The organism is Alloyangia pacifica (assembly GCF_003111685.1).
GTDB lineage: Bacteria > Pseudomonadota > Alphaproteobacteria > Rhodobacterales > Rhodobacteraceae > Salipiger > Salipiger pacificus_A.
Map to the genome: position 1 here is coordinate 312,911 of NZ_CP022189.1, position 52,331 is coordinate 365,241.

The 52,331-nt window shown below is 67.3% G+C and carries 63 protein-coding genes (2 of these 63 running past the window's edge); 25 read left to right on the forward strand and 38 right to left on the reverse strand.

The window, feature by feature from the left end; genetic code table 11:
• From CEW88_RS01420 to trpS, 3 genes are all read left to right on the forward strand, one after another.
• A protein-coding gene (locus CEW88_RS01420; protein ID WP_108964360.1) for a transglycosylase domain-containing protein crosses the window boundary here: on the forward strand, positions 1 to 301 show its final stretch. Its footprint begins 1,949 nt before the window's first position; 301 of the gene's 2,250 nt are visible here — the last part of the coding sequence; its start codon lies off the left edge, out of view; it ends in the stop codon at positions 299 to 301.
• A 126-nt stretch (positions 302 to 427) separates the two neighbouring features.
• Positions 428 to 1,159: an orotidine-5'-phosphate decarboxylase gene (pyrF, locus tag CEW88_RS01425; protein ID WP_108964361.1), complete on the forward strand. Its 732-nt coding sequence runs from the start codon at positions 428 to 430 to the stop codon at positions 1,157 to 1,159.
• A 207-nt stretch (positions 1,160 to 1,366) separates the two neighbouring features.
• Positions 1,367 to 2,413, forward strand: a complete 1,047-nt coding sequence (gene trpS / locus CEW88_RS01430; protein WP_368074597.1) for a tryptophan--tRNA ligase — start codon at positions 1,367 to 1,369, stop codon at positions 2,411 to 2,413.
• 35 nt (positions 2,414 to 2,448) lie between these two features.
• Here trpS and CEW88_RS01435 read toward each other — a convergent pair whose 3' ends face one another.
• A complete protein-coding gene (locus CEW88_RS01435) occupies positions 2,449 to 2,715 on the reverse strand; it encodes a hypothetical protein (RefSeq protein ID WP_108964362.1) in 267 nt (88 codons plus the stop codon).
• The gene (locus CEW88_RS01440; protein WP_108964363.1) at positions 2,712 to 3,608 is read right to left on the reverse strand and encodes an SPFH domain-containing protein; all 897 of its coding nucleotides are present in this window, start codon (positions 3,606 to 3,608) and stop codon (positions 2,712 to 2,714) included. Before CEW88_RS01440 ends, CEW88_RS01435 begins: the two co-directional genes overlap by 4 nt.
• 249 nt (positions 3,609 to 3,857) lie before the next feature.
• Between CEW88_RS01440 and CEW88_RS01445 the strand changes: the two genes are divergently transcribed.
• Entirely contained in the window at positions 3,858 to 4,166 is a 309-nt protein-coding gene (locus tag CEW88_RS01445; protein WP_108964364.1) for a hypothetical protein, read from the forward strand.
• 30 nt (positions 4,167 to 4,196) lie between these two features.
• On the opposite strand, the gene CEW88_RS01450 is transcribed toward CEW88_RS01445, so the two are convergent.
• Positions 4,197 to 4,598 carry an NUDIX domain-containing protein gene (locus tag CEW88_RS01450; RefSeq protein WP_368074598.1) on the reverse strand — a complete coding sequence of 134 codons (402 nt, stop codon included), beginning with the start codon at positions 4,596 to 4,598 and terminating at the stop codon, positions 4,197 to 4,199.
• Between the two features lie 75 nt (positions 4,599 to 4,673).
• Here CEW88_RS01450 and CEW88_RS01455 point away from each other — a divergent pair, with 75 nt between their 5' ends.
• Complete coding sequence (locus CEW88_RS01455) at positions 4,674 to 5,927, forward strand: DNA polymerase IV (protein ID WP_108964366.1); 1,254 nt, start codon at positions 4,674 to 4,676, stop codon at positions 5,925 to 5,927.
• A 2-nt stretch (positions 5,928 to 5,929) separates the two neighbouring features.
• On the opposite strand, the gene CEW88_RS01460 is transcribed toward CEW88_RS01455, so the two are convergent.
• The 8 genes from CEW88_RS01460 to CEW88_RS01495 form a co-directional block, all read right to left on the reverse strand.
• A complete protein-coding gene (locus CEW88_RS01460) occupies positions 5,930 to 6,259 on the reverse strand; it encodes a DUF3775 domain-containing protein (RefSeq protein WP_108964367.1) in 330 nt (109 codons plus the stop codon).
• 91 nt (positions 6,260 to 6,350) lie between these two features.
• Positions 6,351 to 7,367 (reverse strand): alpha/beta hydrolase family protein, encoded by a 1,017-nt coding sequence (locus CEW88_RS01465; protein ID WP_108964368.1) that lies wholly within the window; start codon positions 7,365 to 7,367, stop codon positions 6,351 to 6,353.
• Between the two features lie 30 nt (positions 7,368 to 7,397).
• Positions 7,398 to 8,537 (reverse strand): DNA recombination protein RmuC, encoded by a 1,140-nt coding sequence (locus tag CEW88_RS01470; RefSeq protein ID WP_108964369.1) that lies wholly within the window; start codon positions 8,535 to 8,537, stop codon positions 7,398 to 7,400.
• Entirely contained in the window at positions 8,534 to 10,516 is a 1,983-nt protein-coding gene (gene mutL, locus CEW88_RS01475) for a DNA mismatch repair endonuclease MutL (RefSeq protein WP_108964370.1), read from the reverse strand. Before mutL ends, CEW88_RS01470 begins: the two co-directional genes overlap by 4 nt.
• A 63-nt stretch (positions 10,517 to 10,579) precedes the next feature.
• A complete protein-coding gene (locus CEW88_RS01480; RefSeq protein ID WP_108964371.1) occupies positions 10,580 to 11,056 on the reverse strand; it encodes an aminoacyl-tRNA deacylase in 477 nt (158 codons plus the stop codon).
• Positions 11,053 to 11,415 carry a DUF4186 domain-containing protein gene (locus tag CEW88_RS01485; RefSeq protein WP_108964372.1) on the reverse strand — a complete coding sequence of 121 codons (363 nt, stop codon included), beginning with the start codon at positions 11,413 to 11,415 and terminating at the stop codon, positions 11,053 to 11,055. Before CEW88_RS01485 ends, CEW88_RS01480 begins: the two co-directional genes overlap by 4 nt.
• Complete coding sequence (locus CEW88_RS01490) at positions 11,412 to 11,762, reverse strand: YigZ family protein (RefSeq protein ID WP_108964373.1); 351 nt, start codon at positions 11,760 to 11,762, stop codon at positions 11,412 to 11,414. The genes CEW88_RS01485 and CEW88_RS01490 overlap by 4 nt, the downstream gene beginning before the upstream one ends.
• Positions 11,763 to 11,801: 39 nt before the next feature.
• Positions 11,802 to 12,857, reverse strand: coding sequence for a bifunctional transcriptional activator/DNA repair enzyme AdaA (locus CEW88_RS01495; protein WP_108964374.1), 1,056 nt, complete (start codon positions 12,855 to 12,857; stop codon positions 11,802 to 11,804).
• Between the two features lie 156 nt (positions 12,858 to 13,013).
• Between CEW88_RS01495 and CEW88_RS01500 the strand changes: the two genes are divergently transcribed.
• Positions 13,014 to 13,388, forward strand: coding sequence for a rhodanese-like domain-containing protein (locus tag CEW88_RS01500; RefSeq protein ID WP_108964375.1), 375 nt, complete (start codon positions 13,014 to 13,016; stop codon positions 13,386 to 13,388).
• A gap of 85 nt (positions 13,389 to 13,473) precedes the next feature.
• Here the strand turns inward: CEW88_RS01500 and CEW88_RS01505 are convergent, their stop codons facing one another.
• The 5 genes from CEW88_RS01505 to recO all read right to left on the reverse strand — a co-directional run bounded on the left by CEW88_RS01505 (position 13,474) and on the right by recO (position 16,487).
• Complete coding sequence (locus CEW88_RS01505) at positions 13,474 to 14,244, reverse strand: FadR/GntR family transcriptional regulator (RefSeq protein WP_108964376.1); 771 nt, start codon at positions 14,242 to 14,244, stop codon at positions 13,474 to 13,476.
• 97 nt (positions 14,245 to 14,341) lie between these two features.
• On the reverse strand, positions 14,342 to 14,788 hold the full coding sequence (locus CEW88_RS01510) for a molybdenum cofactor biosynthesis protein MoaE (protein ID WP_108964377.1): 447 nt from the start codon (positions 14,786 to 14,788) through the stop codon (positions 14,342 to 14,344).
• 4 nt (positions 14,789 to 14,792) lie between these two features.
• On the reverse strand, positions 14,793 to 15,038 hold the full coding sequence (gene moaD, locus CEW88_RS01515) for a molybdopterin converting factor subunit 1 (protein WP_108964378.1): 246 nt from the start codon (positions 15,036 to 15,038) through the stop codon (positions 14,793 to 14,795).
• A complete protein-coding gene (gene pgsA, locus CEW88_RS01520; protein ID WP_108964379.1) occupies positions 15,038 to 15,703 on the reverse strand; it encodes a CDP-diacylglycerol--glycerol-3-phosphate 3-phosphatidyltransferase in 666 nt (221 codons plus the stop codon). Before pgsA ends, moaD begins: the two co-directional genes overlap by 1 nt.
• A gap of 55 nt (positions 15,704 to 15,758) precedes the next feature.
• Entirely contained in the window at positions 15,759 to 16,487 is a 729-nt protein-coding gene (recO, locus tag CEW88_RS01525; RefSeq protein ID WP_108964380.1) for a DNA repair protein RecO, read from the reverse strand.
• Positions 16,488 to 16,695: 208 nt separating this feature from the next.
• Here recO and CEW88_RS01530 point away from each other — a divergent pair, with 208 nt between their 5' ends.
• Positions 16,696 to 17,337 carry a Pr6Pr family membrane protein gene (locus tag CEW88_RS01530; protein ID WP_254694421.1) on the forward strand — a complete coding sequence of 214 codons (642 nt, stop codon included), beginning with the start codon at positions 16,696 to 16,698 and terminating at the stop codon, positions 17,335 to 17,337.
• Here CEW88_RS01530 and CEW88_RS01535 read toward each other — a convergent pair.
• The 11 genes from CEW88_RS01535 to folK form a co-directional block, all read right to left on the reverse strand.
• Positions 17,282 to 17,614 carry a DUF1491 family protein gene (locus CEW88_RS01535; protein ID WP_108964382.1) on the reverse strand — a complete coding sequence of 111 codons (333 nt, stop codon included), beginning with the start codon at positions 17,612 to 17,614 and terminating at the stop codon, positions 17,282 to 17,284. The two genes, CEW88_RS01530 and CEW88_RS01535, sit on opposite strands and share 56 nt — an antisense overlap.
• Complete coding sequence (gene era, locus CEW88_RS01540; protein ID WP_108964383.1) at positions 17,607 to 18,515, reverse strand: GTPase Era; 909 nt, start codon at positions 18,513 to 18,515, stop codon at positions 17,607 to 17,609. The genes CEW88_RS01535 and era overlap by 8 nt, the downstream gene beginning before the upstream one ends.
• Positions 18,516 to 18,528: 13 nt before the next feature.
• Positions 18,529 to 19,455, reverse strand: a complete 927-nt coding sequence (locus tag CEW88_RS01545; protein ID WP_235940309.1) for a DMT family transporter — start codon at positions 19,453 to 19,455, stop codon at positions 18,529 to 18,531.
• The gene (gene rnc / locus CEW88_RS01550) at positions 19,448 to 20,134 is read right to left on the reverse strand and encodes a ribonuclease III (RefSeq protein WP_108964384.1); all 687 of its coding nucleotides are present in this window, start codon (positions 20,132 to 20,134) and stop codon (positions 19,448 to 19,450) included. The genes CEW88_RS01545 and rnc overlap by 8 nt, the downstream gene beginning before the upstream one ends.
• Positions 20,131 to 20,964, reverse strand: a complete 834-nt coding sequence (lepB, locus tag CEW88_RS01555; protein ID WP_108964385.1) for a signal peptidase I — start codon at positions 20,962 to 20,964, stop codon at positions 20,131 to 20,133. The genes rnc and lepB overlap by 4 nt, the downstream gene beginning before the upstream one ends.
• A gap of 141 nt (positions 20,965 to 21,105) precedes the next feature.
• Complete coding sequence (gene acpS / locus CEW88_RS01560; protein WP_108964386.1) at positions 21,106 to 21,525, reverse strand: holo-ACP synthase; 420 nt, start codon at positions 21,523 to 21,525, stop codon at positions 21,106 to 21,108.
• Between the two features lie 25 nt (positions 21,526 to 21,550).
• Positions 21,551 to 22,303 (reverse strand): pyridoxine 5'-phosphate synthase, encoded by a 753-nt coding sequence (locus CEW88_RS01565; protein WP_108964387.1) that lies wholly within the window; start codon positions 22,301 to 22,303, stop codon positions 21,551 to 21,553.
• 44 nt (positions 22,304 to 22,347) lie between these two features.
• Positions 22,348 to 23,001, reverse strand: a complete 654-nt coding sequence (locus CEW88_RS01570; protein ID WP_108964388.1) for a DUF2062 domain-containing protein — start codon at positions 22,999 to 23,001, stop codon at positions 22,348 to 22,350.
• Between the two features lie 21 nt (positions 23,002 to 23,022).
• Positions 23,023 to 25,161, reverse strand: a complete 2,139-nt coding sequence (locus CEW88_RS01575; RefSeq protein ID WP_108964389.1) for a RelA/SpoT family protein — start codon at positions 25,159 to 25,161, stop codon at positions 23,023 to 23,025.
• Between the two features lie 40 nt (positions 25,162 to 25,201).
• Positions 25,202 to 25,555, reverse strand: coding sequence for a DNA-directed RNA polymerase subunit omega (gene rpoZ, locus CEW88_RS01580; protein WP_095883970.1), 354 nt, complete (start codon positions 25,553 to 25,555; stop codon positions 25,202 to 25,204).
• A 110-nt stretch (positions 25,556 to 25,665) separates the two neighbouring features.
• Complete coding sequence (gene folK / locus CEW88_RS01585) at positions 25,666 to 26,232, reverse strand: 2-amino-4-hydroxy-6-hydroxymethyldihydropteridine diphosphokinase (protein WP_108964390.1); 567 nt, start codon at positions 26,230 to 26,232, stop codon at positions 25,666 to 25,668.
• A 134-nt stretch (positions 26,233 to 26,366) separates the two neighbouring features.
• Here folK and CEW88_RS01590 point away from each other — a divergent pair, with 134 nt between their 5' ends.
• The 6 genes from CEW88_RS01590 (at position 26,367) to CEW88_RS01615 (ending at position 30,178) form a co-directional block, all read left to right on the forward strand.
• Positions 26,367 to 26,939: a LabA-like NYN domain-containing protein gene (locus CEW88_RS01590; protein ID WP_092427755.1), complete on the forward strand. Its 573-nt coding sequence runs from the start codon at positions 26,367 to 26,369 to the stop codon at positions 26,937 to 26,939.
• Positions 26,940 to 26,993: 54 nt separating this feature from the next.
• Positions 26,994 to 27,434: a YqaA family protein gene (locus tag CEW88_RS01595; protein ID WP_108964391.1), complete on the forward strand. Its 441-nt coding sequence runs from the start codon at positions 26,994 to 26,996 to the stop codon at positions 27,432 to 27,434.
• Between the two features lie 68 nt (positions 27,435 to 27,502).
• A complete protein-coding gene (ispH, locus tag CEW88_RS01600) occupies positions 27,503 to 28,453 on the forward strand; it encodes a 4-hydroxy-3-methylbut-2-enyl diphosphate reductase (protein ID WP_108967478.1) in 951 nt (316 codons plus the stop codon).
• 122 nt (positions 28,454 to 28,575) lie between these two features.
• Positions 28,576 to 29,028 carry a DUF3429 domain-containing protein gene (locus CEW88_RS01605; protein WP_108964392.1) on the forward strand — a complete coding sequence of 151 codons (453 nt, stop codon included), beginning with the start codon at positions 28,576 to 28,578 and terminating at the stop codon, positions 29,026 to 29,028.
• Between the two features lie 69 nt (positions 29,029 to 29,097).
• A complete protein-coding gene (gene rnhA, locus CEW88_RS01610) occupies positions 29,098 to 29,550 on the forward strand; it encodes a ribonuclease HI (RefSeq protein WP_108964393.1) in 453 nt (150 codons plus the stop codon).
• Between the two features lie 4 nt (positions 29,551 to 29,554).
• Positions 29,555 to 30,178, forward strand: coding sequence for a trimeric intracellular cation channel family protein (locus tag CEW88_RS01615; RefSeq protein ID WP_108964394.1), 624 nt, complete (start codon positions 29,555 to 29,557; stop codon positions 30,176 to 30,178).
• A gap of 124 nt (positions 30,179 to 30,302) precedes the next feature.
• Here the strand turns inward: CEW88_RS01615 and CEW88_RS01620 are convergent, their stop codons facing one another.
• On the reverse strand, positions 30,303 to 31,481 hold the full coding sequence (locus tag CEW88_RS01620) for a MalY/PatB family protein (protein ID WP_108964395.1): 1,179 nt from the start codon (positions 31,479 to 31,481) through the stop codon (positions 30,303 to 30,305).
• A 131-nt stretch (positions 31,482 to 31,612) separates the two neighbouring features.
• Here CEW88_RS01620 and def (CEW88_RS01625) point away from each other — a divergent pair, with 131 nt between their 5' ends.
• The 6 genes from def (CEW88_RS01625) to CEW88_RS01650 all read left to right on the forward strand — a co-directional run bounded on the left by def (CEW88_RS01625) (position 31,613) and on the right by CEW88_RS01650 (position 35,531).
• Entirely contained in the window at positions 31,613 to 32,134 is a 522-nt protein-coding gene (gene def, locus CEW88_RS01625) for a peptide deformylase (protein ID WP_108964396.1), read from the forward strand.
• Complete coding sequence (gene def / locus CEW88_RS01630; protein ID WP_108964397.1) at positions 32,131 to 32,643, forward strand: peptide deformylase; 513 nt, start codon at positions 32,131 to 32,133, stop codon at positions 32,641 to 32,643. Before def (CEW88_RS01625) ends, def (CEW88_RS01630) begins: the two co-directional genes overlap by 4 nt.
• The gene (gene def, locus CEW88_RS01635; RefSeq protein ID WP_108964398.1) at positions 32,640 to 33,134 is read left to right on the forward strand and encodes a peptide deformylase; all 495 of its coding nucleotides are present in this window, start codon (positions 32,640 to 32,642) and stop codon (positions 33,132 to 33,134) included. Before def (CEW88_RS01630) ends, def (CEW88_RS01635) begins: the two co-directional genes overlap by 4 nt.
• Before the next feature lie 133 nt (positions 33,135 to 33,267).
• On the forward strand, positions 33,268 to 34,182 hold the full coding sequence (fmt, locus tag CEW88_RS01640) for a methionyl-tRNA formyltransferase (protein ID WP_108964399.1): 915 nt from the start codon (positions 33,268 to 33,270) through the stop codon (positions 34,180 to 34,182).
• Between the two features lie 14 nt (positions 34,183 to 34,196).
• Complete coding sequence (locus CEW88_RS01645) at positions 34,197 to 34,433, forward strand: GlsB/YeaQ/YmgE family stress response membrane protein (protein ID WP_108964400.1); 237 nt, start codon at positions 34,197 to 34,199, stop codon at positions 34,431 to 34,433.
• A 117-nt stretch (positions 34,434 to 34,550) separates the two neighbouring features.
• Positions 34,551 to 35,531 carry a glutathione S-transferase family protein gene (locus CEW88_RS01650; protein WP_108964401.1) on the forward strand — a complete coding sequence of 327 codons (981 nt, stop codon included), beginning with the start codon at positions 34,551 to 34,553 and terminating at the stop codon, positions 35,529 to 35,531.
• Here the strand turns inward: CEW88_RS01650 and CEW88_RS01655 are convergent.
• Positions 35,528 to 35,914, reverse strand: coding sequence for a response regulator transcription factor (locus tag CEW88_RS01655; protein ID WP_108964402.1), 387 nt, complete (start codon positions 35,912 to 35,914; stop codon positions 35,528 to 35,530). The two genes, CEW88_RS01650 and CEW88_RS01655, sit on opposite strands and share 4 nt — an antisense overlap.
• Before the next feature lie 243 nt (positions 35,915 to 36,157).
• Here CEW88_RS01655 and CEW88_RS01660 point away from each other — a divergent pair, with 243 nt between their 5' ends.
• The gene (locus CEW88_RS01660; RefSeq protein ID WP_108964403.1) at positions 36,158 to 37,333 is read left to right on the forward strand and encodes a lytic murein transglycosylase; all 1,176 of its coding nucleotides are present in this window, start codon (positions 36,158 to 36,160) and stop codon (positions 37,331 to 37,333) included.
• Between the two features lie 63 nt (positions 37,334 to 37,396).
• Here the strand turns inward: CEW88_RS01660 and CEW88_RS01665 are convergent, their stop codons facing one another.
• Positions 37,397 to 38,725 carry an amidase gene (locus tag CEW88_RS01665; protein WP_108967479.1) on the reverse strand — a complete coding sequence of 443 codons (1,329 nt, stop codon included), beginning with the start codon at positions 38,723 to 38,725 and terminating at the stop codon, positions 37,397 to 37,399.
• A 119-nt stretch (positions 38,726 to 38,844) separates the two neighbouring features.
• On the opposite strand from CEW88_RS01665, the gene CEW88_RS01670 reads away from it, so the two are divergent.
• Positions 38,845 to 40,062 (forward strand): UbiH/UbiF/VisC/COQ6 family ubiquinone biosynthesis hydroxylase, encoded by a 1,218-nt coding sequence (locus CEW88_RS01670; RefSeq protein WP_108964404.1) that lies wholly within the window; start codon positions 38,845 to 38,847, stop codon positions 40,060 to 40,062.
• A gap of 116 nt (positions 40,063 to 40,178) precedes the next feature.
• On the opposite strand, the gene CEW88_RS01675 is transcribed toward CEW88_RS01670, so the two are convergent.
• On the reverse strand, positions 40,179 to 41,732 hold the full coding sequence (locus CEW88_RS01675; RefSeq protein WP_108964405.1) for a DUF2125 domain-containing protein: 1,554 nt from the start codon (positions 41,730 to 41,732) through the stop codon (positions 40,179 to 40,181).
• A gap of 133 nt (positions 41,733 to 41,865) precedes the next feature.
• On the opposite strand from CEW88_RS01675, the gene CEW88_RS01680 reads away from it, so the two are divergent.
• Together CEW88_RS01680 and CEW88_RS01685 are read left to right on the forward strand one after the other, a co-directional pair.
• Complete coding sequence (locus CEW88_RS01680) at positions 41,866 to 42,615, forward strand: SDR family oxidoreductase (protein WP_108967481.1); 750 nt, start codon at positions 41,866 to 41,868, stop codon at positions 42,613 to 42,615.
• Positions 42,612 to 43,220: an enoyl-CoA hydratase/isomerase family protein gene (locus CEW88_RS01685; RefSeq protein ID WP_108964406.1), complete on the forward strand. Its 609-nt coding sequence runs from the start codon at positions 42,612 to 42,614 to the stop codon at positions 43,218 to 43,220. The genes CEW88_RS01680 and CEW88_RS01685 overlap by 4 nt, the downstream gene beginning before the upstream one ends.
• 88 nt (positions 43,221 to 43,308) lie before the next feature.
• Here CEW88_RS01685 and CEW88_RS01690 read toward each other — a convergent pair whose 3' ends face one another.
• Together CEW88_RS01690 and choX are read right to left on the reverse strand one after the other, a co-directional pair.
• Positions 43,309 to 45,414, reverse strand: a complete 2,106-nt coding sequence (locus CEW88_RS01690; RefSeq protein WP_108964407.1) for a methyl-accepting chemotaxis protein — start codon at positions 45,412 to 45,414, stop codon at positions 43,309 to 43,311.
• A 156-nt stretch (positions 45,415 to 45,570) separates the two neighbouring features.
• A complete protein-coding gene (choX, locus tag CEW88_RS01695) occupies positions 45,571 to 46,491 on the reverse strand; it encodes a choline ABC transporter substrate-binding protein (RefSeq protein WP_108964408.1) in 921 nt (306 codons plus the stop codon).
• Between the two features lie 164 nt (positions 46,492 to 46,655).
• Between choX and ade the strand changes: the two genes are divergently transcribed.
• On the forward strand, positions 46,656 to 48,353 hold the full coding sequence (gene ade / locus CEW88_RS01700) for an adenine deaminase (RefSeq protein WP_108964409.1): 1,698 nt from the start codon (positions 46,656 to 46,658) through the stop codon (positions 48,351 to 48,353).
• A gap of 6 nt (positions 48,354 to 48,359) precedes the next feature.
• Here ade and CEW88_RS01705 read toward each other — a convergent pair whose 3' ends face one another.
• The 4 genes from CEW88_RS01705 to dapD all read right to left on the reverse strand — a co-directional run bounded on the left by CEW88_RS01705 (position 48,360) and on the right by dapD (position 51,050).
• Positions 48,360 to 48,701 carry a hypothetical protein gene (locus CEW88_RS01705; protein WP_108964410.1) on the reverse strand — a complete coding sequence of 114 codons (342 nt, stop codon included), beginning with the start codon at positions 48,699 to 48,701 and terminating at the stop codon, positions 48,360 to 48,362.
• A 68-nt stretch (positions 48,702 to 48,769) separates the two neighbouring features.
• A complete protein-coding gene (locus CEW88_RS01710; protein ID WP_108964411.1) occupies positions 48,770 to 49,801 on the reverse strand; it encodes a sodium:calcium antiporter in 1,032 nt (343 codons plus the stop codon).
• A 4-nt stretch (positions 49,802 to 49,805) separates the two neighbouring features.
• Positions 49,806 to 50,048 (reverse strand): GlsB/YeaQ/YmgE family stress response membrane protein, encoded by a 243-nt coding sequence (locus tag CEW88_RS01715; RefSeq protein ID WP_108964412.1) that lies wholly within the window; start codon positions 50,046 to 50,048, stop codon positions 49,806 to 49,808.
• 174 nt (positions 50,049 to 50,222) lie between these two features.
• A complete protein-coding gene (gene dapD, locus CEW88_RS01720; protein WP_108964413.1) occupies positions 50,223 to 51,050 on the reverse strand; it encodes a 2,3,4,5-tetrahydropyridine-2,6-dicarboxylate N-succinyltransferase in 828 nt (275 codons plus the stop codon).
• A gap of 145 nt (positions 51,051 to 51,195) precedes the next feature.
• Between dapD and CEW88_RS01725 the strand changes: the two genes are divergently transcribed.
• Positions 51,196 to 51,591 carry a VOC family protein gene (locus CEW88_RS01725; RefSeq protein WP_108964414.1) on the forward strand — a complete coding sequence of 132 codons (396 nt, stop codon included), beginning with the start codon at positions 51,196 to 51,198 and terminating at the stop codon, positions 51,589 to 51,591.
• A 99-nt stretch (positions 51,592 to 51,690) separates the two neighbouring features.
• Here CEW88_RS01725 and CEW88_RS01730 read toward each other — a convergent pair whose 3' ends face one another.
• A protein-coding gene (locus tag CEW88_RS01730; protein WP_108964415.1) for a threonine/serine dehydratase crosses the window boundary here: on the reverse strand, positions 51,691 to 52,331 show its 3' portion. It continues 277 nt past the right edge of the window; the window shows 641 of its 918 coding nt (coding positions 278-918); the start codon falls outside the window, past its right edge; the stop codon is at positions 51,691 to 51,693.

The window sequence follows — 52,331 nt, forward strand, 5'->3', positions numbered from 1 at the left end:
TGACGCGCGCGACGCCTGGTTCATCGGCTTCACCGCCGACTACGTGGTCGGTGTCTGGATGGGCAACGACGACAACTCGCCGCTCACCGGGGTGACCGGCGGCGGTCTGCCGGCCGAAATCTGGCGCGAGACCATGCTGCGCGTCACCGAGGGCACCGAGGCCAAGCCGCTGCCCGCCATCGCGCCGGAGCCGCCACGACAGGTGGCGCAGCCCCAGCCTCAGCCGAAACGCCAGCCCGAGCGGCAGCGCCGCGACAACATCATCCAGCAGGTCATCCGCGACTTGCTCGGGGGCGGGTGACGCGCGGGGGGCGACACCTTCCTGCGAACGAAGGCGCAAAAGCCATCGACCGCTTTTGCACCTAGGCTTGACCTGAGCGCCCGGCGCGGACATGAGAGGCGAAATCCCGCAAAAGGAGACGCCCCCATGTCCGCAGCCGTGTCCGACGACCGCCTGATCGTTGCCCTTGACGTGCCCAATGCCCTCGAGGGGCTGAGAATTGCCGAGGAGATCGGCGACGCCGTTTCCTTCTACAAGATCGGCCTCGGCATGCTGACGGGCGGCGGGCTAGCGCTGGCCAATGAGCTCAAGCAGGAGCACGGCAAGCGCATCTTCCTCGACATGAAGTTCTTCGACATCGGTCAGACGGTCGAGAATGCGGTGCGCGGCATCGCGCAGTTCGATCTCGACTTTCTCACGGTGCATGGCGACCCGCATGTGGTGCGCGCCGCAAAGGAGGGCGCCGCGGGCAAGGACCTGAAAATCCTTGCGGTCACCATCCTCACCTCGCTCGACCGTGGCGACCTCGACGCCAGCCTGATCCTGCCCGGCGATATCGATGATCTGGTGGTGGAGCGCGCGGCCCGTGCCTTCGAGGCCGGGGCCGACGGCATCATCGCATCGCCCAACGAGGCCGCTCGTATCCGCGCGCTGCCCGAGGCCGAAGGAAAGCTCATCGTCACCCCCGGAGTCCGCCCGGCGGGCAGCGCCGATGACGACCAGAAGCGGATCGCGACTCCGGCCAGCGCCATTGCCGCGGGCGCCGATCACATCGTCGTCGGTCGGCCGGTCTGGCGCGCGCCCTCGCCGCGGGCTGCGGCGCTGGCGATCAATGCCGAGCTGGCCTCGCCGCAGGCGCAGCGCCCGAACAGGGGGTGATCCGGGCTTGATCCGGGGCCGGCGGGGGGCTAACCAGACATTATGACACGTCCGATGCCCCTTGCGACTCTCTGGTGGCCCGCCTGACATAGGCGGCCCGACGTATCATGTTTTCCAATGAGGCCGCCGCATCGGGCGGCCTTATTTGATGAAGATACCCATCAACTTCCCCATGCGGCGACCTCCTGTCCAGACAAGGAGATTCCCATGGACCAGACCACCCTGACCCGCCCCAAAGCCGACATCCCTCCTGTGGCCAAGCCGGTCATCCTCACCGGCGACCGCACCACCGGCCCGCTGCACATCGGCCATTACGCCGGTTCGCTGAAGAACCGGCTGGCGCTGCAGGACACGCACCGACAGTTCCTGTTGCTCGCCGACACGCAGGCGTTGACCGACAACGCCCATGACATCGGCAAGGTGCGGCGCAACGTGCTCGAAGTCGCCTGCGATTATCTTGCCGTCGGCATAGACCCCGCCAAGACAACGATCTGCCTGCAGTCGCACCTGCCGGCGCTGGCCGAACTGTCGATGCTCTACCTCAATTTCGTCACCGTCGCCCGGCTCGAGCGCAATCCGACGATCAAGGACGAGATCCGCGCCCGCGGCTTCGGCCGCGACATTCCCGCCGGGTTCCTCTGCTATCCCGCCGCGCAGGCCGCGGACATCACCGCCTTCAAGGCCACCGTGGTGCCGGTGGGCGAGGACCAGGCGCCGCTGATCGAGCAATGCAACGAGATCGCCCGCCGGGTGAACGCGGCGGCGGGGCGTGCGGTGCTGCCCGAGGCACAGGCGCTGATTCCGGAGGCAGGCCGCCTGCCGGGTATCGACGGGCGCGCCAAGATGAGCAAGTCGGGCGGCAATGCGATCACCCTGTCCGCTTCGGAGGACGAGATCAGCCGGGCGGTGCGCGCCATGTTCACCGATCCGGGCCACCTGCGGGTGGAGGACCCCGGCAAAGTCGAGGGCAATGTGGTGTTCACGTATCTCGACGCCTTCGACTCGGAGAAAGTCGAGGTCGCGGCGCTGAAGGACCAATACCGGCGCGGAGGGCTCGGCGATGCGGTGCTGAAGCGACGGCTCGAGGACCTTCTGCAGGCGCTGCTGGCACCGATTCGGGCGCGGCGGGCCGAGGTGGCCTCCGATCCTGCCCAGATGCACCGGATGATTGCAGAAGGCACACAGCTTGCGCGCGAGGTCACCGAGGCGACCAAGCGCGCGGTGATGGATGCGCTGGGGCTGTTCCGGCTCTGAGCAAGGTGGGGGGTGAGGGGCGGGGGAGGCTCCCCTCAGTCCTCGTTGATGTCGCGGGTCCAGACCTTGGTCTGGCCCTTGCGCACCCCCATGACGCGCCGCAGCAGCGCCCAGGCGAGGGCGGCGACCACGGCGCAGATCAAGAGCAGCATTGGCCAGCCAGTGGAAAGGCCGAAAAGAAGCAGCACACCCACCACCCCCGCGCCGATGGCGAAGCCGAGAAAGACATAGGCCGGGCTGAGCACCTCGAGGACCAGCAGGACCAGGGCGGCCGCCATCCAGACCCACCAGAGCTGAATCATGGCTTGCGTCCCGTGAGCAGGGTGAAGGCGTCGGCGAAGGCGTCGAGCGCGTTTGCGGGCAGCACGATGGTCTGTTTGCCGTCCCCAGAACCAAGCGCCACCAATGCCTCGACCTGCTTGAGGGCCACTTGGTACTGCGCCGCCTCGAGCCCGTTCTTGGCGATGGCCTCGGCCACCACCTGCGTCGCATAGGCCTCAGCCTCGGCCGAGACCCGGCGCGCCTTGGCCGCCTGCTCGGTGGCGTAGAGATCGGCGTCGGCGGCCAGCTCGACGGCGCGCTTGCGGCCCTCGGCCTCGGTCACCTGTGCGCGGCGGGCACGCTCGGCGTTGAGTTGCTGTAGCATGGCATCGCGGGTCTGCTGGTCGAGGTTCACGTCGAGGATCTCGGCCCGCGTCACCTCGATCCCCCAGTTGTCTACCGCGTCCTCGACATTGCCCTTGATGGTGGAGATCAACGCCGCTCGGTTCGACTGCACTTCGTCGAGCTCCATCTTGCCGATCTCGGCGCGGACGATACCGGCGACAGTGGTGGCGATGGCGGCGTCGACGTCGCGGATCCGGTAGACGGTCTTCTCCGGTTCGAGGATGCGGTAGAAAACCGAGGTCTCGACCTGCACCAGCACGTTATCGGCGGTGATCGCATCCTGGCTGGCATTGGGAAGTTGCCGCTCGAGGATCGAGACCTTGTGCGCCACCCGGTCGAGGAAGGGCACGATGAAGTTGATCCCCGGCCCGAGCACCGCGCGCAGTCGGCCGAAGCGCTCGACCACGTGTTTCTCGGATTGCGGTACGATGCGCACGCCGAGCAGCACGCAGAGAACCAGGAAGCCCGCGAGCAATAGCACCACGAGATTTCCGCCTATGAGATCCAGCAACAACTCATCCAGGCTCATTGCGCGTTCCCTTTTCCTTCCTGCAGGCTCGGCCGCCGCATGACCGGCGCCGCGGCGCCCCGTCCCCGCGATATTTCCGCCTAGAACAGAGCGCCTTGCGTCGACTATGCCCCGGCGTCTGCCGCTGGGAAAGGGGCTTGGAAAGAGCACGCGCAGACAGCGCTCACGGGGTTTGCACGGGACCGTGCCGGGCCGGGCGGGGAACTGCGCGGCGGATATCCGCGTTTCTTGCCCAACAGGAGACATGCCATGACCGAGATGCAGACACAGATCGGCGAGATGCGCTACAACGCCGCCGAGGAACAATTCGAAGCCCTTGTGACCTTTCATTCAAGCGCCGGGCGCACCCGCGTGGCCAGCAGCTTCAAGGCACCGGTGACCACCCAGCCCGACGTTGCCGAGCAGGTGCTCGTCTCGCGCGCCCGTGCGCTGCTCGATCGCAATGACGCTTTGATGGCGCGTACGCCGCCCCTGCCGTCGGAGAGGGTGCGGCGCCCGCGCGAAGTGGCGCTGCAGCGGGCGAGGCCGGGCTGGCTGTCGCTGTTCCGCGCTGCCTGACATCTTGGCACCGCGCGCGGGGTGATGCCGTCACCTGGCGGCGCGGCTGTCCATGTAGCGGCGCAGGACAGCGCGGAAATGCGGGATGGCATCCTCGCGGGAGATGAACTCCTCGGGGGGCATCATCATCCAGCCTTCGCCCTCGCCGCCCCAGACCACATCTCGAGCGAGTTCGGCGGGCAAATGTGCCGCGTAGTACCACAGGCCGTCGTGCAGCTGCTCCCAGCTCACCGCGTCGGGGGGAAGATCGAGCCCGATTTCCTCGACCGTCTCGCGCAGGGCGCATTCGAGACCGGTCTCGCCGGGCTCGCGTGTGCCGCCGGGGAAGTCGAGATAGCCGGGCCAAGGGATGCCTTCGGTATGGTCGCGCCGCAGGATCAGCAGATCGCTGCCGAGAAAGAGGATGAGCTTGGCGCCTCTAAATTCCATCATGTCTCCGGGCAATGGCACTGCTACTGGGGAAGGCTTATAGTGCCGAGGTAACACCTGTTGCCGGAATTGCCACCCATGCCCGCGCTTTGCCGCGATTGCCTCGCCGAATTCGAACACGGAACGCGCTGCCCGAACTGCGGACGCCCTCGGATCGTGCGCCATGACGAGCTTTGGGACCTTTCGATCGCGCACATGGATTGCGACGCCTTCTACGCCACGGTGGAGAAACGCGAAAATCCCGAACTGGCCGACAAGCCTGTGATCGTCGGAGGCGGCAAGCGCGGGGTGGTCTCGACCGCCTGTTATGTCGCGCGCATTCGCGGTGTGCGCTCAGCGATGCCGATGTTCCAGGCGCTGAAGCTCTGCCCCGACGCGGTGGTCGTCAAGCCGCGGATGGAGCTTTATGTCGAGGTCTCGCGGCAGATACGCGCGCTGATGGAGGAGCTGACCCCCTCCATCGAGCCGCTGTCGCTGGACGAGGCCTTTCTCGATCTCACCGGCACGGCGCGGCTGCATGGTCACCCGCCGGCGGTGATGATGGCGCGGCTTGTAAAGCGCATGCGCGAAGAGCTGGGCGTCACAGGATCGCTCGGACTTTCTCACAACAAGTTCCTCGCCAAGATCGCCTCGGATCTCGACAAGCCGCACGGGTTTTCGGTGATCGGCAAGGCGGAGACGGCGGAGTTTTTGCGCCCGAAGTCGGTACGCATGATCTGGGGGGTCGGCATGGCTTCGCAGGAGGCGCTGGAGCGCGCGGGGATCCGCACCTTCGAGGACCTGCTGCGCTGGGAGCAGCGCGATCTGATCGCGCGCTTCGGCTCGATGGGGCAGCGGCTCTACCATCTCGCCCGAGGTGAGGACACGCGGAGGGTGATGCGCAACGCGCCGATCAAGTCGATTTCGAACGAGACCACCTTCAATGAGGACACCGGCGATCACGACCTGCTCGACGGGCATCTGTGGCGGATGTGCGAGAAGGTCGCGGACAGGGCCAAGGCCAAGGCGCTGGCAGGGCGGGTGGTGACGCTTAAGGTCAAGCGGTCGGACTTCAAGCTGATCACCCGGCGCCAGTCACTGGGCGATGCCACGCAGATGGCGGACCGTATCTACCGCGTGGCCCGGGGTATGCTCGACGGGCTGGAGCGGCAGGGCCCGTGGCGGCTTTTGGGGGCGGGGATATCCGAGCTTGTGAGCGCCGAGCAGGCGGACCGTGGGGGTGATCTGCTGGACCCGGACGCCGGCAAGCGCGCGGCGGCGGAGCGGGCCACAGATGCGATCCGCGCCCGCTTCGGCGATACGGCGATCGTCAAAGGCCGGGCGCTGCGCTGAGCTCAGCTGCCGCGGCTCAGAAGCTCGTCCTCTTCGTCCTCTGGATCATAGCCGAGCGCCTCCAGCCCGGCCTCGAGGTTGTCGGCCAGATGCGGCGTGCCGATCAGGTAGTCGGCGGTCGGGGTGGAGGCTTCCGAGAGGGCGGTGCGGTAAGCCTCACCCCATTCGTCGGCATCGAAGGCCTCGCGGCCGATCCACATCACCGCGACCAGCGCGGCCTGTTCCTCTTCGCTCATGCGGTCGATGAAGCCGCGCAACTCGCCCTCGGCCCGGTCAATCTCGCGGGCCATCAGGATCACGGCGGCAACCGTGCGGACGCTGATTTCTTCCATGGCGCGTCTCCTTTCGTCCCACACACCATGGCGAGAAGCGTACACCCCGACCTTGATCTGCGACAAGAAGCTCGTGGCCGGGAACGGAGGGTCAGTAGGGAAGCAGCAGGGCGCGGCCGAGCACGTCGAGCGCGCTCTCGGCGAGCTGCTCGTGCACGGCGCTGCGTTCCTCGGCGGTGCTGCCGCAGAGCGCCGGATCGCCGCCTTCCTCTTCCAGCAGCTTGGCACCGCCGGGGGTGCAGAGGGCGAAGAGATCGTAAAGATCGGCGCCCTCCAGCGGCAGCACCTCGATGCCGGCCTGGGCGGCGAGACGTGCCTCGCCCGGGGCGGGTTCGTCGAGGCCGAAGATCGTCATCTGGGCGCCGCGCTCGGCCAAGCTGGCGGCGCGAAACTCGGCGAGATACTCGGGCGCAATGGCCAGGACCGCGCGCACCCGTGGATCCTGCCGGGACAGGGTCAGGGCCTGCGGGTCGACACTCGCGGGATCGATGCCGCCGGAGGCAAACCACTCGCAGTCCGTCGAAGGATGCGCCGTCCAGCAATTGCGCGCATAGGCGCCCTCATCGATCATGCCGCCGGCGAGCATCATCGCCGCGGTGCCGCCGAGCGCCACGCCGGCGACCGCCACACGGGTCTCGTCGATGCGCATCTGCCAGTCGGGATCGTTGAGCAGCAGGTCGAGCGCCTGCCCCAGCTCCGCCGGGCGGCGCCAGATCTCGCCGAGCGCGGTGGCCGGATCGCGCGGGCGCTGGCCACTTACCTCGGCGACAATATAGCCGCCCTCGGCCAGCCGCGCGGCAAGCCAGGCGCCGCTCTGCTCGGACGAGCGCCGCCCGCCGTGCGAGAGAAGAACCAGCGGCAGCTTTCCAGGAAGCGGCGAGGCCTCGCGCTGCGCGGGGGTGCCTTCGAAGACGGCGTTGCGGCCGACCAGTTCCGAGGCGCCGCCGCCGGTCTGCGCGGGATACCAGATGGTCATCGACACGCCGCGGCCAAAGTTCGCCTCTGGGCGGATCATGCTGCTGACCCCGACACCGGTCTTGTCGCCCGCGGCATGGCCGGGAACTGCAAGAAGGGCCGCAAGCGCGAGGCCGGTCAGGCGGGCAAGCATCCGATTTTCCTTGGCGAGTCGGTCGAAAAGTCAGGTCTGCCGTGGCAATGGCACGATACGCCCCTCGGGCGCCAGATCTTCAAAATCAAAATTGTCGAGTTTTTGAGCACGTCGGCCCGCTTTCTCGGCGCTGATGCGGATTTCCGAAAGATCCCGTGCAGCCATGCCGAAGTGACGGTCAAGGTTCTCGACCCGGCCTTCGAGACGCTCGATGTCCTGATGCAGCAGGCCAAGTTCGCGGCGGATCGCCCCGGCCTGTTCGCGCATGCGGGCATCCTTGAGCACCGCGCGCAGGGTGTTCAGCGTCGCCATGCAGGTGGTCGGCGAGACGATCCAGACCCGCAGCGAAAAGCCCTCGCGCACCACCTCGGGGAAGCTGGCGTGCAGCTCGGCGTAGACCGCTTCGGAGGGCAGGAACATGAGCGCGCTGTCGGCGGTCTCGCCGTCGAGAATGTAGCGGTCCGAAATGTCGCGCAGGTGCTTGCGCACCGAGATGCGGAAGGCCTGCGAGGCGCGCTGCTTGCCCTCGGGCGTCTCGGCGCGGCGCAGCATCTCGTAGGCCTCGAGCGGGAACTTGGCGTCGATGACGATATGGCCCGGCGGCTCGGGCAGCTTGATCAGGCAATCGGCGCGGCGCCCGTTCGAAAGCGTCGCCTGCATCGTATAGCTGTCGGGAGGAAGCGCTTTCGAGACGATGTCGTTGAGCTGGATTTCCCCAAAGGCGCCGCGGGTCTGCTTGTTCGACAGGATGTCCTGCAGCGACAGCACGTCGCCCGAGAGCCTCGTGATATTCTCCTGCGCTTCGTCGATGGTCTTGAGACGCTCCTGCAACTGGCCCAGCGAATGGGCGGTGCGGCGGGCGGTGCCGTGCAGGTTTTCGGACATATTCTGCTGCACCTGCGCCAGCCGCTTTTCCATCAGCTGCAGCATGGCATTCTGGCTTTTCACCTGGGCCTCGGAGACGTGGTGCAGCCCGCCGGCGAGCCGTTCCTGCCCTTCGGAGAGCGCCTGCACCCGCTGCGAAAGCTGGCTCAGCGGGTAGCCGAGCCTTGCGGCGCGGTTCGAGGCGCGAATCGCGAGGATCATCAAAAGCGCGAGCACGGCTGCGCCCGCGGCGGCCCAGAGGCGCGGGTCGTCCAAGCCGATGGTCTGCCCGGCGATCTCGATCATGTGCGGCCGAAGAGCCTCTCGATATCCGACAGCTTCAACTCCACGTAGGTGGGGCGGCCATGGTTGCACTGGCCGGAGTGGGGCGTCGCCTCCATCTCGCGCAGGAGCGCGTTCATCTCCTCGGCGCGCATCCGGCGACCCGAGCGGATCGAGCCGTGGCAGGCGACGCGGCTCAGGATCGCTTCGAGCTTCTCCTGCACCAGCTGCGAGCTGCCGTAGTCCGAAAGCTCGTCGAGGATGTCCTTGATCAGCGCCTCGGCGTTGACCTCGCCGAGGATTGCCGGGGTCTCGCGCACCGCCAGCGCCGAGCCGCCGAAGGGCTCGACCGACAGGCCCATGCGGCCAAGGTCGTCGGAGATGTCGAGGATTCGCGACAGGTCGTCCTGCGACAACTCGACGATCTCGGGGATCAGAAGCGCCTGCGCCGCGACTCCGCGCTCGGCCATCTGGCGTTTCAGCTTTTCATAGACCAGCCGCTCGTGCGCCGCGTGCTGGTCTACTATGACGATGCCGGTCTCGGTCTGCGCGATGATGTAGTTCTCGTGCACCTGGCCCCGCGCCGCGCCAAGCGGCAGCTGCGCGGCCTCCGGTTCGACCGGAGCGTCCTCAACCACCCGGCCCGACCAGCTGCCCTGCATCTCGGCGAAGCCCTGCGTCTGAGCCGGAGGGACGCGCGGCGGCGCCGGGACAAAATTGGGATCGGGCGCCTGCGCGGCATAGGCGGCGCTGCGCGCGCCCGCCGAGGGGCGGTCCATCTGGTAGACGCGGGCGTGGGGCGCTGCCGCCGGGGCCGCGCCGAGCGGCGCGCCGCCGCCGTAGGCGCCGAAGGTGCTGTCGCGCGAGGGTTGCTGGTGCAGCGGGACTTGCCCGGTGTCGAGCTGCCGCGGAAACTCGGGGCGCAGGGCCGCCAGCGTGTCGGCGGCCACGGTGCTCGAGGCGCGGTGCCCGGCATCGGCAAGCGCGTGGCGCAAGGCCGAGACGATCAGCCCGCGCACGAGGCCCGGCTCGCGGAAGCGCACCTCGGATTTGGCCGGGTGCACGTTCACGTCGACGAGATGCGGGTCGCAGTCGACAAACAGCGCCACCGCCGGATGCCGGTCGCGGCTGAGGTAATCGGCATAGGCCCCGCGCAGCGCGCCGAAGAGCAGCTTGTCCTGCACCGGGCGGCCATTGACGAAGAGATGTTGCGCCACCGAAGAGCCGCGCGAATAGGTCGGCAGCGCCGCGTAGCCGGTCAGGCGGAAGCCGTCACGCTCGGCATCGATGGCCAGCGCGTTGTCGGTGAACTCGGCGCCCAGCACCTGCGCCAGCCGGCCCCGGAGCGCATCAAAAAGATCGCCCGAGACGGCGTCGGCGCGGAAGCTCACCCGGTCCTTGCCCTGCGAGACGTCGCGCAGGGTGAAGCCCACCGAAGGCTCGGCCATGGCGAGCCGCTTCATCACGTCCGAGATCGACATCATCTCGGCGCGGTCGGTGCGCAGGAACTTGAGCCGCGCCGGGGTGGCGAAGAAGAGATCGCGCAGGGCGACCACGGTGCCGGGGTTCAGCGCTGCCGGCTTCACCGTGCCCATCTGCCCCCCGGAGACCGCGATCTCGGCCCCGTCCTGCCCGGCGACGCGGCTCTGGATCGACAGCCGGCCCACGGCACCCAGCGAGGGCAGCGCCTCGCCGCGGAAGCCGAAGCTGTGGATGTTCAGAAGATCCGAGCCGTCGATCTTCGAGGTGGCATGGCGTGACAGCGCCAGCGGCAGCTCGTCCGGCCCCATGCCGCAGCCGTCGTCGCTCACCCGAATCAGCGTCTTGCCGCCGTCGGCAATCTCGACCGTCACGCGGGTCGCCCCGGCGTCGATGGCGTTTTCCACCAGTTCCTTGACCGCCGAGGCCGGGCGCTCGACCACCTCGCCGGCGGCGATGCGGTTGATGGCCGCCTCGTCGAGCTGCCGGATGACGGGACGCATATTGGGGCTGTGGGTGTTCATGCCACCATACCTAGCAGGGATTTTGCGATTCTGGAACGGATAGCGCCAAGCAGCGCAGCGCGGTCAGTCCGCAGCCAGCGCGGCCGTCCTGCCGCCGGAAGCCTCTAGCGCGTCCCGTGGGGTGACCACCACCATCAATCCGCGCCTGCCGCCGTTGAGCACGATGCGCTCGGCCGCCATCGACGCCGCCTCGAAGGCCGTGGGCACGCGCTTCTTCTGACCGAAGGGGCTGATTCCCCCGGTGTGCATGCCGGTGAGCCGTTCGGCCTTGGCAGGGTCCATCATCTGCGCCGACTTGCCGCCGAAGGCGCTGGCGACGCGCTTCATCGACAGCGTGGCACCCGAGGGGATGGCGGCGCAGCAGGGCTTGCCATCGACCTCGACCATCAGCGTCTTCAGCACCTGTTCCGGTGGCCAGCCGATCTGCTCGGCCGCATGCAGACCGATCTGCGCCTGCCCGGAGACATAGTCATACTCCAGCAGTTCGAAAGCGACCTTGGCGCGTGTCAGCGCCTGCGTCGCCGGTGTGCCCTTGCTCACGCCCGATATCCCATCTGCCGGTCGATCCATGCGAGGATGACCCCCACCACCTGCGCCTGCTCCTCATCACTGAGCGCGCGCCCCGCCGCCAGCCCGTGCCACTTCGCAAGGCAGCCCCGGCAGCAGGTCGCCGTGGCGTGCTGCGCGACGAAAACCGGGTGGCCCCGCATGGGTGTCTGCTTGCCGTCGTTCCTCGGCTCTGCCGGGGCGAGCCGCTCGGAGATGAAATCCCGCGCATGCGACAGGATCACCGCGCGGCCCTTGGCGTTGGCATAGTCCCGTTCCTTCGGGCCAAGCCGGAATCGGCTGCGAAACTTGGAGCGGGCCAGCCGCTCGAACAGCTGATCCGGAGCTGTCATTCCATGCTCTCGAGATAGGTGCGTACGGCGTCCTGCACGTGGCGGAAGCGGTCGCCGCCAAGGTGCTTGCCGCCGTACCAGCGGGTCACCACGATGATGTGGTTGCGGACCTCCTCGCGCTCCAGCATCCGCAGGATCACCATGCCCGCGCCGCTTTCGCCGTCGTCGTTCTTGATCGGCGCCTCGTCGGTCAGCAGGCCCCAGGTGTTGTGCGTTGCCTTGGCGAATTTCTTGTTGCGCTTGAGCTCCTTGAGAAAGGCCTTGGCCTCTTGCTCCGAGGTGCAGGGCCCGCCCGAGACCGCGTATTTCGAGCCGCGGTCGCTGATGATATTCTCGAGAATGCGCATGCCAGAGGGGTAAGCCGCGCCGCGCCAGCGCGCAAGCCTTCAGCGCCCGAGGTACCCCCGCTCGATCTCCAGCAGCCGCTGCTTGCGCCAGAGCCCGCCGCCGTAGCCGGTGAGCGAGCCGTCCGCACCGATCACCCGGTGGCAGGGGATCACCAGCGCGATCTGGTTGGCACCATTGGCCTGCGCCACCGCCCGCGTGGCCGAAGGCCGCCCCAGCGCCTGCGCCAGAGCGCCGTAGCTGCGCGTCTCGCCCGCCGGGATCTCGAGCAGGGCGCGCCAGACCGCGGTGGTGAACTCCGAGCCATGCAGCGCCAGCGGCGTGTCGAACTGCGCGCTCTCCCCGGCGAAGAAGCGCGCCAGCTCCTCGCGGATCTGATCGGACGGTGCGAACCGTCCGACCCCGATCTCGCCCCCCGCACCCTTGCGCAGCTTCTCGAGCTCGCGTGGCAGCGCCTTGCGGTCCATGAACTCCAGCAGGTGCAGGTGGCTCTTCGAGCAGACCGAGACCATGTCGCCGAGCGGCGTGGCGATCCAGTCCGCCCGCAGGAGTGCATCGGCTCTCAAGGCCCCCGGCGCCACGCCGAGCGCCCGGGCAAATCCCGCGCGGAAGGCCGAGGCGCTCTCGAAGCCCGCATCGAGCTGCGCCTCGATCACCGGCGCGCCCGAGGCCAGCGCGGTGAATCCCTCGCGCAGCCGCCGCTGCCGGGCCATTTCGAGGAAAGTCATGCCGAACTGCCTCTTGAAGGCGCGCCGCACGGTCGAGGGATCGAGCCCCATCGCCACGAGATCCGGCTCGGACCAGCGGAAGGCGGGGCGCGCCTCGAGCGCGTCCAGAAGCCGCGCGATCACCGGGTCGCTCTGGGCCATGGGGTTCAGCGGATGGCAACGCTTGCACGGGCGGAAACCGGCGGCGATGCACTCCCCCACGGTCTCGTGGAAGGTGCAGTTCGCGCGCAGCGGTTTGCGCGCCGGGCAGGTCAGCCGGCAGAAGATGCCGGTCGAGGCGACGCAGACAAAGGCCCGGCCATCGTAGGACGGGTCGCGCTCGAGCAGCGCCCGGTAGAGCGTGTCGGGGTCAGGAAGGGCAAACAGCATGGTCCGACTCTAGCCGATCCGTGTGTGGGATGCCGCCGGAAATCGGGCGGCTATTCACATTCCGGCGGCGCAGTGCGGCGCCGCTCTTGCCAAGGCGGCGGGCGAGCCCACATGTGATAAAAGATCGCAATTTCGATATATGAAAGGAGCCGAACGATGAAGACCGAGGAAGTGGGCGCCGCCCTGCTGGAGACGTGGTCCGTCGACGAGGTCGCCGAGGCCTTTGGTCGCAACGAGATCGTGCTGATCGACGTGCGCACGCCGCAGGAATACATGTTCGAGCACATCGAGGGCACGCTGCTGATGCCCATGGCCTTCTTCAAGCCCGAGAAGCTGCCGGGGCAGGGCGAGAAGCGGATCGTCTTCCACTGCGGTTCGGGCGCGCGTTCCGAGCGGGTCGCCCGCGCTGCCATCGCTGCCGGTCTCGCGCGAGTCGCGCATATGGAAGGCGGCTTCGGCGCGTGGAAGGGGAGCCACAAGCCCTACATCGGCACCAACATGGCCACCGGCGGCCCGACCCCGATCAGTTGAGCGGTCTCTGTCCCTTCTTCTCTGTCAAAATACGCCGGGGGTGAATTGTCCGCTGGCCGAGAGGGGCAGCGCGCCCTTGCGTGCCTCAACTCCGCCCGGTCACCCGGTCGAAGCGCTGCCGGGCCACGTCCTCGTCGCGCTCGGCCTTGCGGTCGGCGATCAGCGCCGCCTCGACGTAGCCGAGGTGTGCCTGCACCGCCGCCTTTGCGCCCGCCGGGTCGCGCGCCTGGAGCGCCGCGTTGATGGCGCGGTGTTGCTCGAGCAGGGCCTCGCGGGTGGTGCGCTGCTTGAACATGATCGAGCGGTTGTAGAAGACCCCCTCGCGCAGCAGCTGATACATCGAGCGCATCATGTGCAGCATGATGACGTTGTGGCTGGCCTCGATGATCGCGAGGTGGAAGTCGGCGTCGAGCCGCGCTTCCTCGGCCGGGTTGCGCTTCATATGCGCCGCTTCCATCTTTGCGAAGAGCGCCTCGATGACCTTCAGATCCGAGGGCGTCCCCTGCAGCGCCGCGCGCTCCGCCGCCAGACCCTCCATGTCCCGGCGGAAGCTGAGGTAGTCAAACACAGCTTCGTCATGTTTGGAAAAGAGCTGGATCAATGCGTCGGAAAAGGCCGATCCGAGCACCTCGGTGACGAAGACACCGGCCCCGGCCCGGGTCTCCAAGAGTCCGCGGTCCTGCAGGTCTGCCACCGCCTCGCGCAGGCTTGGGCGCGACACGCCCAGCCGTTCCGACAGCTCGCGCTCGGCAGGTAGGCGCTCGCCCGGGCGCAGGATGCCGCGCAGGATCAGTTCTTCGATCTGCCGCACCACGGCGCTGGATAGTTTCTCGGACTGCACGGGGCGGAAGGGCATGAATGGGTCCTGACAGGCGGGAATTGGTCAGATCATATGACCACGCGCGCCGCGGCTCAAGCGCGACACGAGGACAGTGATGCATAGCAAAGGGCGCTCACCAGCGCGACAGCGCGTCCTCGTCCTCGTCCTTGGCGGCCACCCAGGAGGTGCCGCCGCTGCCGCTTTCCTTCTTCCAGAAGGGCGCTCGGGACTTGAGGTAGTCCATCAGGTACTCGGCGGCCTCGAAGGCATGGACGCGATGCTTTGAGGCTGTGGCGACCATCATGATGCGCTCGCCCGGACCCATGCGGCCGTAGCGGTGGATCACCAGAATCTCGCCGAGATCCCAGCGTGCCTCGGCCTCGGCGGCGATCGCCTCGATCGCCTTCTGGGTCATGCCGGGGTAGTGCTCGATTTCCATCGTCTCAAGCGTGCCCGAGACGTCGCGCACCACGCCGGTAAAGGTCACCACGGCGCCCATGTCGGTGCGGCCCGCGGCGAAGGTGTCGGCCTCGGCACCGAAGTCGAAGGGTTCTTCCTGCACGACCACCCGGATCGACATGGTCTCAGCCCCCAGTCATCGGCGGGAAAAAGGCGACTTCGCGCACGCCGGAAAGCGGTGCGTCGAACTCGGAGAGTTCCTGGTCCAAGGCCACGCGCAGGGCCGAAAGATCGGAGAAGGCCATGGCATAGCGCTCCTCGCGGCCACGCAACTCCTCAATGAGATCGTTGACCGTGGCGGCCTCGGTCTCGTAGCGCTCCTTCGGCAGGCCGATGCGCTCGCGCACCCAGGCGAAATAGAGCAGATCCATCACTTCTCGTCCTTCAGGAACGGCAAGGCCTTCACGAAGTAGTCCCAGCCGGTGATCAGTGTCAGCGCGGCGGCGATCCACAGCAGCGTCAGGCCAAGGTGCCCGGTCCAGATCATACCGGTCTCCTGCCAGCGCAGCCCGTGCGGATCGGCGCCGCCGCCGTCGAGCGCCTGGGCCACTGTCTGCCGGTCCAGCGCCTCGACGCTGAGAGCAAGGTAATGCTCGAAGACGCCCTGTGAAAAGAGCGTGGCGATGGCGATCATCTGGAAGGTGGTTTTCCACTTCGCCAGCTTGGTCACCTTGAGCGTGCCCGCGGTGTCGCCGAGATACTCGCGGAGACCCGAGACGAACACCTCGCGGAAGAGAATCATCGTGGCGGGCAGCACCAGCCAGGGCGACATCGAGGAATAGCCGACGATCACCATCAGCGCGATCACCACCATCGCCTTGTCTGCGATGGGATCGAGCATGGCGCCGATCTTGCTTTCCTGTCCCCAGAGGCGGGCCAGGTAGCCGTCGAACCAATCGGTGACGGCGGCCCCGACGAAGAGCAGCAGCGCGAACCAGTCGGCAAGCGGCCGCGAGAAGTACAGGAACATCACCGCCACGCCGGGGGCGGCGATCAGGCGGAGGGCGGTGAGGATATTTGGCAGGTTCCAGCGCATGCGACTTACGTAGCGCGCTTTTTGGGGAGGGGAAAGACGCCTCACGCGGGAGAGCTCACACGGTGCTGCGACGAAATCTCTCGACATAGGCGGCGCGGGCCTGCGGCAGGGGCCTGTCGCGCAGCGCGGGCGCCATGTGGCGCTCGAGAAAGTGTCCCGTCGTGCGCAGCGCCTCGAGGATCTCGCCATCGCCGCCGGGGCCTTCGCCCTTCAGAATGTCAGGCAGGGGCAGCAGCCGGTCGGCCCATTCCCCTGCGGCTTGGCGCGAGACGGCACGGCCGGTGCGCGGCGAGACGAAACAAAGCTCCTCGTTGGTGCCGCGCACCGCGCAGGCCGAGAGATCGAGCCCGAAGCCCATCTCGTCGAGCAGCGCCATTTCCCAGCGGAGATAGGCGAGGGGCCAGAGCTCACGCTCGGGCAGCAGGTCGAGCAGCGCCTCGGTGCGGGCGTAGAGCCTGGGGTGCGCCTCGCGCTCGGGCAGCGAGAAGGAGAGCAGGGCACAGACCGCGTTGAGCCCCGCCAGCGACAGCCGGTCCGCCAGCGCATTGGCGACCCGCGAGCGCTGCGGCTCGGCGGTGAAGCTGCCCATGTGGTCTTCGAGCCGCGCCTTCCAGGTCAGGTCGAGCTGCGCGCCTGGCTGCAGGAAGGGGGCGACACGGCGCGAGGCACCGCCGCGCAGCACGCCCATGTGCCGCCCGTGCCCGGGGGTGAAGACCTCGAGGATGGCCGAGCTTTCGCCGTGCCTGCGCGAGGTCAGAAGGATGCCGGTGTCGCGCCATTCCATCCGCGCACTCTCGGAGTTTGCGAGGGTGGGGGCAAGGGGCGCGGGCGGGGGCGTTGGCGAGGAGCCTTCCATGTCCGCCTGCCGATTGCATGGACCGGTGGAGGGGGGGGCGGCCTGCTCGCACGCGGACACCGCCATGTGAGCCGCCCATTGCTTGGCCTCGCAATAAACGTCGTCCTGAAGTACGATGGTCGGCCCGGGAGATGCCATGACCCAGACTCACCGCTTCACCGCCCTGCTGATTGCCCTGCTCGCCTTGGGGGCACTGTGGTTGCAGGTCCACGTGGGGCTCGTGCGCAGGACGGATCACGAGGTCTGGCAAGAGCTCTGGCGGCTGGGGCGCTACTTCACCATCCTGACCAACCTGATGGTCGCGGTGACCTTCGCCGGCATCGCGGCGGGGCACCGGAGCCCGCCGTGGTGGTTGGCCGCGGTCGCTCTGTGGATCCTCATCGTCGCCATCGTCTACCACGGTCTGCTGGCGCGGCCGCTGGACGGGATCCGCTGGTGGTCGGACATGGCGGTGCACACCTTCGTGCCGATCGCCGTCGGGCTCTGGTGGCTGGCGTTGGCGCCGAAGGACGGGCTGATGCCGCGGCACGCGCTCTGGTGGCTGCTCTGGCCGCTGATCTATGTCAGCTACGCGCTGATCCGTGGCGAGTTCGACGGGAGTCACCCGTATTTCTTCATCGACCCGCATGAGATCGGCTGGTCCGGCGTCGGCCTTTGGTGCGTGGCGCTGGGCGTGAGCTTTTGGCTCGGCGGTCTGGGGGTGGTGATGCTGGGACGGCTGCTCAGCCGTCCATCTCGTCCAGCAGATGGCGCCCCTGACGGTCCTCAAGCTCAATGACCCAGAGATCGGGGTCGAAGTCGCGTTGCTTTGAGACGCGCGCGTCAACCTCGTATTCCGGCCCCTCGGCGAGCGTGGCCCACCGGCGGGCGCCGGTCATCAAATCCCATTCGCGGCTGAAGGCCACGGCCTTGCCGTCGAGCGTAGCGAGCTTGACGATCACCGCCCCGGCGGTGTCGTCGCCATGGGCGGTCACATAGGCGGGGATGTCCAGGAGCGAGAGCCGCCGCAGGTAGGCGCCGACCCAAACATGGGTGGCGAGCCGAGGCTCAGGCATTGCCGTCCTTGAACTCGAGGCCCATCTCTGAATAGCGTTCCGCCTCTTCGAGCCAGTTCTCGCGGACCTTCACCTGCAGGAAGAGGTGCACCTTGCGGCCGAGGAATTCCTCGAGCTCGGCGCGCGAGGCCTGGCTGACTGACTTGATCGTCTCGCCCTTCTTGCCGAGTACGATGCCCTTGTGGCCGTCCCGGGTGACGTAGATGATCTGGTCGATGCGGGCCGAGCCGTCCTCGCGCTCTTCCCACTGCTCGGTTTCGACCGTCAGCTGGTAGGGCAGTTCCTGGTGCAGCCGCAGCGTCAGCTTCTCGCGGGTCATCTCGGCGGCGATCATGCGCATCGGCAGGTCGGCGATCTGGTCCTCGGGGTAGAGCCAAGGGCTCTCGGGCACCTGTTCCGCCAGCCACTTGCGCAGCGCGTCGACGCCATGGCCGCGCTCGGCCGAGATCATGAATGTTTCGGCGAAGGCGTAGGCCTCGTTCATCTTCTGGGTCAGCGCCAGCAGGTCCTCGGCTTTCACGCGGTCGATCTTGTTGATCGCCAGCGCCACCTTGCGGCCGCGCGGCAGGTCCTGCAGCCCATCCAGGATGCGCTTCACGCCATCGGTCATGCCGCGGTGCGCCTCGATCAGCAGCACGATGATGTCGGCATCCGAGGCCCCGCCCCAGGCCGCTGCGACCATGGCGCGGTCGAGCCGGCGGCGCGGTTGGAACAGGCCGGGCGTGTCGACGAAGACCAGCTGGCTCTCGCCCTCCATGGCCACGCCGCGGATGCGGGTGCGGGTGGTCTGCACCTTGTGGGTGACGATCGACACCTTGGCGCCCACCATGCGGTTGGTGAGCGTCGACTTGCCCGCGTTGGGCTCGCCGATGAGGGCGATGAATCCTGCACGTGTGGTCATTGGGGCGTTCCCGTTACTGACGATCCGTGGCCCTTACAGGCTTTTGCGGCGCGGGGCCAGAGCGGCCGCTGCGGATCAGGGTATAGCATCCCGACACGACAATCAGCAGCGCTCCTGCAAGGGTCCAGAGATCCGGGCGCTCGCCGAAAAGAAGATAGGCGAAGACCAGCGCCACCAGCAGCCGCGAGTAGCGGAAGGGGGCGACCACCGAGACCTCGCCGCTGCGCATGGCGCGGGTGAGCGCGGTATAGGCGCAGACCCCGACAAGTCCGGTGGCCAGCAGGCGCAGCAGCTCGGAGCCCTGCGGGAGGCGTGGGGGCGCGGGATCGAAGGGCAGCAGCAAGAGTCCCGCGAGGGTGACCACGGCGAAGCCGAGGATGCCAAGCTGCTTCGCCGAGACTGCAGGCGGCGCGGCCCGGGTGAAAAGGTCGCGCATGGCAAAGCCGAACATCGCCGCGATCGACAGCAGCGCGTCGAGCCGGAAGGCCTCGGGAGTGGGGCGCACGATCAGCAGCACGCCGATGAAGCCCACCGCCATGGCGGCCCAGCGGCGCGGGCCGACCTTCTCGCCCAGCAGCAGCGCCGCCCCGGCGGTGACCACCAAGGGCGCCGCCTGCAGGATCGAAGATGTCACGGACAGCGGCGTGTAGGCCAGCGACAACGCGAAGAAGAGCCGGCCCATGATCTCGAAGAGCGTGCGCAGCAGCAGGCTGGGCCGCAGCATCGCCGGATGCAGCACCGCCTCTCCTGCGCGCAGGGTCATCAGGGTGTAGAGCGTGACGCCGGTCAGGCCGAAGATCAGCGTCGCCTCGCCCGGTGGCAGGCCGGGGGCGACGGATTTGAACAGCGCGTCCTCGATGGCGAAAAGCGTCATCGCCAGCACCATGAAGCCGGCGCCGGTCGCGTTCGCGCTCATCCGCGGCGCGGCGGTGTCAGCCATTTTCGGAGACTTGTGCTAGCAGCGACGCGGCGGCCTCCTGCTCGGCCTTGCGTTTCGAGCCGGCGGTGGCCTCGGCCTTCTGGCCGGAGGCGAGCCGCACCTCGATGGTGAAGACAGGCGCGTGGTCGGGGCCAGAGCGGGCAGTTTCCACGTAGGCCGGCGGGGTCATGCCGCGCGCCTGCGCCCATTCCTGCAGCGAGGTCTTGGGGTCGCGCGCGTCTTGCTCCACGGTGGATACGCGATTGCCCCAGAGCCGCAAAATCATGTTCTGCGCCACCTCGAAGCCGCCATCGAGGTAGACCGCCGCGATCACCGCCTCCATGGCATCGCCAAGCAGCGCCTGCTTGCGCCGGCCACCCGACATCATTTCGGAGCGGCCGAGCTTCAGCGCGGCGCCGATGTCGACCTCGCGCGCGACCTCGGCGCAGGCTTCCTTGCGCACCAGCGCGTTGAAGCGCGGCGCGAGCTGACCCTCGCTGGCCTTGCGGTCCTCGGAAAGCAGCGCCTCGGCCATGACGAGGCCGAGCACGCGGTCACCGAGGAACTCGAGCCGCTGGTTGTCCTCGCGGCCGGGGCCGGACATAGACGAATGGGTCAGCGCGCGCCGCAACAGCTCGGGCCGGTCGAACCGATGCCCCAGCCGCTGCTCCAGCGCTTCTATTTCTGCAGAACGCTTCATGTGATCTTGTGGAAGAACCGATCCGACCGCCAGGTCCAGAAGAACAGCATCGACCGGCCGGACGAGGAGAACATCACCCGGGTTGCCTTGCCGATGATATTCTCGAAGGGCACGAAGCCGACGCCTCCCGCGGCGTTGGGCACACGGCTGTCGGCGGAGTTGTCGCGGTTGTCGCCCATCATGAAGAAGTGACCCTCGGGAACGGTGTAGATCGGCGTGTTGTCCGACCCCTGCATGGCGATGTTGAGGATATCATGCTTCACGCCGTTAGGCAGCGTTTCGGTCCAGCGCGATTTCTCGCAGACGCCGCCGGTGCCCACGGGGCCGTTCTCGCAGCGCGGGCGCAGCCCCTGCGGTCCCTGCGGTTCGGCAGTCTCGGTGAAGGTGCCATTGGCCTCGACCTCGACCGGGGTGCCGTTGATGTGGAGCAGCCCCTGCTTGACTTGGATCTGGTCGCCCGGCAGGCCGATCACCCGCTTGATGAAGTCCGTGCCGTTGACCGGGTGACGGAAGACCACCACGTCGCCGCGCTCGGGTTCAGAGCCGAAGAGCCGGGTGTTGTCGCCGTCGAGAAAGCCGCAGATATCCTTGGCGTCGATGTCGATGCCGAAGGAGTTCAGGCGGATCGACGGGCAGGAGGCATAGGAATAGCCGTAGGTCATCTTGTTGACGAAGAGGAAGTCGCCGATCAGCAGCGTGTCTTTCATCGAGCCCGAGGGAATCCAGAAGGGCTGGAAGAACAGCGTGCGGAAGACGCCCGCGATGACCAGCGCCCAGAACACCGTCTTGACGGTTTCCCAGATCCCGCCCGATTTCTCTTCTTTTGCCATGAAAACCCGCCCCTGTGCCTCGATGTGCCTCGGTTCCTAGGCTTCATGGGCGGGGGCGGGGAGAGTGTCAAGGCGGCGCAAAGGCCGGGCAAATCTCTTCGGAGAGATTTGCAAAACTCGGCGAAGGGTTTTGCTCGGGCGTTACCCCGATGTGATCGGGGTTTTCAGCGGTCTCGCCTCGATCACCACGAAGGCCTGCGCCCAGGGGTGATCGTCGGTCAGCGTCACGTGAATGATCGCCTCATGGTCCGGCGGGGTCATCAGCGCGAGCCGCTCCTTCGCCCAGCCGGTCACCTGCATGACGGGCTGGCCCGTCGGCAGGTTGCTCACCGCCATGTCCTTCCACGAAATGCCCATGCGCAGCCCGGTGCCGAGCGCCTTGGAGCAGGCCTCCTTGGCCGCCCAGCGTTTGGCATAGGTGCCCGCCACATCCTTGCGGCGCTCGGCCTTTCGCTGCTCGGTCTCGGTGAAGACGCGGTTCCGGAATCGGTCACCGAAGCGCGCGAGTGTCGCCTCGATGCGCTCGATATTCGCAAGGTCAGTGCCGATTCCGAGGATCATCCGTGGTCTCCGGGGTCGCGGGCGGTTACGCCCGCGCCTCGTCCATCAGGCGGCGCATCTCGGCGATCGCCGGGCCGAGCCCGAGGAAAATCGCCTCGCCGATGAGGAAATGGCCGATGTTGAGCTCGACGACTTCGGGGAAGGCAGCGATGGGCTGCACCGTGTCGTAGGTCAGCCCGTGGCCGGCGTGCACCTCGAGCCCCAGCGCATGGGCGAAGGCGGCCATCTCGCGCAGGCGCTCGAGCTCGGCGTCGCGCTCGTCGAACCTGCCTTCGGCGTGCAGGTCGCAATAAGCGCCGGTGTGCAGCTCGATCACCTGCGCCCCGATGCGATGCGCGGCCTCGATCTGCGGTTTGTCGGGGGCGATGAAAATCGACACCCGGCAGCCCGCCTCGCGCAGGGGCGCGATGAAATGCGCCAGCCGGTTCTCTTCGCGCGCCACCTCGAGCCCGCCCTCGGTGGTGCGCTCCTCGCGCTTCTCAGGGACGATGCAGACCGCGTGCGGCTTATGGCGCAGCGCGATGGCCTGCATCTCGTCGGTGGCGGCCATCTCGAAGTTCAGCGGGACCGACAGCGCGCCCATCAGCCCGTCGATGTCGGCGTCAGAGATGTGGCGGCGGTCTTCGCGCAGGTGCGCGGTGATGCCGTCGGCCCCGGCCTCCTCGGCGATCCTGGCGGCGCGCAGGGGGTCGGGATAGGCGCTGCCGCGGGCATTGCGCACGGTGGCGACGTGGTCGATGTTGACGCCAAGTCTCAGGCGGCCGGCATAGGGGGTCATCGCGTGTCCTCCGGGCGACGATAGGGGTCTCTTCGCGCCGGACCCTAGTCTGGCGCGCCGCCCTCGTCAGCCGCTTTCTGCTTCTTTTTCAAAGCAGCGAGCTTTTTCTTCAGCGCGCCGCGGCGGCGGTTCTGGTAGGCGCGGATCACCGGCACCGAAAGGTAATAGGCCACCAGCCCGGAAATGATGCCGGGAAGGATGCCGCCGATCAGGTAGGGGTAGAAGACCTCGTGAAAGAAGATCCGCAGGTTGGTCCAGTCCGCCGGGTCCCCGGTGAAGACCGCGCAGACGTTGTGCCAGAGGTCTTGGCCCGCGTAGGCGAACTTGTCGAGCAGCGAGGCGTGATGCGGCGAGCGGCGGTCGATGCCGAGCAGGAAATACCCCAGTTCCAGCGAGACAATGCCGATCGGAACGTAGGTCAGCGGGTTGCCGAAGAAGGTGCCGAGCAACGAGGCTAGGATATTGCCCCGCACCAGCCAGGCGAGCGCGGCGGCCACCACGAAATGTAGCCCATAGAGCGGGGTGAAGGTGGTGAAGACCCCGGCAAAGATGCCGCGGGCGATCGTCTCAGGCGAATCGGGAAGCCGGTGCAGGCGATATTGGACATAACGGGCGGCGCGCCCCCAGCCGCCACGCGGCCAGAAGAATTCGAGCACGGCCCTCCAGACTGGCCGTTTGTCGCGCCGCTTGAAAACCAATGGCGCCTTTCCCCTTTGTCTCTATTCCGCAGCGGCAGGCACGGCCGCCAGGGAGGTATCGCGGTGACGGCTGACCGAGGCCACGTCGCTTTCGGCTTCGAGTGCAGACATCACCGAATGGAGGTGCTCGGCGTCTCTCAGTTCCACGTCTATCTGAAGTCTGAAGAAATCCGGTTTCCGGTCGATGAAGTGCAGGTCCGAGATATTGGCCCCGCGCTCGCCGATCAAGGTGCAAATGCGCCCCAACACCCCGGCATCGTTGCCGACCGTGAGGTCAAGGCTCATGTCATAGGCCGCGGGGTGCGTGCCCTCGGCCCAGTGCAGGTCAACCCAGCGCTCGGGCTGTTCCTCGTATTTGGCCAAAGCTTCGCAGTCGATGGCATGTACGAAGACGCCCTTGCCGCGCTTGGTAATGCCGACGATCCGCTCGCCCGGCAGCGGCTGACAGCAGCGCGCCCGGGTGAAGCCGGTGCCCGGCTCGAGGCCGATCACCGCGCGCTGCATCTCGACCTCATGGGCGTCGGACGGCGTAAGGTCGGGATAGACCGCGTGCACCACCTCGCGGGTGGTCAATTCCGCGCTACCAAGGCGGGCGAGCACTTCGTCCGCCCCCTCGAGTCGGAGCGTCTTGGCCGCTTTTTCCAGCACTTTGTCAGTGGATTTCTTGCCGACATGTTCGAAGGCGGAGCGCGCCAGTTCCTGTCCGAGCTTGATGAAGCGGCCACGACCGGCCTCGCGCAGGGCGCGGCGGATGGCGCTGCGTGCCTTGCCGGTGGTGGCGATGTCGAGCCAAGTCGCCTGCGGGGTTTGCCCTTCGGCGGTGATGATCTCTACCGACTGGCCATTTTTCAGCCGGGTCCAGAGCGGCACGCGGATGCCGTCGACCTTGGCGCCGACGCAAGCCGAGCCGATGCGGGTGTGGATGGCATAGGCGTAATCGAGCGGCGTGGCGCCGCGCGGCAGCTTCACCACGTCGCCCTTGGGCGTGAAGCAGAACACCTTGTCCGAATACATCTCGAGCTTCACCGCCTCGAGGAACTCGTCGTGATCCTCCTCGGCGTCGAATTGTTCGGTGAGCGAGGAGATCCACTTGGCGGGATCGACGGCAAAGGGATTCTCGGAGCGCACGCCGTCGCGATAGGACCAATGCGCGGCAACGCCGGTCTCGGCCACGTCGTGCATCTGCCGGGTGCGGATCTGCACCTCGACGCGTTTGCCGTCGCGGCCCGAGACGGTGGTGTGAATCGAGCGGTAGCCATTGGATTTCGGCTGGCTGATGTAATCCTTGAAGCGACCGGGAACCGAGCGCCAGCGCTGGTGGATTACCCCGAGTGCGCGGTAGCAATCCATCTCGGAGCGGGTGATCACCCGGAAACCGTAGATGTCCGAAAGGCGCGAGAAGCCCATGCCCTTTTCCTGCATCTTGCGCCAGATCGAATAGGGCTTCTTGGCGCGGCCGAAGACCTCGGCCTCGATCTGCGCCTCTTCCAGCTCTTGCCGCATGTCGCCGGTGATCCGGTGGATCACGTCGCCGGCTTCCTTCTGCAGGTTGATGAAGCGGCGGATGATCGAGGCGCGCCCCTCGGGGTTGAGCACCCGGAAGGCCAGGTCTTCGAGTTCTTCGCGCATCCACTGCATGCCCATGCGGCCGGCCAGCGGCGCGTAAATGTCCATGGTCTCGCGCGCCTTCTGCACCTGCTTCTCAGGGCGCATGGCCTTGATCGTGCGCATATTGTGCAGTCGGTCGGCAAGCTTCACCAGAATCACCCGCAAGTCGCGGGACATCGCCATGAAGAGCTTGCGGAAGTTTTCGGCCTGCTTGGTCTCGGACGAGGAGAGCTGCAGGTTGGTCAGCTTGGTGACCCCGTCGACCAGATCCGCCACCTCGGTTCCGAACCGGTCCGCGACATCCTGGTACGAGGCGCGGGTGTCCTCGATCGTGTCGTGCAGCAGGGCGGTGACGATGGTTGCGTCATCCAGTTGCTGCTCGGTCAGGATCGCGGCAACCGCAACGGGATGGGTGAAGTACAGCTCGCCCGAATGGCGATACTGCCCCTCATGCATCCGCAGGCCGTAATCATAGGCCTCGCGGATCAGCTTCTCGTTGGTCTTCGGGTTGTAGTTGCGGACCAGGGCAACAAGGTCTTCCGCCGCGATCATGGGCGCCCATCCTTACGCTGGCCCGCTACAAGCGAGCCTCTCAGCTCTCTCCTTGCGCTTCCATCAGGGCGCGCAGGAGCTTCTCTTCCGACATGTCGTCGTCTGCGGGCTTGTCCTGCTCGGCGCCCATGAGAAGCGCCATGCTGTCCTCTTCGGGCTCGTCGACCTCGATCTGGGTCTGGTGCGACTCGATCAGGCGCTCGCGCAGCTCGTCGGCGGACTGGGTTTCCTCGGCGATTTCGCGCAGGGCGACCACCGGGTTCTTGTCGTTGTCGCGATCGACGGTGATCGGCGCACCCGAAGCCACTTCGCGCGCCCGATGGGACGCGAGCATCACCAGCTCGAAGCGGTTGGGAACCTTGTCGACGCAGTCTTCTACCGTGACGCGGGCCATGAGCGTTTCACCTTCGGTTGACCGTAAGAAATGAGACTCCTACCGCGATGCTTCTGGATTGACAAGCGCAAACGCGGCGTTCCATCGCCGCCCGTCAGTCACCCCTTCGATCACATTGGAATGACCTCGGCGCGGGCCTGCTCGGGCAGTGCGTCGCACAGTTCGCGCGCGGTGCGCCCGAGGAGCGGGTGACGCCAATCAGCGGCAATATCGCAAAGGGGAACAAGGACAAATGCCCGGTCCTGCAACCGCGGATGCGGAAGAATCAGCTCGGGCGGTGACATCTCGGTTTGCTTCTCCATGGCAAGGGTCCGCCAACGCGTCTGGGCTGCCTCATTCGGCATCACAGTTTCGCCAGCGGCGAGAAGATCGAGGTCGAGCGTCCGGCTGCCCCAGCGGCGCTCTCTTTCGCGGCCGAAATGTGCCTCCACCCGGTGCAGCGCAGCAAGCAGCGAAGTGGGATCCGAAGGGCCGTCCAGCATCGCGCAGGCGTTGCAGTAATCGGGTCCGAGTCCCGCAGGAAAACAAGGTGTTGCGTAGAACCTGCTGACCTTCTCTACGGAATATCCCTCGCGCGCGAGCGCCGCCAGTCCGGCCTCCAGAGTTTGCAGCGGGGTGCCGGCCTCCGAAGGCAGGTTTGACCCCAGGGCAATCAGGAAACTCTTAGGTAAACCCATCCTTACACTATCCTTCTGCATATGTTGCGCTGCTTGAAAAGCTGCCTGAAACGCTTACTCTCAAGGCGGGTGCCCCTTTATTCCATTTTTTCCACTCACGGATCCGGCGCCCTGATTGCTCGAAAGGACATTTGATGTTTTACAAGGACGAACGGTTGGCGCTGTTCATCGACGGGTCGAACCTGTACGCAGCCGCCAAAGCCCTCGGCTTCGACATCGACTACAAGCTGCTCAGACAAGAATTCGTGCGTCGCGGCAAGATGGTGCGCGCATTCTATTACACGGCACTTCTCGAAAATGACGAATACTCGCCGATCCGCCCGCTCGTGGACTGGCTGCACTACAACGGCTTCACCATGGTGACCAAGCCCGCGAAGGAATATACCGACGCGCAGGGCCGCCGTAAGGTGAAGGGAAACATGGACATCGAGCTGACCGTCGATGCCATGGAATTGGCGCCGCGCGTCGATCACATCGTGCTGTTCTCTGGGGATGGGGACTTCCGGCCGCTGATCGAAAGCCTGCAGCGTCAAGGCGTTAGGGTCTCGGTCGTGTCGACGATCCGCAGCCAGCCGCCGATGATCGCAGACGAGCTGCGCCGCCAGGCTGACAACTTCATCGAGCTCGACGAGCTGCGCGAAGTGATCGGCCGCCCTCCGCGTGAACAACAGGCGGAGCGCAATTTCGAGGTCGCCAACGGGAACTGATCCCTTGGTGCCTTCCAAGACTGGCGGATCTTATGGGGATGAGGTCCGCCGATCATGCTAGGTGAGGCTGCCAGTTACGGCGGCCTCTTCGTCGCGGCTTTCGGAGCCGCGACAATCCTGCCGTTCCAGTCGGAACTTATCTTCGTCGGCTTACAACTCGGCTCGAACCTGCCGATCTGGGCACTGGTGCTCGTGGCGAGCATCGGCAACACGCTCGGCTCGGTGGTCAATTACGCGCTCGGCGCCGGGCTCGAGCATTTCCGCCATCGTCGCTGGTTTCCCGTCACCGAGGCGCAGCTCGAGCGGGCGCAGCACTGGTACGCCAAATGGGGTATCTGGTCGCTGCTGCTGAGCTGGGCACCGCTGGGCGATGGCTTCACCGTGGTCGCGGGAATCATGCGCACCCCTCTCTGGCTCTTCGTGCTGCTTGTCGCCGTGGCAAAGACTGGGCGTTATATCATACTGGCCTGGTTGACCGCTGCGACCCTGGGCTGAGCCTCTGGACCCGCGCCCACAGAGCCACTAGGTCTGGGACAACAGGAGACGCACCGGTGACCAAAGCCATGACCAAAGCCCCTCTCACCCTCTATCTCGCCGCGCCGCGCGGGTTCTGCGCCGGCGTCGACCGGGCGATCAAGATCGTCGAGATGGCGCTCGAGAAATGGGGCGCGCCGGTCTACGTTCGGCACGAGATCGTGCACAACAAGTTCGTCGTCGACGGGCTGCGCGACAAGGGCGCGGTCTTTGTGGAGGAGCTCGAGGACTGCCCGCCCGACCGTCCGGTGATCTTTTCCGCCCACGGCGTGCCCAAGGCGGTGCCCGCCGAGGCGGCGCGGCGCGAGATGGTCTACGTCGATGCCACCTGCCCCTTGGTTTCGAAGGTGCACATCGAGGCCGCCCGTCACCACGACAACGGCCTGCAGATGATCATGATCGGCCACGAGGGCCACCCGGAGACCGTCGGCACCATGGGGCAGCTCCCCGAGGGCGAAGTGCTGCTGGTCGAGACCGTCGCGGATGTGGCCGAGGTCGAGGTTCGTGATCCCGAACGTCTTGCCTTCGTCACCCAGACCACGCTGTCGGTCGACGACACGGTGGACATCGTTACGGCGCTGCGGGCCCGCTTCCCCACCATTGTCGGTCCGCACAAGGAAGACATCTGCTACGCCACCACCAACCGCCAGGAGGCGGTGAAGGCGATCGCCCCCGGTTGCGACGCGCTGTTGGTCGTGGGGGCGCCCAATTCCTCGAACTCCAAGCGGCTGGTCGAGGTGGCGCGCAAGGCGGGCTGCAGCTACGCCCAACTGGTCCAACGCGCCGAGGACATCGACTGGCGGGCGCTCGAGGGCATCCGCGCGGTGGGCGTGACCGCCGGGGCCTCGGCCCCCGAGGTGCTAATCGACGAAGTGGTTGCCGCTTTCGGCGCGCGCTACGACATGACCGTCGAGAAGGTCGAGACCGCGCAGGAGAACGTCGAGTTCAAGGTGCCGCGCGTTCTGCGCGTGCCGGCCTGACACTTCCGCACCGCGTGTTCCGTGCGCGGCGTTGACAGCGGGCGGCCAATCGGAAACCTTGCGGCGCAAGCATCCGCCGAAGGAGAGACCATGCCCCGCCCAACCCATTCGCGGAGCCGCGCATGAGCTCGGTGCCCCGCACCCCGCTGCTCCTCGCGCTCGCCGGTTTGCTGCCCTTCCTCTGGTCGGTGGCCACGCATTTCAACGGAACGCTTTACGATTGGTCGCTGGCCAATCTCGGCAGCCGCTACGTTGCGCCCTACCTGCAGCTCTCGTACGGCACGGTGATCCTCGGCTTCATGTCGGGCGTGCTCTGGGGCTTCGCGACCAAGGCTGGCGGTGCGAAGGCGGCGACGGCTTATGCTCTGTCGGTGCTGCCCGCGCTCTGGGCTTTCTTCATGGTGGGCGGCGGGCCGGTGGCGGCGGCGACGAACCTCGTCTTCGGCTTCCTCGGCCTGCTGCTGCTCGACGCCTTCTTCCAGCTCTGGGGGCTGACGCCGCGTTGGTGGCTGGCGCTGCGCGTGCCGCTGACCGCCGCGGTCGTCGCCTGCCTGTCGGTCGAGGCCTTCCTGTGAGCGACGCGTGCCGGGCGTCGCCGCTCGGGCTTGACGGCACCTCCGAGCCATGGCTTAGCGTGCTCGCCCATGGCTGACCTATATGCATATACCGACGGAGCCTGCTCCGGTAATCCCGGCCCCGGTGGCTGGGGCGTTCTCATGCGCGCGATGGAGGGCGAGACCGTCGCCAAGGAGCGCGAGCTCAAGGGCGGCGAGGCGGAGACCACCAACAACCGCATGGAATTGATGGCGGCGATCAGCGCGCTCGAGGCGCTGTCGCGCCCGTCGAGGATCACCGTCGTCACCGACAGCGCCTACGTGAAGAACGGCGTCACCGGCTGGATTCACGGCTGGAAGCGCAACGGCTGGAAGACCGCCGCCAAGAAGCCGGTGAAGAATGCCGAGCTCTGGCAGCGGCTGGACGAGGCGCAGAAGCGCCACGACGTGACCTGGGAATGGGTCAAGGGCCACGCCGGCCACCCCGAGAACGAGCGCGCGGACGAGCTGGCGCGGGCGGGCATGGCGCCCTTCAAGGGCTGACGCCATGTCGCCGCTGGTCCTGCTCGACTATGCCTCGGTGCTGATCTTCGCCCTCACCGGGGCGCTCGTCGCCAGCCGGGCTCAGCTCGACGTGGTGGGCTTTGCCTTTCTCGCCTGCCTGACCGCCGTCGGCGGCGGCACCACGCGCGATTTGCTGCTCGACCGCCACCCGGTATTCTGGATCGCCGAGCCCACCTATCTCGCCATCGCCTGCGCCGCGGCGCTGCTGGTCTTCTTCACCGCGCACCGGCTGGAGAGCCGGGCCAAGGCGATCCTCTGGCTCGATGCCGCGGCGCTTTCGGTGGCGGTGGCCGCTGGCAGCTCCATCGCGCAAGCCGAGGGCGCGGCCTGGGGCGTGGTGCTGGTGATGGGGGTGATGACCGGCTGCCTCGGCGGGCTCATGCGCGACGTGGTGGCCAACGAGGTGCCTTTGCTGCTCAAGCAGGGCGAGCCCTATGCCACCTGCGCGCTCTGCGGCGCAATGGCGCTGCTGGCGGCTGGCTGGCTGGGCCTGCCGCCCTTCTCCTCCGCTTTGGTCTGCGCCGGGGTGACCTTTGCCCTGCGCGCCTCGGCCCTTGCCTTCGGCTGGGGCATCCCGGTCTACAAGTCGCGCCCACCGCGGGCCTGACGGTCGCCTTGTAGGGCGAGGGGCGCTGCCCCTTGTGCGCCCCGGGCGTATTTTCAAAGAGAAGAAGGGCAGGGATCAAGACGGCTGGGGGCGCGGCGCCTGCGGCGCCCGCAGCCGATCCGGGTCACTGCAGGTCGGCGAAAGCCTTCTGCAGGCGGCTTCCGGCCTCGGCGATGGTGGCGCGGGGCGCGGCGAGGTTGACCCGCAGGAAGGTCTCGCCGCCGGTGCCGAAGGAGGGGCCGGGGCTGACGGCGATCTTGGCGATATCACGCACCCGCGCGTTGACCTCCTCGAAGTCCATGCCGGTGCCCGAGAAGTCCACCCAGGCGAGATAGGTCGCCTGCAGCGGCATCGAGCGCAGGCCGGGGATGGCGTTGACCATCTCGTCAAAGAGCGCCCGGTTGCCCTCGAGATGGGCGATCTGCGCGTCGACCCATTCCCCGCCCTCGGGCGAATAGGCGGCCGCGGTCATGATCAGGCCGAGCGCGTTGGGCTTGCTGTCGAGCGCGGTCAGGCGGTGCTCCATCCTCTGGCGCAGCCCGGCGTCGCTGATGGTCAGCGCCCCGACGCGCTGGCCGGCGATGTTGAAGGTCTTCGACGCGGCAGTGAGGGTGATCAGACGGTCTTCACTTTCAGGGGCCGCCACGGCCATCGGCACGAAGGTCTCGCCCTTGTAGACGAGATCGTGGTGCACCTCGTCCGACAACAGCATCAGGTTGTTGCGCTTGGCAAACTCGGCAACTGCGCGCAGCTCGTCCGCGGTCCAGATACGGCCCGAGGGGTTCTGCGGCGAGCACCAGATCAGCATGGTCTCCTTGCCGGTGAGCCGCGACTGCGCGTCCTCGAGGTCGAGCTCGTAGCGGTCGCCCTCGCGCTTCAGCGGGCATTCGGTGACCACGCGGTCGGCGCGGCGGATCTTGGCGGCGAACTCGTGGTAGACCGGCGAGAAGATTGCCACGTGGTCGCCCGGGGCGGTGTAGACGTCGAGACACATGGCCACGCCGTTGCCCAGCCCGTGCACCGGCACGATCCACTCCTGCTCGATGTGCCAGCCGTGGCGCGCCTGCATCCACCATTGCACCGCGCTGGTGTAGAGCCCCATCGCCGAGAAATACCCGAAGACGCCCAGATCGACCTGCGCCTGCAGCGCATCACGCACGCAGGGTGCGGTGGGATAATCGGAATCGGCCGTCCACATCGCCAGACCGTCCTCCTGCGGCACGCCGAAGAGCTTCTCCATGAGGTCCCACTTGGCCGAGCCGGTGCCGCGGCGGTCGATCGGTTGGTCGAAGAGGTCTTTCATGGTCTCACTGTCACTTTCTGCTCTGGAACTGCCGGAATGCTGCTGCGGACGCTAGCGGCTTGGCGCCCGAGTGCAAGGGGCGGGGGCGCGGGCATCTTGCGCGCTCACGCGCATTTGCCTAAGTGAAGCGCATGAAACGCCCCATCCTCATCCACCCCGATCCGCGGCTGAAGAAGCTCTGTGCGCCGGTGCCCGACCTGTCGGACGAGCTGCGCGTGCTGGCCGACGACATGCTCGAGACCATGTATGACGCGCCGGGCATCGGGCTGGCGGCGCCGCAGATCGGCGTGCTGGAACGGCTGATCGTGCTCGATTGCACGCGCCCCGATGACGGCGACACGCCGCGCCCGCTGGTGATGTTCAACCCGCGGGTGATCGCCAGCTCGGACGAACGCAACGTCTACGAGGAAGGCTGCCTGTCGATCCCCGAGCAATATGCCGAGGTCGAGCGGCCGAAGATTGTCGAAGTCGAATGGCTGGACCGCGACGGGAAGCTGCAGAAGGAAGAGTTCGACGGTCTCTGGGCGACCTGCGTGCAGCACGAGATCGACCACCTCGACGGCAAGCTCTTCATCGACTACCTCAAGCCGCTCAAGCGCCAGATGATCACCCGCAAGATGGTCAAGCTGAAGCGCGAGAGGGCACGGATTTGAGCCTGCTGCCGATCCTGCGCTGGCCCGACCCGCGTCTGTCGCAGCGCTGCGCCGAGGTCGGCTCGGTGGCCGATGTGGCCGGGCTGGTCAGCGATCTTTTTGAGACCATCTATGATGCCCCCGGCCGCGGCCTCGCCGCGCCGCAGGTGGGCGCAATGGTGCGGGTCTTCGTCATGGACGCGGGCTGGAAGGACGGCGAGATGACGCCGCGCGCCTGCATCAACCCCGAGATCACCTGGGCCTCGGACGAGCGGGTGACTGGCCCGGAGGGCTGCCTGTCGATCCCCGGTGTCACCGCTGAGGTTGTACGTCACGCCCGCATCCGCCTGGCCTATACCGATCTCACCGGCGAGGTGCAGGAGGTCGATCTGGCGGGCGCCGAGGCGATCGTCGCGCAGCACGAGTACGACCATCTGGACGGTCTGGTGCATTTTGACCGCCTCGAGGCCGAGGCGCGTAGCGCGCTGGTCGCCGACTACGAGGCGCTGGCGCAAGGAAGCTGCCAATGACCGCACGCCCCTGCATTCCCTGGCCCGACAAGCGCCTGCGCACGCCCGCCGCGCCGGTCGAGGCGATCACCGACGAGATCCGCGGCGTCTGGGACGACATGATCGACACGATGGAAGCGATGCCCGGCGTCGGCCTTGCCGCGCCACAGATCGGGGTGATGCTGCGGCTCGCCGTGGTCGATGCCTCGGAGGAGCGCGGCAAGGCGATCCGCATGGCCAACCCCGAGATCCTGCACGCCTCGGTGAAGATGAACAGCCATGAAGAGGCGAGCCCGAACCTGCCCGGCGTCTGGGCCAAGATCGAGCGCCCGCGCGGCGTGACCGTGCGCTTCATGAACGCCGAGGGCGAGATGCAGGAGCAGGACTTCGTCGGGCTCTGGGCGACCTCGGTGCAGCACCAGGTCGATCACCTGAACGGCAAGATGTATTTCGATCATCTCGGCAAGGTGAAGCGCGACATGCTGATCCGCCGCGCCAAGAAGCGCGGCTGACGCACGCCCTTGTCCGAGGCTGCGCTGGCGGCGCGGGCGGAATTTGCGTATTTGTCAAAGTGAAGAAGGGGCGGGCGCTGTCGGGCGGGCCGCTACCCTAAGGGTATCTTTGGAAACAGGAAAGGGGCGGCGGATGCGCGTGGTCTTCATGGGAACGCCGGACTTTTCGGTGCCGGTGCTCGAGTCGCTGGTCGGGGCCGGACACGAGATCGCCGCGGTCTACAGCCAGCCGCCGCGGCCCGCCGGGCGCGGCAAGAAGGACCGGCCCTCGCCGGTGCAGGCCCGCGCCGAGGCGCTGGGGCTGGAGGTGCGCCACCCGGCGAGCCTGCGGGGGGCTGACGAGCAGGCGGAATTCGCCGCGCTGAAGGCCGATGTGGCGGTGGTCGTGGCCTACGGGCTGATCCTGCCGCAGGCGATCCTCGATGCGCCTGCGCGCGGCTGTCTGAATATCCATGCGTCCTTGCTGCCGCGCTGGCGCGGGGCGGCGCCGATCCACCGGGCGATCTTGTCCGGCGACCCGGAGACCGGCGTGTGCATCATGCAGATGGAGGCGGGGCTCGACACCGGTCCGGTGCTGCTGCGCGAGGCGCTCACCATTGGCGCCGAGGAGACCACCGGGGAGTTGCATGACCGGCTCTCGAAGATGGGCGCCCGGCTTATCGTCACCGCGCTCGAGCGGCTGGACCTGCTGGAGCCAGTGCCGCAGCCCGAGGCGGGGGTGACCTATGCGCAGAAGATCGACAAGGCCGAGGCGGTGCTGGACTGGAGCCTGCCCGCCGAGGAGGTCTCGCGGCGAATCCGCGGGCTGGCGCCCTTCCCGGGGGCCTGGACCATGGTGGATGGCGAACGCGTCAAGCTCCTCGGCGCGCGGGTGGTTCCGGGCGAGGGCGCGCCGGGCGAGGCGCTGGACGGGGGCTTCGTCATCGCCTGCGGCGCGGGCGCGGTGCAGATCACCCGGGCGCAGCGCGCGGGCAAGGGCGCGCAGGATGCGGAGACCTTCCTGCGCGGCATGAAGGTTCCCGCCGGCACGGTGCTGGGCGGCGCATAGCGGGAGGACACGGCATGGGCATTCTCTGGCTTCTGATCATCGGCGCCGCGGCGGGCTTCTTTGCCACGCGAGTCATGCAGGTGCGGACTGGCGTGCTGCAGACGGTGGCCCTCGGCATGGGCGGTGCGCTCATCGGCGGGCTTGTGCTGCGCGGGCTGATCGCGGTGACCGGTGCGCTCGCCGGGCTCATCGGCGCGGTGCTGGGCGCGATGCTCCTGATCTGGATCCTTCAGAGGTTCGGGTCGCGCTGAGCTAGCACGCCCCGGCTGTGCGCTCATGCCTGAGGGGCTGCGCGCGAGTGCCTGTTTGCCGGGACAGGCAGCTCCCCTACGTATTTCTTGAAAGAAAACGCAGGGAGCGCGCACATCATGGGCCAACTGGTCGACGGCGAATGGCAGGACACCTGGTATGACACCAGCAAGACTGGCGGGAAATTTGTCCGGTCCACTGCCAAGTTCCGCAACTGGATCACCGCGGACGGCAGCGCAGGACCCTCGGGCGAGGGCGGCTTCAAGGCCGAACCGGACCGCTATCATCTTTACGTCAGCTATGCCTGCCCCTGGGCGCATCGAGCGCTGATTTTCCGGGCCCTCAAGGGGCTCGAAGACCTCATCCCCGTGAGCGTCGTCCATCCCGAGATGCTGTCCGAAGGCTGGGAGTTCCGCACCGATTTCGATGGTGCCACCGGCGACCGGCTGCACGATCTGCCCTTCCTGCGCGACATCTATCTCAAAGCCGATCCGGAGATCTCGGGGCGGGTGACCGTGCCGGTGCTCTGGGATCGCCAGCGCAAGACCATCGTGTCCAACGAGAGCGCCGAGATCATCCGCATGTTCAACTCTGCCTTCGACGGGCTGACTGGCAACACGGATGACTATTGGCCCGAGGCGCTGCGCGAGGCCATCGAGCCGGTGAACGCGCGCATCTACGACACGGTCAACAACGGCGTCTACAAGGCGGGCTTCGCGACCTCGCAGGAGGCCTACGAGGCAGCGGTTCTGCCGCTCTTCGAGACGCTCGATTGGCTGGAAGCGCGCCTGTCCGACCAGCGCTACCTGATGGGCGACCGGATCACCGAGGCCGATTGGCGGCTGTTCACCACGCTGATCCGCTTCGATACGGTCTACCATGGCCATTTCAAGTGCAACCGGCGCCGCATCGTCGACTACCCGGCGCTTTGGGCCTATGTGCGCGAGCTTTACCAATGGCCGGGCGTGGCAGAGACGGTGCGGCTCGACCACATCACGCGGCACTACCACTACAGCCACGACACGATCAATCCGCACCGCATCGTCCCGATCGGGCCGGTGCTCGAGCTCGATGCGCCGCATGGGCGCGACGCGCTCTAAAGCGCGGGCTGAGAGCTCAGACGACGCAGCGCGCCGTAGTGTTCGACCATGGCGGCCAGGTCGGCGGGGGCCGTCGCCGTGGGCAGGTAGGCGCAGGCATTGGCGCAGTGACGGAAGATCGAGCCGTCAGAAAAGACTGGCGCGTTCGTCACGAAGACGACGCGGCAGTTGGGCTGCCGGTAAGAGGCGAAATCCGCGACCGCAAGTGCGCTGCCCGCGGCGAGCATCAGGTCGAGCACGATCACGTCGATGTCTTCGCCGCGGAGCATCTGGGTTGCCCCCTCTTGGTCCTGCGCGACGAGGACGTCGGCGCCGTTGCCTGCAAGATGGCGGCTCCAAATCCGGGCGAGGGTCTGGTCACCTTGTACGATGAGGACTTTCATTCATCATCTCCCGGTGGACACTTCCCCTTGAAGCAGCTGACCGTGATCTCTTCTCGATTTTAGCCGGATTTGTCCTGCTCCACTGTTTTCGGGCGGCTTCCTAAACAAAACATTAATTTTGCCGGGCAGGGATGAATATTCGCTCACAGAGCCTGCAACCGGGCGTGATCGGTGCGGAGCCCGGACCGCTTGCCTGCCGGTCGCTGGCTGATAGGGTGGGGGCAGTCTTTGTGCGAGGTGTCGATGCGTGTCCTGCCCTTCCTGACCGCCCTGCTGCTTCCCGTGGCGGCGCAGGCGCAATCGGTGCCCTGCGGCGGCGACTTCCGCGACTTCTTGCGCGGGGTGTCCGAAGAGGCCGTGGCGCAAGGCGCGAACCCGGCGATGGCAGACCGCTTCTTCTACGGCCTCAGGCAGGACCCCAAGGTCCTGAAAGCCGACCGGGCGCAGGGCATCTTCCAGGCCCCTTTCATCGAGTTCTCGCGCAAGCTGATCTCGCAGGACCGGCTCGACAAGGGGCGCCGCAAGGCCGACGAGTGGGATGCCGTTTTTGACCGGATCGAGCGCGACTACGGCATCTCGCGCGGGGTGCTGCTGGCATTCTGGGCCTTCGAGACCGACTACGGTGGCTACCAGGGCAACTTCAACACCGCCAATGCGCTGGCCACGCTGGCGCATGATTGCCGTCGGCCCGAGCTGTTCCGCCCGCAGTTGATCGCCGCGCTCGAGCTTTACGAGCACGGCGATTTCGACCCTGCGACCACCACCGGGGCCTGGGCGGGAGAGATCGGCATGGTACAGATGCTGCCCCGGGACATCATCGAGAACGGCGTCGACGGCGATGGCGACGGGCACGTGCGGCTCAAGGCGTCGGTGCCCGATGCGCTGATGTCGGGCGCACGGATGCTCTCGGGCCTTGGCTGGCGTCCCAACGAGCCCTGGCTGCAGGAGATCACCCTACCGGCGGAGTTCGACTGGTCGATGACCGGCCTGGAAACGAGCCTGACCGTCGCCGAATGGGAGCGGCTGGGAGTTGCCGGGCGCAATGGCGCGCTGGATGACGGGCGGTTGCAGGCCTCGATCATCTTGCCACATGGGCGGGGAGGTCCGGCCTTCATCGCCTATCCGAACTTCCGGGTCTTCTTCGAGTGGAACCAGAGCTTCACCTACGTGCTGACCGCGGGGTACTTCGCCACAAGGCTCGAGGGCGCGCCGGTCTACGACGCGGGCAGCCCTGCGCCGGGGCTTTCAGGGCCGCAGATGCAGCAGTTGCAGCGCAAGTTGCAGGCGCGCGGCTTCGACGTCGGAGAGGCGGATGGCATCCTCGGCGCGGGGACGCGGAGCGCGGTGCGGAAAGTGCAGGCCGAAATGGGTCTCGCTGTCGATGGCTGGCCGACGGCAGAGCTCCTGCAGGGCTTCTGAACGCAATTCTGCAGGCCTGCGTAAAGGGCCGGGCGGACAACGCCCGGCCTTGGTGTTTTGCGATCAGGCGAGGGCGGTTTCGGCGGCGGCGGAGAGGCGCAGGAGGCGGTCCTCCTCCATCGGCGCGGCCATCAGCGAAATCCCGCAGCTCGGCGTACCGGTGGGCAGCGTGGTCGCGCAGAGCCCCATGACATTGCCGACCCGAGTGTTGCGCAGGGTGAGCAGGTTCTCGGTCACGTAGTAGTCGTCGTCGCTGAGCAGCCGGTCGACCTTGGGCGGCAGGTTCGGGGCGCTGGGGCAAAGCACCGCGTCGAAGCCCGCGGTGGCCTCGGCCCAGGCGGCGCGGGCCTGCATCATCCGCTCCCAAGCACGGAGGTATTCGGCGGCGGTAAAGGCCTTGCCGCCCTCGAAACGCTCGCGGATCGGCGCGAACATCAGATCGCTGCGGTCGGTGATGTCGTCGCCCCAGGTGGCCCAGGCTTCTGCGGTGTAGAGCACGGCGGCATCGCCCATGGGGATGGCGACCTCGGGCACGTCGAGCGGCACGATCTCGGCGCCCGCGGCTCCCAGTCGCTCAAGCGCCGATTGGTAGGCGGCGGCCGGCTCGGGGCGCAGCCCGTCCATGACGATGGTGGTGAGCGCGGCGAAGCGCACGCCTTCGAGAGAGGCGCCGGTCAGGTCGGGAGCACGGCGACCCTCGAGGGCGGCAAGCATCAGCGCCGCATCCTCGACGGTGCGGCACAGCGGGCCGACCGTGTCGAAGCGCGAGGCCAGCGGCACCGCGCCGACCAGCGACAGGCGCCCCGCGGTGGTCTTGAGGCCGACGAGATCGTTCCAGGCCGCGGGGATGCGCACCGAGCCGCCGGTGTCCGAGCCGACCGCGGCGGCGGCAAGGCCGAAGGCGACCGAGGCCGCGGCGCCCGAGGAGGACCCGCCCGCCACCGCCTCGGCGTCATTGACCGAGGGCGGGGTTGCGGTGATCGGGTTCAGACCAAGGCCGGAGAAGGCCAGTTCCGACAAGTGAGTCTTGCCGAGGCAGACCAGCCCCATGGCGGTGGCGGTCTGCAGGACTTCGGCGTCGGTCTCGGGCACCCGGCCCTCAAGCACCTTCGAGCCCGCCTCGGTCGCCACGCCAGCGGTGTCGAAGAGGTCCTTCCAGCTCACCGGCACGCCGTCGAGCGGCGAGAGGCGCATGCCCGCCTTGGCGCGGGCGCCGGCGGCTTTCGCCTCGGCCAGTGCGCGGTCAGGCGTCACCCGCGCGTAAATGCGATCCCTCAGCGGGTGCGCCGCGATCTTGTCGAGATAGGCCTGCGCCAGATCGACCGGGTCGACTTCGCCCGCACCGATCGCCCGCCCCAGCTCTGCCGCGCTTTTCCCTGTCCAGTCCGTCATGCCGCTTTCCTTGTTGAGGCCGCCTTCCATCCTGGGCGGCTTTGCTTTTTTCGATTTGCGCGACGGTAGCGGCACGGCGGCGCATGGACAATCCCACCCGCAGGACCATAGTACGCCCCATGACACAGGACAGCGATCTGCTCATTATCGGCGGTGGCCTCAACGGGCCAGCCCTTGCGCTGGCGGCGGCCAAGGCCGGCCTCAGCGCCACCGTCATCGACGCCCTGCCCGCCGAGATGCGGGCCGAACCCGAGTTCGATGGCCGCGCCTACGCGCTGGCGCTTGCCTCGGTGCGGCTGCTGGCTAATCTCGGGCTGTGGGAGCAGCTTTCCCCCGACGCCCAGCCGATGAGCGCGATCCGTGTCACCGACGGGCGGGTTGGCGAGGCGGAGGTCTTTCTCGGGCTCGATTTCGCCTCGGCGGAAATCGAGGAAGGCCCGATGGGCCATATGGTCGAAGACCGCTTCCTGCGCCGCGCCCTGCTCGAGGCTATGGCCGCCGAGCCGCTGGTCACCCATCGCGCCTCGGCGACGGTGGTCGGGCAAGCGGTGGACGTCTCGGGAGCCACGGTGACCCTGGCGGATGGCGGCACCCTGCGCGGGCGGCTGCTGATCGGCGCGGACGGGCGCAGCAGCGGCACCGCCGCGCGCGCCGGGATCAGGCGCATGGGCTGGGGCTACGGGCAGACCGCGCTGGTCTGCGCCATTGCGCACGAGCTGCCGCACGAGGGCGTGGCGCATCAGTTCTTCATGCCGAGCGGGCCGCTCGCCATCCTGCCGCTCACCGGCAACCGCAGTTCGATCGTCTGGAGCGAGAAGGACGCATTGGCCCGTGCCATCCACGCCCTGCCGGACGAGGAATACCTGCAGGTGCTGCGCCCGCGTTTCGGCGACTTCCTCGGCGAGATATCCCTCTCCGGGCCGCGCTACACCTACCCGTTGGGGCTGACCCTGGCGAATGCCTTCATCGCCGATCGGCTGGCGCTGGTGGGAGACGCGGCGCATGGCATGCACCCGATCGCTGGGCAGGGGCTCAACGCCGGGCTGCGCGACGTGGCGGCGTTGGCGCATGTTCTGACCCATGCGCAGCGGCGCGGCGAGGATGTGGCCTCGCCTCTGGTGCTGGCGCGCTACCAGAGCTGGCGTCGCTTCGACACGGCGGCGCTGGCGGCGGCGACGGACCTGTTCAACCGGCTCTTCTCGAACGACAACCCGATCCTGCGCGCCGGGCGCGACCTTGGCATGGCGCTGGTGCAGGGTGTCCCCGGCCTGCGCCGCAACTTCGTGCGCGAGGCGGCGGGGCTTACCGGCGAGTTGCCGGATCTCATGGCGAAATAGGGCGGGGCGACCAAGCTCCTTCGAGGGAGCTCGCAGATCTCTTCGTAGAGATTTGCGCGGGGGCATGAGAAACAGCGGGCGGATGCATCGGTCCGCCCGCTGCTTTTCTAGGGGTGTTACTTGATCCGCTGTCCGTTGGCGAGGATCTGACCCTGCTCGTTCACCTCGATGGTCGAAGTCTGGGTGTCCGGCTCGGAGCCCGGCACGGTGAACATGCCCAGCATCATCCGTGCGCCCATGGCATCCTGCTGGCTCAGCAGCCCCATGGCGATCAGCTTGTCGATCAGCCCGTTGGCGCCGCTGATGTTGAAGGTCACCTCGCCTTCGGGCGCAGGCATGCCGCCAAAGCTCTGGGTGTCCTCCTGGTTGAAGGCGAAATCGCCCTGTCCGGTGATTTCCGCTCCCGCAGCCGAGACCGTCAGGCTGTTCAGCGTGAGCGCGTTGAGCTCCGCCGGCGGGGTCTCTTCCTCCTCGAGCTTTGTCAGCCCGGCGGGGTCAAAGAGCGAGACCAGCGGGGTCACCTTGCCGGTGAGGTCGAAGGCCAGCGTGGCCGGATCGCGCGGCAGCGTGGCGCCGGGATCGAAGATGCCCCAGATCGCGTCCGACAGGGTCAGCCCGCCGAGGGTCACCCCGAGGGCCATGTCCTGCGGCGTGTCAGATTTCGCCAGCGGCATCGACAGGTTCAGGCCGAGCTGATCGATCGCGGCACTGATCGGGAAGGGCAGATCGCCGCCCTCGGCCTCGTAGCTCAGCGCCTTGAGGCCGAAGTCATAGCTCATCCGGGTGCCGTCGATCGCGCCTTTGAGCGAGCCGCCCTGAGAGCTGCTGCTGCCGGTCATCGTCTCGCCGCCGTCGGTCAGGGCAAAGGTGGTCTGGCCGCTGTCGAAGGTGATTGTGCCGCTGCCCTCGAAACCGGCGCCCATGATCGCGGCGGCATCGCTGCCGGGCGCAGCTTCGGGGATCACCGATTCGCCGCGGCTGGTCAGGCCGGTCACCCGACCCGAGACCTGTCCGGTGCTGCCTGGCTGCTCGGGATCGCTGCCCGAGAGGTCGTAGCGCAGCTCATCCGCCTGATAGCTGTGACTGTAGCGGCGCTTGCCGTCTGCCGTGGCGACCTGTGAGCTGCCGGAGAGCGGGCCAGTGGCGAGACTGGCGCTGAATATGTCGCGGGACAGCTCCTTGCCCTCGGCCAGAAGGCGGACCAGCTCGAGCTTGGTGGCTTCGGCGCTGTAGGTGTAGTTCAAGGCGTCGGGATCGCCCGAGGCGACGAGGCTGAGCGCCTGCTGCGCCAGCTCGAGCGTCATCTCGACCGGCTCGGTGCCCTCTTCGGAGACGCGCAACTCGATCGGCATGGGGCTCGGAAAGCGCAGCCCGACGGTGCCGTCGCCGAGATCCTCCAGAGTGAGGTCGGCAAGCCCGAGCGTGACATCGCCGGCCGCCTGGCCCTCGCTCTCGGGGATCGCCATGCGCAAGGTCAGATCGCCCAGCATCAGGTTGCCGCCACTCTCGCTTTCGGTGACCGAGACCTCGTAGCCGACGCCTTCGAGCAGCTCCGACAGGTCGTCCCAGACCTCGGCGGGAGTGACATCGGCATGGGCGGGCAGCGCCAGGGTCAGTGCCGTTGCGCCGACCCCCAATCTTGCCCCGAGATCCCCAGTGAGAAACCGCATATCCAATCCTTTCAGACGTAGGCCGTAAACAATGGCCTAGAGTTCGCCTTCCCCCGCGTTGGGGTCAAGAGGCTGGACCGTGGGTAAGCCAGTGTTTACCAAGAGGGGGATTCTGCTAGCGATGGGGCAAACCATGGACCTGACGGGGAAAACCGCGCTGATCACCGGCGCGAGCCGGGGCATTGGCGCAGCGGCGGCGCGTCTTTTTGCCGAAGCCGGGGCAAATGTCGCGCTGGTGGCGCGCGGCCGCGAGGCGGTGGCCGAGTTGGCCGGCGAGATCGGGCCGAAGGCGATTGCGATCCCCTGCGACATCTCGCGCTACTGGGAGGTCGACCAAGCGGTGCAGGCCTGCGTCTCGGCCTTCGGGCGGATCGACGTGCTGGTGAACAACGCCGGGGTAATCGAGCCGATCGCGCCGCTGGCCGGAGCCGACCCCGGCGCTTGGGGGCAGGCCGTCGACGTGAATCTCAAGGGCGTCTACCACGGAATGCACGCCGCGTTGCCGCTGATGCTGGCGGCGGGGAGCGGCACGGTGCTGACCATCGGCTCGGGCGCTGCGCATCACCCGCTCGAAGGCTGGTCGGCCTATTGCGCCTCGAAGGCGGGGGCGCTGATGCTGACCCGCATGGCCGATGCCGAGTACCGAGATCGCGGCATCCGCGCGATCTCGCTCTCGCCCGGCACGGTGGCCACGCAGATGCAGCGCACGATCAAGGCCTCGGGGATGAACCCGGTCAGCGAGCTGGACTGGGAAGACCACATTCCGCCCGAGTGGGTGGCAAAGGCGCTGCTTTGGATGTGCGGGTCCGAGACCGACGACTACCTCGGCAGCGAGATCTCGCTGCGCGATGAGGCGGTGCGCCGCGCGATCGGCGTCGCATGATCTCGCTCGCGCGGGAGGGCGGCTACTGGCTGGCTGTGATTGACCGTCCCGAGAAGGCCAATTCGCTCACCCCGGAGATGCTCGAGCGCCTGTGCGAGATCGCCGAGGCGGCGCGCGAAGCGAAGGTGCTGGTGATCACCGGCACCGGGCGCGTGTTCTCGGCCGGTGCGGACCTTGACGCGGCGCGGGCGGGGCTCGCGACCTCGCCGCTCTGGGAGCGTCTTTCCGGCGCCCTCGCGGCAGTGCCGGGGCTGAGCATCTGCGCGCTCAACGGCACGGTGGCCGGCGGAGCGATGGGCATGGCGCTGGCCTGCGATCTGCGTATCGCGGTGCCGGGAGCCAAGGTTTTCTACCCGGTTATGGCGCTGGGCTTCCTGCCGCAGCCGTCGGACCCGGCGCGGCTCGCATCGCTGGTCGGCCCGGCGCGGACCAAGATGATCCTGATGGCGGGGCAGAAGGTGCCGGTGGAAGAGGCGCGGGATTGGGGGTTGATCGACCGCATCGTGGTGCCAGAGGATCTGCTGGTCACGGCGCGCGCGCTGGCCGAGGACACGCTGGCGGCCGACCCGTCGCATGCGGCCGCCATCAAGGCGCTGATTGGCTAAGGCGAACTCCGCCAGGCGACGATGCGCGCGCCCCTTACACCCGGCAGGGATGGCCTGCGCGAGGGGTTTCGCGTGCACCGCCGATCCGTCAGGCCGCGCGGCTTTGCGGTGGATGGGCGTCCTGCGGGGCGCGCAGGTCGAATTCGCTTACCAGTGCTGAAAGCCTCTGCGCCCCCTCAGCGAGCTCGGTGGAGGCGTCCCGGCTGGCATCGGCGACCTCGATGTTCTGGGAGGTAAGGTCGCGCAGCCGGGTCATGGCGTTGTTCACCCCCTGAAGCTCGCGGTTCTGCGCCTCGGCGGCGGCGCTGATATTCGAGAGGACCTCGTCGACCCGGAGGATCTGTTCGAGAATGGCCTGCAGCGCCTCGCCGGTCTCTCCCACGAGGTTGACGCCGCCGCTGACCTCCCGGGCGCTTTCCTCGATCAGGCCCTTGATCTCGAGCGCGGCGTCGGCGGAGCGGCTGGCGAGCCCTTGCACCTCCATGGCGACCACCGCGAAGCCCCGGCCCGACTCGCCCGCGCGTGCGGCCTCGACCCCGGCGTTGAGCGCCAGGAGATTTGTCTGGAAGGAAATGTCCTCGATCACCGCGGTGATCTGCGCGATACGCCCGGAGCTCTCGGCGATACGATCCATGGCGGCCACCGCATTGCGCACCACCTCGCCCGAGCGGTCGGCGCGGCCCTTGGCCTCATCGGCGAGGTCCTTCACGTCCTTCAGCGCGCCATTGGTCTCGGCCAGGGTGCTGGTCAGCCCCGAGACCGTCTCGGCGGTGCTGCTGATGGTCTCGACCTGGGCGGTGGTGCGTTCGGAGAGATCGGCGGCCGAGCCACGCAACCCGCGCGAGCGTTCCTCGATCTCTCCGACGGTGCCGGAGACGGCGCGCATCACCTCGCGCAGACGGGCGGTGGCGGTGTTGAAGTCGTTGCGGATCGCGTCGTATTCCTCGGCCAGAGGCTCGTCAAAGCGCAAGGTCAGATCGGCGCGGGCCAGCGCGTTCAGACCCTCGGTGACGAGATCGACGACCTGCTGGTGGCGGGCATTGAGCCGGGCCTCGTCCTCGGCGCGCTTTTCGATCGCGGCGCGCGAGAGTTGCTTGAAGCGGTAGATCGACTGCGCCATGCGCCCGATCTCGCCGCGGCTGTCGATGTAGGGCACCCAGGCCTCGAACCGGCCCTCGACAAAATCCATCATCACCGAGGTGAGCCGCCCGAGCCGCCGCGTGACGAACTCGGCGATCAGCACCCCGGTCCCGGCCGTGGCGAGGGCGACCAGGAGCGTCAGCGCGCCTGTGATCATCAGGGCCCTGCGCGCCTCTTGCGCGGTGGCGAGCGCCAGCGCCGAGGTTTGTGTGCTGAGGCCGGTCTCGACTTCGCGGAGCGCATCGATCCAGGCCGTCGAGGCGGCGAACCAGGCAGGGGCGGTCAGCGTGCCGCGCGCGCCCCCGTAGGGCAGCGCCGAGATCGTTTCGACCATTGGCGCCAAGGCCTGCGCGGCAGGGGTGGCGCGCAGCTCGTCGAGCAGGGCTGGCCGCTGCAGTACAAGCGCCGCGCGGGCGAGGGATGCGTTTTCGCGCGCGGTGAGTTCCATGAAGCGGCGATGCACCTGCTGCGGGAAGACATCGGTTCCGAGCCCGGTCGCGCCCATGGCGCGGGCCAGCCCGGCGCTTTCCTTGGCAAGGCCGATTTCCTCACGCGCCTCCATGAGGGCGCGCGTCGCCGGGGAGCGCGCGAAGTCGCGCATCTGGCGTCCCGCGGCGAGCAGCAGATCCACCAGCCCGGTGTAGGTCCCGGCCAGTTCAGGCACGCTAAGGGTGAAGCGGTCGATCTTCGCGCGAAGATCGGGCATGGCGTCGGTCTGCTCGCGGAGGGTGGCCATGGTCATGGGGGCGGCGGTTTCGGCCGCGGGGACCGCATCGAAGAACTTGGCGAGCAGGGCGTCGGTAGCCTGGCGCTGCGCCGCGAGATCGGCGGCGAAATTCTTGCCGCGGGACGAGGTGAAGCCGGCCGAATAGCCGCGTTCCTTCTGCAGCGCGTGTACGAGATCCGCGAACACCTCGGCCTCGTTCGCGATGCGGGCGACCCGCTCGAGCGCTTCGGCATTGCGGTTCAGGCGCAGCAGTTCCTGCCCGGAGAAATAGAGCACCAGCGCTAGAAGCGGGCTGAGCGCGCCCAGAAGTATTAGTCGCAGGCTCATCGGCAAGGGTCCGTCCAGAAGTGCAAGCTTGGACCTTGTTGACCCGGAGGGGTGAACACTTGCTGAACGGCGCCATGGCGCGAGCGGAAATATGTCGCGAAATTGATTGGCTTCGCGGCGCCCCGTCTGATCACGGCGGGGCGCCGGAGGTTGGCGTCAGTTCAGGGCCGCGGTCACGGCGGCCTTGGCATCGCCACCCTCAAGCGTGGTGACGCCCTCGAGCCAGCCGTCGAGCACGCCCGCGTTGGCCTTGAGCCAGGCGGCGGCGGCCTTGTCGGGATCGGTGCCGTCGTTGAGGATTGCGCCCATGATCTCATTCTCCATCTGCAGCGAGAATTCGAGATTCTCCAGCAGCTTGCCGACGTTGGGGCACTCTTCAACGTAGCCGGCGCGCGTGTTGGTGTAGACCGTGGCTCCGCCAAAATCCGGACCGAACCACTCGTCCCCGCCCGACAGGTAGGTGAGGTCGAAATTGGCGTTCATCGGGTGCGGCTCCCAGCCCAGGAAGACGATCGGCTCATCGCGCTTGGTGGCGCGGTCGACCTGCGCCAGCATGCCCTGCTCGGAGCTTTCCTTGACGTCGAATGCCTTGAGCCCGAAGGCATCGGCCTCGATCATGTCGAGGATCAGCCGGTTGCCGTCGTTGCCCGGTTCGATGCCGTAGATGGTCTCGTCGAGCTCATCGGCATGGGCGGCGATGTCGGCGAAATCGGCGATGCCGAGCGCAGCCCCGGCGGCGTTGGTGGCCAGCGTGTACTTTGCGCCTTCGAGGTTGGCTCGAACCGTGTCGACCGAGCCCTTCTCGCGATAGGGGGCGATATCGCCTTCCATGGTGGGCATCCAATTGCCGAGGAAGACATCCACGTCGCCGCGGTCCATCGAGGTATAGGTGACCGGCACCGAAAGCACCTTGATGTCGGTGTCATAGCCAAGCGCCTGCAGCACCACGGTGGTGGCGGCAGTGGTGGCGGTGATGTCGGTCCAGCCGACGTCCGAGAAGGTGACGCTGTCGCAATCCGCATGGGCGGCGCCGGCCGTGGCGAGCGCGGTGAGAAGCGCGAGGCGGGAGATGGTCATGATCTTGTCCCCTGTTGGTTTTTTGTGCGCGCAAGTAAGCGCCTTTCGCCAATGCTTTGCAACGGCTCCGGGCGCAAGGCCTCTCGCCTTTCTGGCGCGGGCTGTGGCAGGCTTCGCAAAACACGACAGCAAGACACAACGAAGAGCGGCGGACGGAGACGGGCATGGCGGAACTCGAGACGAAGATCGCGCAGGGGCGCGGGGACGAGGCGGCGGATCTGGTGCTCAAGGGCGGGCGGATTTTCGATCTGGTCACCGGCGAGCTGATCGCGGGCGATGTGGCGATCTGCGGCGACACGATCGTCGGAGTTTACGAAAGTTATGCGGGGCGCGAGGAGATCGACGTCGGCGGCGCGATCCTCGTGCCCGGGTTCATCGATACGCATTTGCACATCGAGAGCTCTCTGGTCACCCCCTTCGAGTTCGACCGCTGCGTGACGCCGCGCGGGGTGACCACGGCGATCTGTGATCCGCATGAGATCGCCAATGTGATCGGCGCCGAGGGCATCCGGTATTTCCAGCAGGCCTCCGCGCATACGCTCATGGACATTCGGGTGCAGCTTTCTTCCTGCGTGCCGTCGACCCACATGGAAACCGCCGGCGCGGAGTTGCTGGCCGAGGACATCGCCGCGCTGATGGGCCATGCCTCGGGGATCGGACTGGCGGAGTTCATGAACTACCCCGGAGTGATCTTTCGCGATCCCGAGGCGATGAAGAAGCTCAAGCTTTTCGAGGGCGCGCATATCGACGGGCATTGTCCGCTGCTGTCGGGCCGCGATCTCAATGCATATGTCGCGGCGGGCATCCGTACCGAGCACGAGGCGACCAGCGCAGAGGAGGCGCTGGAGAAGCTGCGCAAGGGAATGCGTGTGCTGATCCGCGAAGGGTCCGTCAGCAAGGACCTGCACGCGCTGCAGCCGCTGCTCAGCGAGCGCACCTCGCCCTACATGTGCCTCTGCACCGACGACCGGAACCCGCTGGACATCGGCGAGCATGGGCATCTCGATTACATGATCCGCACATTGATCGCGTTGGGCACGCCGCCGCTGGCCGCCTATCGCGCGGCGTCGCTGTCGGCGGCCGAGGCGTTTGGCCTGAAGGACCGCGGCATGATCGCGCCGGGCAAACGGGCGGACATCGTGGCGATCGACAGCCTCGAGGGGTGCCACGCGCAGCTGGTCTTGGCGGGCGGCGTTGTGGTGGATGACGCGACCTTTGCCGCGCGCGAGACGATCCCCGAGGTTGGGCGCGGGTCGGTGCATGCGCCTAAGCTTGGTGCGCAGAGCTTCCGCGCAACTGCCAATCGCGAGGAGACCGATGTGATCGGCATCCGCGAGGGGCAGATCCTCACCGATCACCTGCACGAGACCGTCGCGATCGAGAACGGTGACAAGGCGCCCGACGTGGCGCGGGATCTGATCCGCATCGCGGTGGTCGAGCGGCACGGCAAGAACGGCAATATCGCCACGGGCTTCGTGCGCGGTTTCGGGTTGCAGAAGGGGGCGATCGCCTCGACCGTCTGCCACGACCATCACAACATCGCCTGTGTCGGCGCGGACTATGCCGACATGGCGCTGGCCTCGAACCGTCTGGCGGAGATCGAGGGGGGCTTCGTGGTGGCGGCGGAGGGGAAAATCATCGCCGAGCTGGCGCTGCCGGTGGCGGGGCTGATGAGCCTCTTGCCCTTCGAGGAGGTGCGCGACCGGCTTGTGGAACTGCGCGCCGCGGCGCGCGGTCTGGGGGTAACGCTCGAGGAGCCCTTCCTGCAGCTCGCCTTCCTTGCGCTGCCGGTGATCCCCGCGCTAAAGATCACCGACCGCGGCATGGTGGATGTCACGAAATTCGAGATCATCTCCGGCTGAGCGGGATCACTCTTCGTCCTCGTCATCGTCGTAGAACGGGGTGACCTGGGCGACGATCACCGAGTTCTCCTCGAGGGCGCGGCCCATCAGCTCGCGTTCCGCGTCGTCGATCTCCATGCCCTGCGCGACGCGCTCTTCCTCTGTGCCGTAGCCGGTCACGTCGAGCGGGTTCATGTCCGCCTGCTTGAGGATCGCCACGGTCTCGCGCACTGCCTCTGCCTCGTCCACGCCGGAGGCGTAGCAGAGCAGCCCGGCGCCGGTCGCGCCCTTGGGCAGACCGTCGCCATCCTTGCGGCCGACCTCGACCAGAAGCGTGTAGACCTGCTGTTTCGACGGTTTCTTGCCCATGTTCTCTCGCTCCGCGATGGTTGCCGTCCGCAATGCGCAAGCGGCAGGGACATGTCAAGCAAGCCGCGTCAGGGGGCGATCACGGCGACCGCCACGGCACAGGCGTAGACCGCCATCATCAACACGCTCTCGATGCCGATCCGGGCCGGACCCTCGCGCTGGCGGAGGATAAGCCCGCCGAGCAGGATGGCGGTCATGATGAGGCCCGTCGCCAGCCAGTAGACATCTGTCTGGGTCATGTGGTGGAACAGCGAGCCTTCGCGGTAGGCCACGTCGGAGAAGACAAGGAACAGCGTGTCGAAGGTATTGCCGCCGATGATCCCGCCCACGGCAAGCTGCAATGCGCCGCGGCGCACGGCGACCAGCGTGGTGATCAACTCTGGCAGCGAGGTGACAGTGGCGGTGATCAGCGCGCCGACGAGGCTGGAGCCGAGGCCAAAGCGAGTGATGAACGTGCTGCCGACCTGTGAGATCACCCATCCGCAGAGCCCCATGATCGCCACCAGCGCCGCGAAGATCAGCGCCGGCCTCATCACCGGGGCCTGAGGGTCGTTCTCGTCGTCGGGTTCGTCGTGGCGGGTGTCGGAAGTCTCCACCGGCTGCCACATGGGTTGCTCGCGTACCGAGGCCGAGAGTTTCACGCCCGCGATGTAGGCAATGAGCATGAGGGGTGAGATCGGGTGGATGCCGAGCAGGGTGATTTCCGGCCCGGCCATCGCGGCCAGGGGAAGCGACAGCAGCAGCATGAGCATCACTGCCTGGAACAGGTTCGCCGGTTCGGCGGCGGCGTGCTCCAGATTGGCACGGCGGTGCAGCAGGTCGGCGATGGCGAGGAACAACGTCTGCGCGGCAATGCCGCCCACCGCATTGGAGACGGCAAAGCTGGCGTCCCCGCTCGCCGCGCCGGTCACAGAGACGACGACCCCCGAAAGAGAGGTGGCTCCGCCGAGCAGAACACCGCCCGCCAGTGCCTCTCCCATGCGTGTGCGATCAGCGATGAGGTCGGCAAGCGAGGTCGCGCGCACCGACACCGCCACGACGATGGCGCCGGCCACCGCGAAGATGGCCAGCAGCCAGGGCAGGGAGAGGGAGGCGATCAAGAGGTCAGCGCAGCTTGCGGTAGCCCCAGATCAGCAGGCAGGCACCGATGATGCCGACGAAGAGCTGCGGGATCCAGGTGTTGGCGGCGTAAATGCCGACCAGCGACAGGATCAGGTTCAGCACGACCGCGCCGATGATGCCGAGGATGACATTGGTGAGAATGCCGGTGTCGGCCTTCATGATCATAGAGGCAATCCAGCCTGCAAGCCCGCCGACGATAATGGACGCAAGAATTCCGAGACCCATGGTGCGTATCCCTCATTTGGAAAAGTGACGCAGGGAGAACGCCTTGGGCGGAGAATGGTTCCGAGATCGGGCGCGCCGGGGCCCGGCGGCGTTCGATGTGTGGGGGGATGCAAAGAAAAGGGGCGCCGCGCGGCGCCCCGTTCCGAATGGTCTGCCGGGCCGGGGCCCGCACGCTCAGTCGCGCAGCAGCTCGTTGATGCCGGTCTTCGAGCGGGTCTTTTCGTCGACACGCTTGACGATGACCGCGCAGTAGAGGCTGACGCCGTTCTTCGAGGGCATTGAGCCCGCGACGACCACCGAGTAGGGCGGCACTTCGCCGTACATGACTTCGCCGGTCTCGCGGTCGACGATCTTGGTCGACTGGCCGAGGAAGACGCCCATGCCGAGCACCGAGCCCTCGCGGACGATCACGCCCTCGACGACTTCCGAACGCGCGCCGATGAAGCAGTTGTCCTCGATGATGGTCGGGCCGGCCTGCATGGGCTCGAGCACGCCGCCGATGCCGACGCCGCCCGAGAGGTGCACGCCCTTGCCGATCTGCGCGCAGGAACCGACGGTTGCCCAGGTGTCCACCATGGTGCCGCTGTCGACATAGGCGCCGAGGTTGACGAACGACGGCATCAGCACCACGCCCGGCGCGATATAGGCCGACTTGCGCACAACGGCGTTGGGCACCGCGCGGAAGCCCGCGGCCTTCCACTGGTTGTCGCCCCAGCCTTTGAACTTGCTGTCGACCTTGTCCCACCAGCCAGAGCCCTGCGGGCCGCCGTCGTGCTGCTCCATGTCCTTGATGCGGAAGCCGAGCAGCACCGCCTTCTTAGCCCACTGGTTGACGTGCCAGCTGCCGTCCGCCTGTTTCTCCGCCACGCGCAGCGTGCCGCTGTCGAGGGCGTTGAGCGTGTCCTCGATGGCGTGGCGGGTTTCGCCGGTGGTTGCGGGGGTGATCGTGTCGCGCGCCTCCCAGGCGGCTTCGATGGCGGTCTCGAGCTGGGCGTTGGACATTTGCGTCTCCTCTCGTGCGGGTTTACTGCCCTATAGCGGCAGGGTGCCGCCGCGACAATCCGAACAGTGGGCAGCCCCCTATGCTCCCAATGGGCGAGCCGTCGAGGTGCGGCGCCTGCAGGGCAGGCCAAGACAGGAGAGACCGATGGCAAAACCTATCCACAGCATGATCCGCGTGCTCGACGAGGCGCGCTCGCTGGCCTTCTACGACACCGCTTTCGGGTTGAAGGTGGCGGACCGTCTGGATTTCCCGGACTTCACGTTGATCTACCTCCGCACCCCCGAGAGCGATTTCGAGCTCGAGTTGACGGTGAACAAGGGGCGGACGGAGCCCTACGAGATCGGCGATGGCTATGGGCATCTCGCGGTCTCGGTCGCGGACCTCGAGGCCGAGCATGCGCGGCTGACGGCGGCGGGCCTTGCGCCGCGGAAGCTGGTGGAATTTGCCCCGGCGGGCGAGGTGGTGGGCCGGTTCTTCTTCATCGCCGATCCCGATGGCTACCAGATCGAGGTTCTGGAGCGCAGCGGGCGATTCTCTTGATCCGCTGACCGGCGCGGCAGGGCGGAGGAAGAGGGGGGCTCTGCCTCTGCTCTGCCGCCGGCCCTCCCGGAGACTTGTGTCCCGAAGACGCGCGCGGGCTCAGCCGAGCGGGTCGGGCGCTATATTGCCGCCGCAGAGCAGCACGGCGACGCGCTCGCCCGGTTCGGGGCGGTAGGCGCCCGAGCGGAGCGCGGCAAGGGCGGTGGCCCCGGCCGGCTCGACCAACAGGCGGTGAGCCTGCCAGAGCGCGCGCTGCGCCTCGGTGATGGCCTCGTCGGTGACGGTGACGCGACGGGTGAGGTGCCTTCGCGCCAGCTCGAAGCAGAGGCTGCCGATGCGCCGGGCGCCGAGGGCATTGGCGGCGACACCGGAAACCTCGACATCGACCGGCGCGCCGGCCTGCAGCGCGGCATCCAGCGTGCGGGCCTGTTCCGGCTCGACGGCAATGACCCGGCGCGCGCCCTGCAGCCAGGCCAGCGCGCCGCCGATCAACCCACCGCCACCCACGGCGATCAGCACCGTGTCGGCCGCAAGCCCCTGCTGTTCCCACTCGCGCATGACGGTGCCCTGCCCGGCGAGGGTGGGGACGGCGTCATAGGCGTGTACCTGCATCGCGCCGGTCTCGGCCTCATAGGCGCGGGCCTGCTCCAGTGCATTGGCGTACTCACCGGGCACCACGGTGAGCGCCGCGCCGGTGCGCTCGATCAGGGCAATCTTGGCAGGGCCTGCCATCTCGGGCA

Coding starts and splice junctions, on each gene's coding strand:
- pyrF (WP_108964361.1), top strand. CDS start 428: ATGTCCGCAGCCGTGTCCGACGACCGCCTGATCGTTGCCCTTGACGTG.
- trpS (WP_368074597.1), top strand. CDS start 1,367: ATGGACCAGACCACCCTGACCCGCCCCAAAGCCGACATCCCTCCTGTG.
- CEW88_RS01435 (WP_108964362.1), bottom strand. CDS start 2,715: ATGATTCAGCTCTGGTGGGTCTGGATGGCGGCCGCCCTGGTCCTGCTG.
- CEW88_RS01440 (WP_108964363.1), bottom strand. CDS start 3,608: ATGAGCCTGGATGAGTTGTTGCTGGATCTCATAGGCGGAAATCTCGTG.
- CEW88_RS01445 (WP_108964364.1), top strand. CDS start 3,858: ATGACCGAGATGCAGACACAGATCGGCGAGATGCGCTACAACGCCGCC.
- CEW88_RS01450 (WP_368074598.1), bottom strand. CDS start 4,598: ATGATGGAATTTAGAGGCGCCAAGCTCATCCTCTTTCTCGGCAGCGAT.
- CEW88_RS01455 (WP_108964366.1), top strand. CDS start 4,674: ATGCCCGCGCTTTGCCGCGATTGCCTCGCCGAATTCGAACACGGAACG.
- CEW88_RS01460 (WP_108964367.1), bottom strand. CDS start 6,259: ATGGAAGAAATCAGCGTCCGCACGGTTGCCGCCGTGATCCTGATGGCC.
- CEW88_RS01465 (WP_108964368.1), bottom strand. CDS start 7,367: ATGCTTGCCCGCCTGACCGGCCTCGCGCTTGCGGCCCTTCTTGCAGTT.
- CEW88_RS01470 (WP_108964369.1), bottom strand. CDS start 8,537: ATGATCGAGATCGCCGGGCAGACCATCGGCTTGGACGACCCGCGCCTC.
- mutL (WP_108964370.1), bottom strand. CDS start 10,516: ATGAACACCCACAGCCCCAATATGCGTCCCGTCATCCGGCAGCTCGAC.
- CEW88_RS01485 (WP_108964372.1), bottom strand. CDS start 11,415: ATGACAGCTCCGGATCAGCTGTTCGAGCGGCTGGCCCGCTCCAAGTTT.
- CEW88_RS01490 (WP_108964373.1), bottom strand. CDS start 11,762: ATGCGCATTCTCGAGAATATCATCAGCGACCGCGGCTCGAAATACGCG.
- CEW88_RS01495 (WP_108964374.1), bottom strand. CDS start 12,857: ATGCTGTTTGCCCTTCCTGACCCCGACACGCTCTACCGGGCGCTGCTC.
- CEW88_RS01500 (WP_108964375.1), top strand. CDS start 13,014: ATGAAGACCGAGGAAGTGGGCGCCGCCCTGCTGGAGACGTGGTCCGTC.
- CEW88_RS01505 (WP_108964376.1), bottom strand. CDS start 14,244: ATGCCCTTCCGCCCCGTGCAGTCCGAGAAACTATCCAGCGCCGTGGTG.
- CEW88_RS01510 (WP_108964377.1), bottom strand. CDS start 14,788: ATGTCGATCCGGGTGGTCGTGCAGGAAGAACCCTTCGACTTCGGTGCC.
- moaD (WP_108964378.1), bottom strand. CDS start 15,038: ATGGATCTGCTCTATTTCGCCTGGGTGCGCGAGCGCATCGGCCTGCCG.
- pgsA (WP_108964379.1), bottom strand. CDS start 15,703: ATGCGCTGGAACCTGCCAAATATCCTCACCGCCCTCCGCCTGATCGCC.
- recO (WP_108964380.1), bottom strand. CDS start 16,487: ATGGAATGGCGCGACACCGGCATCCTTCTGACCTCGCGCAGGCACGGC.
- CEW88_RS01530 (WP_254694421.1), top strand. CDS start 16,696: ATGACCCAGACTCACCGCTTCACCGCCCTGCTGATTGCCCTGCTCGCC.
- CEW88_RS01535 (WP_108964382.1), bottom strand. CDS start 17,614: ATGCCTGAGCCTCGGCTCGCCACCCATGTTTGGGTCGGCGCCTACCTG.
- era (WP_108964383.1), bottom strand. CDS start 18,515: ATGACCACACGTGCAGGATTCATCGCCCTCATCGGCGAGCCCAACGCG.
- CEW88_RS01545 (WP_235940309.1), bottom strand. CDS start 19,455: ATGGCTGACACCGCCGCGCCGCGGATGAGCGCGAACGCGACCGGCGCC.
- rnc (WP_108964384.1), bottom strand. CDS start 20,134: ATGAAGCGTTCTGCAGAAATAGAAGCGCTGGAGCAGCGGCTGGGGCAT.
- lepB (WP_108964385.1), bottom strand. CDS start 20,964: ATGGCAAAAGAAGAGAAATCGGGCGGGATCTGGGAAACCGTCAAGACG.
- acpS (WP_108964386.1), bottom strand. CDS start 21,525: ATGATCCTCGGAATCGGCACTGACCTTGCGAATATCGAGCGCATCGAG.
- CEW88_RS01565 (WP_108964387.1), bottom strand. CDS start 22,303: ATGACCCCCTATGCCGGCCGCCTGAGACTTGGCGTCAACATCGACCAC.
- CEW88_RS01575 (WP_108964389.1), bottom strand. CDS start 25,161: ATGATCGCGGCGGAAGACCTTGTTGCCCTGGTCCGCAACTACAACCCG.
- rpoZ (WP_095883970.1), bottom strand. CDS start 25,555: ATGGCCCGCGTCACGGTAGAAGACTGCGTCGACAAGGTTCCCAACCGC.
- folK (WP_108964390.1), bottom strand. CDS start 26,232: ATGGGTTTACCTAAGAGTTTCCTGATTGCCCTGGGGTCAAACCTGCCT.
- CEW88_RS01590 (WP_092427755.1), top strand. CDS start 26,367: ATGTTTTACAAGGACGAACGGTTGGCGCTGTTCATCGACGGGTCGAAC.
- CEW88_RS01595 (WP_108964391.1), top strand. CDS start 26,994: ATGCTAGGTGAGGCTGCCAGTTACGGCGGCCTCTTCGTCGCGGCTTTC.
- ispH (WP_108967478.1), top strand. CDS start 27,503: ATGACCAAAGCCCCTCTCACCCTCTATCTCGCCGCGCCGCGCGGGTTC.
- CEW88_RS01605 (WP_108964392.1), top strand. CDS start 28,576: ATGAGCTCGGTGCCCCGCACCCCGCTGCTCCTCGCGCTCGCCGGTTTG.
- rnhA (WP_108964393.1), top strand. CDS start 29,098: ATGGCTGACCTATATGCATATACCGACGGAGCCTGCTCCGGTAATCCC.
- CEW88_RS01615 (WP_108964394.1), top strand. CDS start 29,555: ATGTCGCCGCTGGTCCTGCTCGACTATGCCTCGGTGCTGATCTTCGCC.
- CEW88_RS01620 (WP_108964395.1), bottom strand. CDS start 31,481: ATGAAAGACCTCTTCGACCAACCGATCGACCGCCGCGGCACCGGCTCG.
- def (WP_108964396.1), top strand. CDS start 31,613: ATGAAACGCCCCATCCTCATCCACCCCGATCCGCGGCTGAAGAAGCTC.
- def (WP_108964398.1), top strand. CDS start 32,640: ATGACCGCACGCCCCTGCATTCCCTGGCCCGACAAGCGCCTGCGCACG.
- fmt (WP_108964399.1), top strand. CDS start 33,268: ATGCGCGTGGTCTTCATGGGAACGCCGGACTTTTCGGTGCCGGTGCTC.
- CEW88_RS01645 (WP_108964400.1), top strand. CDS start 34,197: ATGGGCATTCTCTGGCTTCTGATCATCGGCGCCGCGGCGGGCTTCTTT.
- CEW88_RS01650 (WP_108964401.1), top strand. CDS start 34,551: ATGGGCCAACTGGTCGACGGCGAATGGCAGGACACCTGGTATGACACC.
- CEW88_RS01655 (WP_108964402.1), bottom strand. CDS start 35,914: ATGAAAGTCCTCATCGTACAAGGTGACCAGACCCTCGCCCGGATTTGG.
- CEW88_RS01660 (WP_108964403.1), top strand. CDS start 36,158: ATGCGTGTCCTGCCCTTCCTGACCGCCCTGCTGCTTCCCGTGGCGGCG.
- CEW88_RS01665 (WP_108967479.1), bottom strand. CDS start 38,725: ATGACGGACTGGACAGGGAAAAGCGCGGCAGAGCTGGGGCGGGCGATC.
- CEW88_RS01670 (WP_108964404.1), top strand. CDS start 38,845: ATGACACAGGACAGCGATCTGCTCATTATCGGCGGTGGCCTCAACGGG.
- CEW88_RS01675 (WP_108964405.1), bottom strand. CDS start 41,732: ATGCGGTTTCTCACTGGGGATCTCGGGGCAAGATTGGGGGTCGGCGCA.
- CEW88_RS01680 (WP_108967481.1), top strand. CDS start 41,866: ATGGACCTGACGGGGAAAACCGCGCTGATCACCGGCGCGAGCCGGGGC.
- CEW88_RS01685 (WP_108964406.1), top strand. CDS start 42,612: ATGATCTCGCTCGCGCGGGAGGGCGGCTACTGGCTGGCTGTGATTGAC.
- CEW88_RS01690 (WP_108964407.1), bottom strand. CDS start 45,414: ATGAGCCTGCGACTAATACTTCTGGGCGCGCTCAGCCCGCTTCTAGCG.
- choX (WP_108964408.1), bottom strand. CDS start 46,491: ATGACCATCTCCCGCCTCGCGCTTCTCACCGCGCTCGCCACGGCCGGC.
- ade (WP_108964409.1), top strand. CDS start 46,656: ATGGCGGAACTCGAGACGAAGATCGCGCAGGGGCGCGGGGACGAGGCG.
- CEW88_RS01705 (WP_108964410.1), bottom strand. CDS start 48,701: ATGGGCAAGAAACCGTCGAAACAGCAGGTCTACACGCTTCTGGTCGAG.
- CEW88_RS01715 (WP_108964412.1), bottom strand. CDS start 50,048: ATGGGTCTCGGAATTCTTGCGTCCATTATCGTCGGCGGGCTTGCAGGC.
- dapD (WP_108964413.1), bottom strand. CDS start 51,050: ATGTCCAACGCCCAGCTCGAGACCGCCATCGAAGCCGCCTGGGAGGCG.
- CEW88_RS01725 (WP_108964414.1), top strand. CDS start 51,196: ATGGCAAAACCTATCCACAGCATGATCCGCGTGCTCGACGAGGCGCGC.